Below are 54,653 nucleotides of genomic sequence, written 5' to 3'. Positions count from 1 at the left end.
GCCCCGGAGGAGGCCGGCACCAACTCCGCGGCCCTGCAGATCTCCGACGCCCTCTCCAACGTCGTCCTGCTCGCCGCGGGCGGCGCCGCCTTCGCCGCGCTCGGCGGCGGCACGGTGGCCCACACGACCGCGACGACCGCCGCCTCCCACCCGGCGGCGTTCGCGGTGGTGTTCCTGCCGATGGCGGCGGTGGCCCTGGCGGGGGTGTGGGTGACGCGGCGGCTGCGGGTTCACTCCTGAGTGGTACCACTTTGACCCCATCTCGTTGGTACTGTTCTGGTATGGCCATGAACCTGCGTCTCCGTGACGACCAGGCGGAAGCTCTGAAGCTGCGTGCCGAGGAGGAGGGCGTCAGCATGCACGCGATAGTGCTGAGGGCCGTGGACGACTACCTGGCCAGGACGGCGCACGAGGCGCTGGTCCGCAAGGCGGCCAAGGAGCAGACCGCCAAGTGGGCAGAGCTCCTGGAGCGGCTGAAGTGACGTGCATCTATCTGTCGGCCGAGGACGTCCTGGCCATCGCCGAACTTGCCGTGGACGATCAGAAATTCGTCGTGCGTGACGCGGGCCTGCTGGAGTCGGCGGTGCACCGGCCGTCAGCTTCGATGTTCGGGCAGGAGGCGTACGCCGACCTGTACGACAAGGCGGCGGCACTCCTGCAGTCGCTGGCCAGCAACCGTCCCTTCGTGGATGGGAACAAGCGCACGGCCTGGACGTCCTGCGTCATCTTCCTGGCGCTGAACAACGTGCAGCTGCGCCCGGACATCGACGCCGCCGAGCGCCTGGTCATCGACGTGGCGACGGGCACTGACGAAGAAGTCAAGGTGATCGGTGAGGCGCTGCGGGAGCTCGCGGAGCGAGAGATGTGACCTCAGTCCCATCCCCGGGTGACGCCGTGCCGTCGGCGCGTTGACACCGGCGGGCCGCCGGTAGGGTGGCCCGGTCGTCATACGTAGCCGAGCCCCCCAGCACAGCGAACCGGAGACCGTGACTACCACCGCCGCCAGCTCGTCCCACTCGCATCACCTCTCGCCCGCCTTCCCCGGTCGTGCCCCCTGGGGTACCGCCGGGAAGCTGCGTGCCTGGCAGCAGGCCGCGATGGAGAAGTACGTCCAGACCCAGCCCCGCGACTTCCTGGCGGTGGCCACCCCCGGCGCCGGAAAGACGACCTTCGCGCTGACCCTGGCCTCCTGGCTGCTGCACCACCACGTCGTCCAGCAGGTGACCGTGGTCGCGCCCACCGAGCACCTGAAGAAGCAGTGGGCGGAGGCCGCCGCACGGATAGGGATCAAGCTCGACCCGGAGTACAGCGCGGGGCCGCTCGGCAAGTCGTACCACGGCGTCGCCGTGACGTACGCCGGTGTCGGCGTGCGCCCCATGCTGCACCGCAACCGTGTCGAGCAGCGCAAGACCCTCGTCATCCTCGACGAGATCCACCACGCCGGCGACTCCAAGTCGTGGGGCGAGGCGTGCCTGGAGGCCTTCGAGCCCGCGACCCGCCGGCTCGCCCTCACCGGTACGCCGTTCCGCTCCGACACCAACCCCATCCCGTTCGTCACGTACGAGGAGGACGGGGCCGGCATCCGGCGTTCGGCCGCCGACTACACCTACGGCTACGGCTCCGCCCTCTCCGACGGCGTCGTCCGGCCCGTCATCTTCCTCTCCTACAGCGGCAACATGCGCTGGCGCACGAAGGCGGGCGACGAGATCGCGGCCAAGCTGGGCGAGCCGATGACCAAGGACGCCGTCAGCCAGGCCTGGCGCACCGCGCTCGACCCACGCGGCGAGTGGATGCCGGCTGTGCTGCGCGCCGCCGACCAGCGGCTGACCGAGGTCCGCAAGGCCATCCCGGACGCCGGCGCCCTGGTCATCGCCTCCGACCAGGAGTCCGCCCGCGCCTACGCCAAGCTGATCCGCGAGATCACGGGCAGCAGCGCGACACTCGTCCTCTCCGACGACACCGGCGCCTCGAACCGGATCGACGACTTCAGCAGCGGCGAGGACCGCTGGATGGTCGCCGTCCGCATGGTGTCCGAGGGCGTCGACGTGCCCCGGCTCGCGGTCGGGGTGTACGCCACCACCATCTCCACCCCGCTCTTCTTCGCCCAGGCCGTGGGCCGTTTCGTACGGTCCCGCAGGCGCGGCGAGACCGCCTCCGTGTTCCTGCCGACCGTCCCGGACCTGCTGACCTTCGCCAACGAGATGGAGGTCGAGCGCGACCACGCCCTCGACAAGCCGAAGAAGGACGGCGAGGAGGACCCGTACGCCGAGTCCGAGAAGGAGATGGACGAGGCGAACCGGGAGCAGGACGAGGACACCGGCGAGCAGGACATGCTGCCCTTCGAGGCGCTGGAGTCCGACGCCGTCTTCGACCGGGTCCTCTACGACGGCGCCGAGTTCGGCATGCAGGCCCACCCGGGCAGCGAGGAGGAGCAGGACTACCTCGGCATCCCGGGCCTGCTCGAACCCGAACAGGTGCAGATGCTGCTGCAGAAGCGGCAGGCCCGGCAGATCGCGCACAGCCGCAAGCGGCCCGACACCGAGGCCGATCTCCTCGAACTGCCCGCCGACCGGCGGCCGGTGATGTCCCACAAGGAGCTGATGGAGCTGCGCCGGCAGCTCAACACGATGGTCGGCGCGTACGTCCACCAGAGCGGCAAGCCGCACGGGGTCGTCCACACCGAGCTGCGCCGGGTGTGCGGCGGCCCGCCCAGCGCCGAGGCGACGCCGGGTCAGTTGCGCCAGCGCATCGCCAAGGTGCAGGAGTGGGCGACGCGGATGAAGTGACACGGGGGTGCCACCACGTGTTCCTGATGCGTGGTCCGACGGCACCGCCGGAGTACGTATCGGGATGAACATCGCACTCCGTGCCGGACGGTGACCGGATTCTGGACGGAGGCTTCCGCTCAGCGAACCGGCTTCGCTAATGTCCCGCTACGCCGACGCACCGTGGCAGGGCCGCCGCGGAGCGCAGCCGTGAAGCGACTTCAGTCCGGGGCGGCCCGGACCGTCGGCCGATCGGTGGCCTCTGCGGCACGTCACCGACGGGACCCGGTGATGTGCCCGACGCGAAGGGGGCCGCCGACCTCACCACTAAGGAGTGGGCGTCGTGACCGCGGAGACCTCCCAGACGCTCGACCGGGGACTGAGAGTCCTCAAACTGCTGGCCGAGACGGACCACGGGCTGACCGTCACCGAGCTGTCGCACAAACTGGGCGTCAACCGGACCGTGGTGTACCGGCTGCTCGCCACCCTGGAGCAGCACACGCTCATTCGCCGTGATCTGGGCGGCCGCGCCCGGGTCGGGCTGGGAGTGCTACGGCTGGGCCGCCAGGTGCATCCGCTGGTACGGGAGGCGGCGCTGCCCGCGCTGCGGTCACTGGCCGAGGACATCGGGGCGACCGCGCATCTGACGCTGGTGGACGGCTCGGAGGCACTGGCCGTCGCCGTGGTCGAACCGACGTGGACCGACTACCACGTGGCCTACCGGGCCGGTTTCCGGCACGCCCTGGAACGGGGCGCCGCGGGCAAGGCGATACTCGCGGCTCGCCGGCAGCCGGCCGTGGACCCCGGCTACACCCTGACCCACGGTGAACTGGAGGCCGGGGCCTGCGGGGCGGCGGCCCCGCTGCTCGGCATCACGGGCCTCGAGGGCAGCGTCGGGGTCGTCATGCTGGCGGACTCCGTACCGGAACGGGTAGGCCCACGCGTCGTACACGCGGCCCGCGAGGTAGCGGAAGCCCTCCGCTAGCCACTACCGCGGGACCTGCCCGGCCCCGCGCCGACGGCCTACGCCGTGCGGTGGCGGCGAGCGCGCCGCGTGCGGTGGCGCCGGCCCACCTCGTGCCGTCCCGGGAGGTCGCCCCGTCTGGTCCGGCCGCCCACCTCGGGCTGTGCCGGCGGGGGGCACCGCGTGCATTGGCGGCGGCGTACGTCGTGCCGTGGCGGCAGGCGCCCCGCGTGCTGTGGCGGTGGCCCGTCTCGTCCTGTCTCGGTGGACCACCTCGTGCTGTGCCAGCGGCCCACCTCGCGCCGTGGTGGCGACCTATGCCGTGCTGTGCCGCCGGGCGCACTTCGTGCGGTGGCGCCGGCCCACCTCGTGCCGTCCCGGGAGGTCGCCCCGTCTGGTCCGGCCGCCCACCTCGGGCTGTGCCGGCGGGCGTACTGGTTGGCGGCGGCCTACGTCGTGCTGTGGCGGCGGGCGCACTTCGTGCCGTGGGGGTGGCAGCGGGTGCACCTCGTGCCGTGCTGCCGTGCTCACCCCCGTCCCGGCCGGCGGCGGTGCGACCGTCCTCTGGGGCCGGGGACGGCTGTCTGGTGGCCGGATGTCGTTCGGGGGATAGATTGATCCCGTGCTCTCTCGTCTCACACGTTCCCAGGCCCTCGCCGTCTGCGTGGTGCCCGTCGCGGCTCTGATCGCCACGGCGGTGTTCGCGCCGCTGCCGTTCTCGGTGGCTCAGCCCGGGATGACGGCGAACGTGCTCGGGGAGAACAAGGGCACCCAGGTCATCACCATCTCCGGCGCGCCCACCCGCAGCACGAGCGGTCAGCTCCGTATGACGACCATCGAGGCCACCGGCCCGGACGCGAACGTCTCGCTGGGGGACGTGATCGACGGCTGGTTCGCCACCGACCGGGCGGTGATGCCGCGCGACGCGGTCTACCCGAGCGGCGACAGCGTCAAGGAGATCGAGCAGCACAACGCGGAGCAGATGCGGCAGTCCCAGGACGCGGCCACGCAGGCCGCCCTGAAGTACCTCGGCGTCAGCGACAAGAAGGTCAAGGTCACGCTGAAGCTCGCCGACGTCGGCGGCCCCAGCGCGGGCCTGCTGTTCTCCCTCGGCATCGTCGACAAGCTCCACGGCAACGGAAACGGCGGCGACCTCACGGGCGGCCGCACCATCGCCGGTACGGGCACCATCGACGTCGACGGCACGGTCGGCGCGGTCGGCGGCGTGGCCCTCAAGACCCAGGCCGCCCGCCGGGACGGCGCCACCGTCTTCCTGGTCCCCGAGGCCGAGTGCGCCGACGCCAAGTCCGAACTCCCCAAGGGTCTGCGGCTGGTCCCGGTGACCACCCTCAAGAGCGCGGTCAACGCCCTGCTGGTCCTGGACAAGGGCCTGGACACGGTCCCGAGCTGCTAGGCCCTGTCGTCAAATTCCCGCCTGCCCCGCGACGCCTGGCACGACAGGACCTAGGCCCGGTCCTCCACCCCGTCCTACAGGGCGGGAGCCGTCCTCGGCGCGGCCAGACGCAGGCCGAGGTCCACGAGGGTCCAGCCCAGCCGGGTGCGCAGGGCGCCGGGCCCGTCGGTCCGGGCGGCCAGCCGGTACGCGTCGGCCTCGGCCCGGAACTCGGCGGCGCGGGTGCGGTGCAGTACGAGATGGGTCTCGGCGTGCATGGGGCGGCCTCTCAGTCCGTGTGGGTGGGGAAGACGTGCGTGTGGACGCGCACCTGCTCGGTGTCCGCGGTGCCGTCCTCGGGGGCCAGGGCCCGGTAGCTTTCCACGAGTTCGTGCATCTTCTCGATGAGGTCGAGGGCGAGCGCCGGCGTGAGACTCAGCGTCCAGTCGCTCATGTCCGAGGCGCGGCGCCAGGCCTCGGACCAGTCGTGCCTGGTGCCGAGCCAGGTCGCCAGCTCCTGGGTGCGCTGGTTCGCGATCTCGTGCAGGTACAGGTCCGCGGCACCGCGCACCTCGGGATCGGGGTCCTTCAGCAGCGTCTCGTCGAAGCTCACTCCTCCGTGGGCCGCGCGCCACCAGCGCTCCCGCCCCTTGCCGTGCTCGGGCGCGTCCTCGACGAACCCGTGCGCGGCGAGCTGGCGCAGGTGGTAACTGGTGGCTCCACTGGACTCACCGAGTTTCGCGGCCAGTTGGGAGGCCGTGGCCGGCCCGCCGTGTCGCAGCGTGGTCAGCAGGCGCATACGCAGCGGATGGGCGAGGCCGCGCAGCGAGCGGGCGTCGAGAGGACGGACCGGCCATTCCCTGGGCTCGTTCATGCGTACAAAGATAGCGTTGCAAAGAGACCTTTGCAAGGGGTTCTTTGTAACTCGGCCCCAGGTCGCTCGCCCGGCCGTCGCCCCGGTCACTCCTCCGCCGCCGCCTGCTCCACCAGCGGGATGATCCGCAGCGGCACCGGGTTCTCCATGACGATCGCCGTCGACGCCCGGTCGATGCCCTCGAACCCCACCACGCGGTCGATCACGCGCTGGAGATCGGCGTTGGAGCGGGCGACCAGGCGGCACAGCATGTCGCCGGTGCCGGTCGTGGTGTGCAGTTCCAGCACCTCCGGCACCGTCGCCAGATGGGCCCGTACGTCCGGGCCCTGCCCCTGCCGGATCTGGAGCGTCGCGAACGCCGTGACCGGATAGCCGAGCGCCGCCGGGTCCACCTCCGGGCCGAAGCCGCGGATCACCCCGCGCGCCTGAAGGCGGTCCAGGCGCGCCTGGACCGTCCCCCGCGCCACCCCCAGCCGCCGTGACATCTCCAGCACGCCGATGCGCGGCTCGCGCGCCAGCAGCACGATGATGCGGCCGTCCAGATGATCGATCGCCACGCGTCCCGCCTCCCCAATGGTCATCCTGTACAGAAAGTCCGAAGGCTCGCCGCCTTCACCGAGCACATTGCCCAGTGAATGTGCGAACTATTGCGCACCTTGCGAGATCGGGTGACGCTTCCGCTATGACGCAGACCACACACCTCACTCCCGACGCGACCGCCCGGCAGGCCGACCCCTTCCCGGTCAAGGGAATGGACGCGGTCGTCTTCGCCGTGGGCAACGCCAAGCAGGCGGCGCACTACTACTCCACCGCCTTCGGCATGAAGCTGGTCGCCTACTCCGGACCGGAGAACGGCAGCCGCGAGACCGCGAGCTACGTCCTGGAGAGCGGCTCCGCCCGGTTCGTGTTCACCTCGGTGGTCAAGCCCGCCACCGACTGGGGCACCTTCCTCGCCCGGCACGTGGCCGAGCACGGCGACGGCGTCATCGACCTCGCCATCGAGGTGCCGGACGCGCGCGCCGCGTACACGTACGCCATCGAGCACGGTGCCCGCTCGGTGACCGAGCCGTACGAGCTGAAGGACGAGCACGGCACCGTCGTCCTCGCCGCGATCGCCACCTACGGCCAGACCCGCCACACCCTGGTCGAGCGGACCGGCTACGAGGGCCCGTACCTGCCCGGCTACGGGGCCGCGAAGCCCATCGTCGAGCCGCCCGCCCAGCGCGTCTTCCAGGCCGTCGACCACTGCGTCGGCAACGTCGAACTCGGCCGCATGAACGAGTGGGTGGAGTTCTACAACAAGGTCATGGGCTTCACGAACATGAAGGAGTTCGTGGGCGACGACATCGCCACCGAGTACAGCGCGCTGATGTCGAAGGTCGTGGCCGACGGCACGCTCAAGGTCAAGTTCCCGATCAACGAGCCCGCCGTCGCCAAGAAGAAGTCCCAGATCGACGAGTACCTGGAGTTCTACGGCGGCGCCGGCGTCCAGCACATCGCGCTCAACACCAACGACATCGTGCAGACCGTACGCACGATGCGCGCCGCCGGTGTCGAGTTCCTGGACACCCCCGACTCCTACTACGACACCCTCGGCGAGTGGGTCGGCGACACCCGCGTGCCCGTGGAGACCCTGCGCGAGCTGAAGATCCTCGCCGACCGCGACGAGGACGGCTACCTGCTGCAGATCTTCACCAAGCCGGTCCAGGACCGCCCGACCGTCTTCTTCGAACTCATCGAACGGCACGGCTCGATGGGCTTCGGCAAGGGCAACTTCAAGGCCCTGTTCGAGGCGATCGAGCGCGAGCAGGAGCGCCGCGGGAACCTCTGAACCCGCCTGCCGCCCACGGGCCCCGCGCCCACGGGCACCCCGCCCGCCGCGACACCCGCGCGGCGGGCGGGCCGCCGTCGCACCGCTCACCGGACCGGGGCGTCAGGGCGGCGACCGTCACCCGGCAGGTGGAGGGGCGGGTCCGGCGGGGTTCACACCGTTGGCCCCGGGTGCGAGGCTGTGATCGTGAGCCGCATTGAAGCCGCACCCGACGAAGCCCAGGGCAACCTCACCGATCGGCTGCTCGCGGGCCTGCCGGCCGAGGCTGTCCTCATCGATCCCGATGTCACGGCCTCCTACGCCAACGACATGGCCAGTTTCTGCCCGTCCGGCGCCCCGGCCGTCGTCGTCCTGCCGCGCACGGTGGAACAGGTCCAGCACGTCATGCGCATCGCCACCGAACTACGTGTCCCGGTCGTGCCGCAGGGCGCCCGCACCGGCCTGTCCGGAGCGGCCAACGCATCCGACGGCTGCATCGTGCTGTCCCTGACCAAAATGGACCGCATCCTGGAGATCAGCCCGGTCGACCGGGTCGCGGTCGTCGAGCCGGGCGTCGTCAACGCCGCGCTCTCCCGCGCGGTCAACGAGCACGGCCTGTACTACCCGCCGGACCCCTCCAGTTGGGAGATGTGCACCATCGGCGGCAACATCGGCACCGCCTCCGGCGGTCTGTGCTGCGTGAAGTACGGGGTCACCGCCGAGTACGTGCTCGGCCTGGACGTCGTGCTGGCCGACGGGCGGCTGATGTCCACCGGCCGCCGCACCGCCAAGGGCGTCGCCGGATACGACCTGACGCGCCTGTTCGTCGGCTCCGAGGGCTCGCTCGGCATCGTCGTGCGGGCCGTTCTGGCGCTCAGGCCGCAGCCGCCGCAACAGCTCGTGCTGGCCGCCGAGTTCGATTCCGCGGCCTCCGCCTGCGACGCCGTGTGCCGGATCATGGCGGGCGGACATGTGCCCTCCCTGCTCGAACTCATGGACCGTACGACGGTGAAGGCCGTCAACGACCTTGCCCGCATGGGCCTGCCGGAGACCACCGAGGCGCTGCTGCTGGCCGCGTTCGACACGCCGGACCCGGCCGCCGACCTCGCCGCGGTCGGCGCGCTGTGCGAGGCGGCCGGCGCCACTCAGGTGGTCCCCGCCGACGACGCCGCCGAGTCCGAGATGCTGTTGCAGGCGCGGCGGCTGTCGCTCACCGCGCTGGAGGCGGTCAAGGGCACGACGATGATCGACGACGTGTGCGTGCCCCGCTCCCGGCTCGGCGAGATGCTCGAGGGTATCGAACGCATCGCCGAGAAGTACCAGCTCACCATCGGGGTCTGCGCGCACGCGGGCGACGGCAACACTCATCCGACCGTCTGCTTCGACGCGCAGGACCCCGACGAGTCGCGGCGCGCCCGCGAGTCCTTCGACGAGATCATGGCCCTCGGCCTCGAACTCGGCGGCACCATCACCGGCGAGCACGGCGTGGGCGTGCTGAAGAAGGAGTGGCTGGCGCGCGAGATCGGCCCGGTGGGGGTCGAGATGCAGCGGGCGATCAAACAGGCCTTCGACCCGCTGGGCATCCTCAACCCCGGCAAGCTGTTCTGACGCCCCCGCGCTCACTGGGCGAGCAGCCCGGCCAGCTCGTCGTCGATGCCGAGCTGCTCGTTCTCGCTGCCCGGCGGCACCAGGCGCAGCGTGCGCTCCAGCCAGGCCGACACCTGCGCGGCGGACGCCTCCAGCAGGGCCTCGCCGGCGGGCGCGCTCAGCGCCAGCAGGACCACGCTGCGGCCGAACGCCTTCGACGGCCACACCCGCACGTCCCCTTCCCCGCACGGCCGGAACACCCCCTCCACGAGCAGTTCCCGGGCGAACGTCCAGTGCACGGGGTGCTCGGAGTCGACGTGGAAGACGATGTGCACGGCGTACGGGTCGTCGGTGCGGTAGACGAGCCGTGCCGGGACGGGGATGCCGCACTCGGGCGACAGGATCAGTCTCAGCTCCAGTTCGCGCTCCACCACCACAATGTGCCGCATGGTTCTCTCCTCTCTCCCACGGGCCCCTCGGTGGGCCCGTGGGAAGGGAGAGGGCGGTGGACGCCGGGCATTACGCGGGTTGTCCGAACTTTTTCGATCCGGATCTCGCGCGATCGTGAAGTATGTGTACGAGGTTGCCCGGAAAGGAGTGGGTCCGGCCGGACCGGCGGTGTCGGCTGCCCCGGTCTGATAGATGTGGAGGCCCTCAAGACGACCTCCGAGCAGATACGGGACGACGGACATGAGCGCCCCAACCCCGGCACCCGGTGACGGCAGGCCCCGCGAAGGCTATTACCCGGACCCGTCCATCCCTGGCTACGTCCGGTACTGGAACGGCGCCGCCTGGGTGCCGGGCACCAGCCGCCCGGCACCGACCGACGGCGAGCCGCTCGGACCGCCGCCCGGCGTGCACATCGCGGCGGTCCCGGCGGTGGAGGAGACGGGACCGCACTTCTTCGACGAGGACCCCGTCGCCGACCCGAATCCCGCCGCGGCACCGCAGGGCGGCCGGCCCGAACCGGCGTCGGCGTGGGGCGCCGACCGCAACCGGCAGTCCGGCTTCGGCGGCGAGCAGGACCGCCGCGTCTCCTGGGGCGGCCCGGCCCCGGTCGACCCGAGGGTGGCCCACACGGCGGACCCCGCGCCGGCCGACGCGGATCAGGCCCGGGACGGGGGCCGCTCCGACGGCACGTTCGTCTTCCGCCGCCCCACGACGGGCGGTGCTGCCGGAACCCCGGGCGACGCCGTCCCCGGCGTTCCGGGACCGGGCACGCCCGTCGACGAGGGCACGATGACCTTCCGCGCGGTGCCTCCCAGGACTCCGGGGTCCGGCGTGCCGGGCCTTCCCGGCCAGGGCTCGTCCGCCTCCGAGGCCGCGCCCGGCTCCGGCGGGCCGGGCCTGTCCGGTGGCGCCGGCTCCCCGGGCGGCGCCGGGGCGACCGGGGCCCCCGCTGCCGGCGGTCCCGGTTTCGGGGCCGGAAAGGCCGCCGCCGCGCGGGCGGCAGCCGCGCAGGCGCCGGGCCAGGCCGGATCCCGGGCCGGTGGTGCCTCCGCACAGGCTTCCGCCCCGGCCGCGCCTCCGATGTCCTCCCCGTCGGCCCCGCCCCCGCAGCCGGGTGGACCGCAGGGCCACGGCGCGCCCGCCGCGACGCCGCTGACCAATGGTGCCGGCGGTGGGCAGTCCTCCTGGGCGCAGCAGGTGCACCGGCTCGCCGGGTCGGGTGAGCAGCAGCCCGTAGCGCCCTGGAAGCCGCCGGTCGAGGACCCGTTCCAGGCGGTGGCGCGGCGGCAGGCGGCGGCCCGGCCCGCCGGCCTCGGCAAGCGGCTGGCAGCCCGGCTCGTCGACTCGGTCGTCCTCGGGGGCGTCACCGCCGTGGCCGCCATCCCGCTCGGCACCAAGGCGATCGACCACGTCAACGGCAAGATCGAAGAGGCCCGGCTCTCCGGTCGCACGGTGACGGTCTGGCTCCTGGACGGCACTACGGGGACGTACCTCGGCATCGTCCTCGCCGTCCTGCTGCTCTTCGGCGTGGTCTACGAGGTGCTGCCCACCGCCAAGTGGGGGCGCACCCTGGGCAAGAAGCTGTGCGGCCTGGAAGTGCGGGACATCGAGGGCCACGAGCCCCCGTCGTTCGGCCCGGCCCTGCGCCGCTGGCTCGTCTGGGGTGTCCCGGGGCTCCTCGGCATCGGTCTGGTGGGCATGGCGTGGTGCCTGTTCGACCGGCCGTGGCGCCAGTGCTGGCACGACAAGGCGGCACACACGTTCGTGGCGGGCTGACGAGACCGGCGGGGGGCTCCGCACCCGCGCCGGCCTCATCCACGTCGGCCCGGTCCGTGCCGGTCGCATCCGTGCCGGTCTCATCCGTACGGCCGCGCACCGGGTGCGAGGCGGGCGGGCTCGCGATCCACTCGGCGCATGAGCACCGAACCGCCCCCCGGCTCCGGACCGCGGCCCCCTTCCCGCGGGGGACGGCGACCACCCCACGGCGAGGGTCCGTGGGGCGAGAACGCGCGGGGCGACGACCGGCAGGGCAGCGGCGGGCAGGGCAACGGCGCGTGGGGCGGCGGCCAGGAAGGTGGACGGTCCGGCGGCTCTCCGTACTCCGACGACCCGTCAGCAGGCGTGCCCCCGCCCCCCGGCGAGCAGCCTCCGCCGCCCGGAGAACAACCACCCCCCGGCGGCGGGCCCCCGGGCGGCGGGCCGTACGGCGGCGGGGGGCCTTACGGCCCGCAGGGCGGCGGTTACGGCGGTGGCGGCCCCTACGGTGGAGGCGGGCAGGGCGGCGGTCCCTACGGCGGTGACCCGCTCGCCGGCATGCCCCCGCTCGCCGACAGCGGCAAACGCACCCTCGCCCGGATCATCGACCTGGTCCTGGTCGGCATCGTCGTCACGCTGGTCACCTGGGGCCTGCGGGTCAACGAGTACGCGGTCAACGCCGAGAACGTACAGGTCGGCAAGTCCGTGGCGCAGTCGGTGGTCGGCGTGGTGCTCTACATGGCCTACGACACCTTCATGATCTCCAAATACGGGCAGACCCTGGGCAAGAAGTGGCTGGGCATGCGGGTGGCCAACCTCGACGACGGCTCCACCCCTTCCGTCCCGACCGCGTTGGCACGCGCGGCGGTGCTCTGGGTGCCCTGCTGGTTCTGCTGCGCCTGCCTGTGGCTGGCGATCAGCGGCGGCTGGAGCTTCTTCGACCGCCCCTACAAGCAGGGCCTGCACGACAAGGCGGCCAAGACGGTGGTGGTCAGCACCGGTTGACCCCGGCGCGGGGCGGCGAGGAGGCCGGCGAAAGCCGGAGGAGGTCAGGAGGCCGTCGGCCCCCGTACGGGCTCGACTCCGGCCGTGACGGGCTCCCGGTGTGCCCGCGCCCGCACCCGCGTCTGGACCCGTGCCTGCCGGGCGCCGGCCGGCTCGGCCGTGCGCGCCTTCGGCATCGGGACCGTCATGGCGACCAGGAGCCCCAGCGCAAGGGCCGCGAGGGCGATGACCACGATTCCCAGGCCCGAAGTCGTCCTGGACAGCAGCAGCATGGCGAGCGTCGAGAAGATCACGGTGCAGGAACCGTAGGCGAGCTGTGCGGCGGTGGGACGAGGCATGGCAATCGGTCCTCGGAAATGGGGGTCTCCCCCCGTGCCTCTCGCTGCGGGGGAGGGTGCGGACAGGGATCTGTAGGTGTGACACGGGTGTCGGCCTGGCATTGCACCGGTTTCCCGGTGGTCCGCCAATCGACTCTATTCGCCTGTTTGCCCGAGCGGAACCGCTGGTAAGCACGACCTAACCCGTGGTGCCGGTGCACGGGGGGCGCACGGAGTCATGCGGTCCACGGAGTGGACGGGCGCACGCGCCCGTCGGGGCCGTTCGACCCTGGCACGCCCGTGTTCGTAAACCGAACACCCGCTCCACATAATGCACTTGACGGGTTCAAGTCAAGGTCTGTTTTTTCTTGCGAACGTCTAGTCGAATGACGTCACTTGACTACACGCGTTCATCGTGCGCGGACCTTTCCATGGCCCATGACCCCCCTTCCGCGCGCACGGACGCGGCAGGGGAGGACCACAAGTGACCAGTAGACGCTGGACGTTCAGAACGACCGCGATCGGTGTCGCGCTCGCGGCGGCCACCGCCACGTTCTCGACGTTCGCCGTGGCGGAGGCCGCTACGACGGCCGACTCCGCTTCCGTGACCCGGCACGACCCGCAGCCGGTGGAGCAGCACTCGCACGACCTGGACGGCCCGCTGAGCAAGACCCAGAAGGCCCAGCGCCAGGAGGCCCTGAGCCAGGTCATCGCCGGCAAGACCAAGGTCCAGGACCGCCAGGGCTCGAAGGTCGTGGAGCTCAAGGGCAAGAAGGGCGACACCAAGTACGTCGAGCTGGGCCGGGAGAAGACCGACAAGATCTTCACCATCCTGGTCGAGTTCGGCGACAAGGCGGACCCGAAGTACGGCGGCACCCCCGGACCGCTGCACAACGAGATCGCCGCGCCGGACCGCAAGAAGGACAACTCCACGGCCTGGCAGAAGGACTACAACCAGCAGCACTTCCAGGACCTGTACTTCGGCACCGGCAAGAACACCGAGTCGGTGAAGAAGTACTACGAGACCCAGTCCTCGGGCCGCTACTCGGTCGACGGCGAGGTCTCCGACTGGGTCAAGGTGCCCTGGAACGAGGCCCGTTACGGCAACAACGCGTGCGGCTCCACCAACTGCCCGAGCGTGTGGAACATCGTCAGCGACGGTGTGAACGCCTGGGTCGCCCAGCAGAAGGCGGCCGGCCGGACCGACGCCCAGATCAAGGCGGACCTGGCCCAGTACGACCAGTGGGACCGCTACGACTACAACGGCAACGGCAACTTCAACGAGCCCGACGGCTACATCGACCACTTCCAGATCGTGCACGCCGGTGAGGACGAGTCCGCCGGCGGCGGCGCCCAGGGCACCGACGCGATCTGGGCGCACCGCTGGTACGCCTTCGGTACCGACGCCGGCGCCACCGGCCCCGAGTACAACAAGCTCGGCGGCGCGCAGATCGGCGACACCGGCATCTGGGTCGGCGACTACACCATCCAGCCGGAGAACGGCGGCCTCGGCGTCTACGCCCACGAGTACGGCCACGACCTCGGCCTGCCGGACGAGTACGACACCGCCGGCGGCGAGAACTCCACCGGCTTCTGGACGCTGATGTCCTCCGGTTCCTGGCTCGGCCGCGGCAAGGAAGCCATCGGCGACCTGCCCGGCGACATGAACGCCTGGGACAAGCTCCAGCTCGGCTGGCTCAACTACGACACCGCCAAGGCCGGTGTGAGCTCCGCGCACAAGCTGGGCCTGTCCGAGTACAACACCAAGCACCGGCAGGCCGTGGTGGTCTCCCTGCCCGACAAGGCGGTCACCACGACGATCGTCGCCCCGGCCCAGGGTGCCATGCAGTGGTGGAGCGGCAGCGCCAACAACCTGAAGAACACCCTGACCCGGTCCGTGGACCTCACCGGCAAGAAGTCGGCCGCCCTCACCCTTGACGGCTGGTACGACATCGAGGCCAACTACGACTTCCTCTACACCGAGGTCTCCACCGACGGCGGCGCCAACTACACCGCCCTGGACGGCACGGCGAACGGTCAGCCGATCCCGCGCGACGGCAGCGGCAACCCGGCCCTGCACGGCTCGGTCGACGGCTGGAAGAAGCTGTCGTACTCCCTGGACGCCTACGCGGGCCAGAAGATCCAGCTCCGCTTCCGCTACCAGACCGACGGCGGAGTGGCGTTGAAGGGCTTCACGGCCGACCAGATCACGCTGACCGCGGACGGCTCGACGGTCTTCGCGGACGACGCCGAGAGCGCGGACCCGGCGTGGACGGCGAACGGCTTCTCCCGCATCGGCGCGTCCTTCACCAAGGACTACAAGCAGTACTACATCGCCGAGAACCGCCAGTACGTGTCGTACGACACCACGCTGGAGACCGGCCCGTACAACTTCGGCTTCGCCGACCGTCCGGACTGGGTCGAGCACTTCCCGTACCAGAACGGCCTGTTGATCTGGAAGTGGGACACCTCCGAGGCCGACAACAACACCAGCAGGCACCCGGGCACCGGCCGGATCCTCCCGGTCGACTCGCACCCGGACGCGCTGCGGTGGTCCGACGGCACGCTGATGCGCAACCGCATCCAGACCTACGACTCGACGTTCAGCCTGTACGGCACGGACGGCATCACGCTGCACAAGGCGGGCGTCGCGACCAAGGTCAAGTCGTCGAAGGGGGTGTCGGTCTTCAACGACCGCGCCAACACCTACTACGACCCGGCGAACCCGGCCGGCGGTGTCAAGATCACTGACACCAACACCAAGATCAAGATCACCAAGGAGGCCAAGGACGGCTCCACGATGGAGATCGAGATCGGCAGCGCGCTGAAGTAATCAGCGTTTGCGCAGTTCAAGCGCACATCGGCGGCAACCCTCTGGCGGGTTGTCGCCGATCGTGTTTAGGTGCGTCCTGTGACCTGCTTATTGACACCGACCGGAACGGGGGAGTGACCGCATGGCCGCAGGAGGTTTCTGCAAGCTGCCGAACGGCACCGTGGTGGTGGCGCTGAACCTGCCCAGCCCCACCCTCGACGGCACCGGCGGCGTGCGCGTCCTCGTCCACGCGCACAACCGCGCCCGGGCCCTGACCCGGCTGCGCAACCTGGGCCTGCGCGCGGTCTACCTGCGGGGCAACGCGGCCCCGCCGACCCCGGACGAGGTCACCGCGGTCCTGCACCACCCCGACGGCCTGATATGGCGCACGTCACCGGGTGACACCGTGGGCGCCCCGGAGCTGTGGCACCCGATCAGAGCCCTGCTGCGCAGACCGGCCGCACACCGGCAGGCGTCGTGACAGCCACCGGCAGGCGTCCCGACAGTCCTTCCCGGACAGGGTCCGGACGGGACCTGGAGAGCCGCGGTCGGACGCGGACCGGCTCGGACCGGTCCCGGACCGGCTCCCACAGGCCCGGGACGCGACCTGGGGCCGGCTAGGCGACGACCGGCTTGCCCAGGAGTTCCACGCCTGCCTGCCGCAGCTCCTCCAGTGCCCGTTCGGTGGTCACCTGTGCCACCCCGGCGGTGAGGTCCAGCAGCACCTGGGTGCGGAAGCCCTCCCGCACGGCGTCCAGGGCGGTGGCGCGCACGCAGTGGTCCGTGGCGATCCCGACCACGTCCACCTCGTCGATGTGCCGGGCCCTGAGCCAGTCGGCCAGCGCCTCGCCGTTCTCGTCGGTGCCCTCGAAGCCGCTGTAGGCCGCCGAGTAGGCGCCCTTGTCGAAGACCGCGTCGACGGCTCCGGAGGCGACGACGGGGGCGAAGTTCGGGTGGAAGCCCACGCCCTCCGTGCCCGCGACGCAGTGCGCGGGCCAGGAACGGACGAAGTCGGGGTTGTCGGCGAAATGGCCGCCGGGCGCGATGTGGTGGTCCCGGGTCGCCACCACGTGCCGGTAGCCCGCGGGAGCCTGCCCGATGAGCTCGGTGATCGCGGCGGCGACGTCGGCGCCCCCGGCCACGGCGAGGCTGCCCCCCTCGCAGAAGTCGTTCTGAACATCGACGACGATCAAGGCGCGGCGCATGGTCGGTGTCCTTCGGTTGTCGGATCGGCGGGCGGAGGGGGCGCGGTTCAGGTCGTGAGGCCACGGTCCCGGCGGCTCCGCCACTCGGACGGGAGGGGACTTTCGGGGGCGTACCGAAGCGGGGGCACGCGCTTTAGCTACCCGAGCCTGTGCGGACGTACTCCGTCGGAAGGACGGGTTCCCCTCGGGAGAGCTGGGTCGCCGACAGCGGCAGGTTGGCGCGGGCGGCCGCGTGCCGGTCCCGGGCGGCGTCCAGCGGCTCGCGGGCGACCACCTCGCCGCCCTTGACCAGCTCCACCAGGAGCTGCCGTCCGGCCAGCCGGTCCGGCACCGGACCGGTGCCCACGACCTCCGCCTCCGCGACCCCCTGCGCGTCCAGCCGGCGCGCCGCCCACTTGCGGCCGCCGATGGAGGTCTTGCCGCCGGTGGACTTCTTCGCCACCGGCACCAGCGGCGCCCCGGCGTCGCCGGTCTCGGCGCGCGCGACCAGCTTGTAGACCATGGACGCCGTCGGGTGGCCGGAGCCGGTGACCAGCTGGGTGCCGACGCCGTAGGCGTCCACGGGCGCCGCCGCCAGCGAGGCGATGGCGTACTCGTCCAGGTCCGAGGTGACGATGATCTTCGTGTCCCGGGCGCCCAGCTCGTCGAGCTGCTGGCGCACCCGGTGCGCGACCAGCAGCAGGTCGCCGGAGTCGATGCGCACCGAGCCCAGCTCGGGCCCGGCGATCTCGACGGCCGTACGGACCGCCTCGGTCACGTCGTAGGTGTCCACCAGCAGCGTGGTGTCCCGGCCGAGCGAGTCCACCTGCGCCTGGAAGGCATCCCGCTCGCTGTCGTGCAGCAGGGTGAAGGCGTGGGCGGAGGTGCCCACCGTCGGGATGTTGTAGCGGAAGCCGGCGGCCAGGTCGGAGGTGGAGGTGAAGCCGCCGAGGTAGGCGGCCCGGGAGGCGGCGACCGCGGCCAGCTCGTGGGTGCGGCGGGCGCCCATCTCGATCAGCGGGCGGCCGCCGGCGGCCGAGGCCATCCGGGAGGCGGCGGCCGCGATCGCCGAGTCGTGGTTGAGGATCGAGAGGATCACGGTCTCCAGCAGTACGCACTCGCCGAACGACCCCTCCACCCGCATGATCGGCGAGCCCGGGAAGTACACCTCGCCCTCGGGGTAGCCCCAGACGTCCCCGCCGAACCGGTAGTCGGCGAGCCATTCCAGGGTCGGCTCGTCCACCACCCGGCGCTCGCGCAGGAAGCCGAGGACGTCCGCGTCGAAGCGGAAGTTCTCCACCGCGTCCAGCACTCGCCCGGTGCCGCCCACGACCCCGTAGCGGCGCCCGTCGGGCAGTCGCCGGGTGAAGACCTCGAAGACGCTGCGCCGCCCGGCTGTCCCGGCCTTCAGAGCGGCCTGGAGCATCGTCAGCTCGTAGTGATCGGTGAACAGAGCCGTCGAGGGAACGTCCACCGGCAGCCCAAGGTCCGCAACGCCCACCGAAGCTCTCCTAGACATGTCGTGCGGGTGCCCCCGGCGCCGGCCGGGGGTCCGGGGACCGTCCCCGGATGATGCCTGGCGAAGAATCGTACTCCCATTTCGTCAGACTGACGATTTGGCCCTCCGTTTATGCGAGTACCCCCTCGGGGTGGCAGCATGGGCCGTGTGACGGCAGCCGCACCCATCGAGATCGAGAAGACCGAGTCGGCGGAGGAGGTCTTTGCCGTACCCGAACCCGACATGCCCTGGGTGACGATCGTCCACAACGACCCCGTCAATCTCATGAGCTATGTGACCTACGTCTTCCAGACGTACTTCGGCTACTCCAAGGACAAGGCCACCAAGCTCATGCTCGACGTCCACCACAAAGGCCGGGCGATCGTCTCCAGCGGGACCCGTGAGGAGATGGAACGGGACGTTCAGGCCATGCACGGCTATGGTCTGTGGGCCACCCTCCAGCAGGACCGGAAGTAGCGAACTCCCTCCATGCCAGGAACCTTCGAACCGCTCCCCGGCGGCGGCGCGTCCGTCGCCCTCGACGACGTCGAGATCTCCATCATCCGCTCGCTGGCCGTGCAGCTCCTCGAGCTCATCGGTCCCGGTCCGGCCGAGGACACCTCCGCCGACCCGCTCGCCGAGCTGTTCGCCGAGGGCCCGAGCGAACCGCCGTCCGACCCCGTCCTCAAGCGGCTCTTCCCGGATGCCTACAGCGCCCCCGAGCAGACTCCCGGCAACCCGCACGAGGCCGCCGAGCAGCGCGCACACTCCGCCGAGTTCCGCCGCTACACCGAGAACGACCTGCGGGCCGGCAAGCGCGAGAACGCCCTCGCGGTGATCAACGCGCTCAACGCGCTCGCCGCGGATGAAGGCGGGCTTGCGGTGCTGGAGCTGACGCCGGACGAGTCCCGGCGGTGGCTCGGCGCGCTCAACGACCTGCGCCTCGCCATCGGCTCCCGGCTGGAGATCGCCGACGAGGACGACACGGACGACTTCTACCGCCTGCCGGACGAGGATCCGCGCAAGCCGATGGTGATGGCCTACCTCTGGCTGGGCGGGCTCCAGGAGACCCTCGTCTCCACTCTCATGTCGTAGCTCCGCGCCTCATGCCCTCAGCTCCGCGCCTCATGCCGTAGTCCCGCGCCTCTCACGCCGTGGTCCCGCGCCTCGCATGCCGTGGTTCCATGCCGTGATCCACCCGGCTCATGCCGTGATCCACCCGGTATATCCGGATTTCGCGTTCGCTCAGAGGACGCTCAAATCCGGATAACGATCGCGTCACTGCGACGGCCGGGTATGGGTGCGCTCTGCGCGCTTTGTCCGCTTCTTCCCGTGGGATGCATCACACAGCTCCCCGTCGATCAGCGTTGCGGCCGTGATAAATCTTCACGACCGCCCGACGGACACCACCCATGTCCGGCCGGGTGCGCCACCGAGCCGGCAACAGCCGGCCAGGCACAGCGGATCCAGGGAGACCCGGGCACGCACTCCATCAATCCGGGGGGATCGAAACCCGATCCGGGGCCGACCGAGGGCCCGGGGTCGGCATGGAGAAAGGCGCACACCACATGACCTCACCGCAGGTCACGGAAGCCCCCGAAGAGGGGTACGAGCGAGGACTCGGCAGCCGCCAGGTCCAGATGATCGCCATCGGCGGCGCCATCGGCGTCGGCCTCTTCCTGGGTGCAGGGGCGAACATCGCCAAGGCCGGACCCAGCCTCATCGTCATGTACGCCCTCGCGGGCCTGATCATCTTCTTCATCATGCGGGCACTGGGCGAGCTTCTGCTCTACCGCCCCGTCTCGGGCTCCTTCGCGGAGTACTCCCGCGAGTTCCTCGGCCCGTTCTTCGGCTTCTTCACCGGCTGGACGTACTGGCTGATGTGGGTGGTGACCGGAATGGCCGAGCTGACGGCCGCCGCGATCTACGTCCACTACTGGTTCCCCGCCGTCCCGCAGTGGGTGACCGCGCTGGTGTTCCTGGTGGTCCTGTTCGTGGCCAACCTGATCTCCGTGAAGGTCTTCGGCGAGATCGAGTTCTGGTTCTCGATGGTCAAGGTCACCGCCCTCATCGGCATGATCGTGATCGGTCTCGGCGTCCTCACTTTCGGCTTCAGCGCCGCCGGTGACACCGCCACCGTCAGCAACCTCTGGGAGTTCGACGGCTTCTTCCCCAAGGGCGTCGGCTCCTCCCTGATGACCCTCCAGGGCGTGATGTTCGCCTACCTCGCCGTCGAACTGGTCGGCGTCACCGCGGGCGAGTCCGAGAACCCGGAGAAGACCCTCCCCAAGGCGATCAACACCCTGCCCTGGCGGATCGCCCTGTTCTACGTCGGCGCCCTCACCGTCATCCTGTGCGTGGTGAAGTGGACCGAGTTCGCCCCGGGCGTCAGCCCCTTCGTGAAGGCGTTCGCGGTCATCGGCATCCCGGCCGGCGCGGGCATCGTGAACTTCGTGGTGCTCACCGCGGCCCTGTCCTCCTGCAACTCCGGCATGTACTCCACCGGCCGCATGCTGCGCACCCTCGCGGACAACCGCGAGGCCCCCCGGTTCTTCAGCCGCCTGTCGAGCTCCAAGACCCCGGCGCTGGGCATCACCGTCTCCGTCGCCTTCATGGGCATCGGCGTGGTGCTGAACTACATCGTCCCGGAGAAGGCCTTCGGCTACGTCACCTCCGTCGCCACCGCGGCCGGCATCTGGACCTGGCTGATGATCCTGATCAGCCACGTCCTGTACCGCAGGGGCGTCGAGTCGGGCCGGCTGCGCGCCTCCTCCTTCCCGGCGCCCGGCGGCTCCAAGTGCTCCTACGTCGCCATCGCGTTCCTGCTCTTCGTCACCGGTTTGATCGCGTACGACGCCGACTCCCGCGTCTGCCTGTACGTGATGGCCGTGTGGGCCGCCGCCCTGGCCGTCGGCTGGGCGGTCCTCAAGAACCGCAACCCGCAGGTCGCCGACCGCCGCGAGCCGCAGCTCGAGAAGGTCGGCTGACCCGCGGCGCTCCAGGACCGGACGTCGCGGCGGGAACGGGCCCCCAACCCGCTCCCGCGGCCGCTCAGGACGTCCGCAATGTGGGCCGTTCCGTACCGGACTCCGGTACGGAACGGCCCGCCTGTCTATGCTGGCCGCCATGCTGACCCTTACCCAGGCCCTCTACGACCAGATCGTCGCCCACGCCCGCAAGGACCACCCCGACGAGGCGTGCGGCGTCGTGGCCGGGCCCGCGGGCTCCGGCCGGCCCGAGCGGTTCATCCCCATGGTGAACGCGGCACGCTCGCCCACCTTCTACGAGTTCGGCTCGCAGGACCTGCTCAAGCTCTACCGGGAGATGGACGACCGGGACGAGGAGCCGGTGATCGTCTACCACTCGCACACCGCGACCGAGGCCCATCCCTCCCGCACCGACATCGGCTACGCCAACGAGCCCGGCGCGCACTACGTCCTGGTCTCCACCGCCGACACCGACGGGCTCGGCGAGTTCCAGTTCCGCTCGTTCCGCATCGTCGAGGGCGAGGTCACGGAGGAGGAGGTCAAGGTGGTGGAGGCGTACTGATCGGGGAACGTCTCGTGACGTGGATGGAAAGTGTCCGCGTGGCGAGATCACACTCCGGGTCGGGGACCGGGAATCGATACGATGACCGCATGGTTTTCCACGACGTGAGCGAGAAGACGCCGGGCATGCTGCTCGTGGCGCGGCTGCACGTCGACCTGTGCAGGCTGAACAGCGCCATCTGTTGACGTTCCGCGCCGCCGCACGGCCGTGAGGGCCGCGGCGCTCCCCAGTGCCGAAAACCTGGGGGCACCCCTACGGTGCGCCCGGCCGCGTCCGAGCCGGGGGATCCATCCCGACGACATCCTTACCGACAGGAGCCCGCAACCATGGCCATCGAGGTCCGCATCCCCACCATCCTCCGCCAGTACACCGACGGCCAGAAGGCCGTGGACGGCAACGGGGAGACCCTCGCCGAGCTCTTCGCCGACCTCGAGACCCGGCACCCGGGCATCCAGGCCCGGATCGTCGACGAGGCGAACGGCGAGCAGCTGCGCCGCTTCGTCAACGTCTACCTGAACGACGAGGACGTGCGCTTCCTGGACGGTATCTCCACCAAGCTCGCCGACGGCGACAACGTGACGATCCTGCCGGCCGTCGCCGGCGGCATGCGCTGATCGGTCGCTGATCAGCGATGCGTTACGACTCCCCGCTGGCCGCGGTGGGCAACACCCCCCTGGTGTGCCTGCCGCGGCTGTCGCCGTCGGCCGACGTCCGCATCTGGGCGAAGCTGGAGGACCGCAACCCGACCGGCTCGGTCAAGGACCGCCCCGCCCTGCACATGATCGAGCAGGCGGAGAAGGACGGCCGGCTCACCCCGGGCTGCACGATCCTCGAACCCACCTCCGGCAACACCGGCATCTCGCTGGCCATGGCGGCCAAGCTCAAGGGCTACCGCATGGTGTGTGTGATGCCCGAGAACACCTCGCAGGAGCGCCGGGACCTGCTCGGCATGTGGGGAGCGGAGATCATCTCCTCCCCGGCCGCGGGCGGTTCCAACACCGCCGTGCGCGTCGCCAAGGAGCTGGCCGCCGAGCACCCGGACTGGGTGATGCTCTACCAGTACGGCAACCCGGACAACGCCGGTGCCCACTACGCCACCACCGGCCCCGAGATCCTCGCCGACCTGCCCTCGATCACGCACTTCGTGGCGGGCCTCGGCACCACGGGCACGCTCATGGGCGTCGGCCGCTACCTGCGCGAGCACAAGCCGGACGTGAAGATCGTCGCCGCCGAGCCGCGCTACGACGACCTGGTGTACGGCCTGCGCAACCTCGACGAGGGCTTCGTCCCCGAGCTCTACGACGCCTCCGTCCTCACCACCCGCTACTCGGTCGGCTCGGCCGACGCGGTCACCCGCACCCGTGAACTCCTCCAGCGGGAGGGCATCTTCGCGGGTGTCTCCACCGGTGCCGCACTGCACGCGGCGATCGGCGTCGGGAAGAAGGCGCTGACGGCGGGCGAGAGTGCCGACATCGTGTTCATCGTCGCCGACGGTGGCTGGAAGTACCTCTCCACCGGCGTCTACACCGCGGCCACCACCGAGGAGGCCATCGAGACCCTCCAGGGCCAGCTCTGGGCGTAGGGCCCGGGCCCACCACCGGTCCGTCCGCATCTGCATGCGCGATCTGCATGCGCGGGGCCCCGGCCGTCGTATCGGCCGGGGCCCTGGCGTGCGTGGGGGACGGGATCCTGATGTGCTGGAGAAACGTCATACCGGCAGAAGGACAGGGCACGGCACCCCGGGCACAGCAGAAAGGCGGCCGCCCCATGCGCCGTTCGACGCTTCACGGCACCACCGTCACCGCTGCGGCGGTGACCCTGCTCCTCGTCGGCTGCGGCGCACAGCACGACGGCGCGGGCTCCGGCAAGGACGGCACCCCCACCCGGCCGACGACCGCGCCCGTTTCCCCGTCCGGGCCCGTTTCCCCGTCCGGGCCCGCCTCGCCGTCCGGGCCCGCCTCTCCCACTGGGACCGCCCCCGGCTGCACGGACCGCGCCGAACTCACCGCCGCCGACTCCGGGCGCACCCTCTGCCTGACCGTCGGCGGGCAGGTGCGGCTCACCCTGGATGGCACCGAGGACCGCCCCTGGACACCGGTCAGGTCCAGCGGCACCGCCCTGCGGGCCGCCAACGCCGGCATCGTGATCCTGCCGGGCGACGCCGTCGCCGCCTTCGACGCCGTCACGCCCGGAACGGCCCGGCTGACCTCCGCCCGCCCGCTGTGCGCGGCGGGCCCTGGCCGGATCGCGTGCCAGGGCATCCGGCAGTGGACGGTCACCGTGCGGGTGACAGGGCCATGAGCCCGACGGGCCACGGCACACGGACACGGCAGCGCAGCGCGCCGGGCCGCGCCCGTCCCGTTCAGCCCGCCAGGTATCGGACCTGGTCCCAGAGGACGGGGTCCACGACCCCCACCCGGCGGCGGAAGTCCCATACCGGTACCTCCCGGACCTCGTCGGTCTCCAGGAAGCTGGTCCGGCCCTGCGCGTCCCCGACCGAGCCCGGCGGCAGCGGGATCACTCCTGACCGCTCGTCGTGGTACCTGCTGGTGATCTCCGCGACCTTGGCGCGCTTGCCGTGCACCGCCAGGACCAGACAGGGCCGGTCCTTCGCCCCCGGCCCGTCGCTGTGGGGCACGCTGGCCCACCAGATCTCCGCGGGCTGCGGATGCGCCGCGGCACGGCGGCCGGCCAGGCGGCCGGGACGCGACCTCCTCGGGGGCCTGCGGCCCCGTCCCCAGCCGTCGACGAGCGTGGCGACGAGCGCGAGCAGCACCACCGCCGCGAGCGCCAGCCACCAGGACGTGTCCACAACCATGACGTTACCGGCGTGCGACCCACGGTGCGCGCCCTTCAACGCTCCCCATGCGCCCCAGGTCCAGCCGAACCGGTGACACCACAGGTGAGTTCGCCCACAACAGCCCTTACCAGAGGAGCGACCGGACGTATCCCGCCTTACGCTCGACGGACCGCACGACCCCCGTCACCTTCCTCTCCGAAGTTTTCCCGCCAGCGGAGGTTTCTGCTTCATGAAGCTCACCGTCGTCGGCTGCTCGGGGTCGTTCCCGTCCGCGGAATCGGCCTGCTCGAGCTACCTCGTCGAGGCCGACGGCTTTCGGCTGCTTCTCGACCTGGGCAACGGCGCCCTGGGCGAGCTGCAGCGCCACTGCGGTCTCTACGACCTCGACGCCATCTTCCTGAGTCATCTGCACGCCGACCATTGCATCGACATGCTCGGCTACTTCGTCGCGCGCTACTACCGGTACGACGGAGGCCGTTGCGATCCCATCCCGGTGTACGGGCCCGAGGGCACCGAGCACCGGCTGACCACCGCCTATGCCGACACCCCCACGGCCTCCTCGATGAGCGAGGTCTTCGACTTCCACACGGTCAAGCCCGGCACCTTCGAGATCGGCCCCTTCACCGTGCACACCGAGCGGGTGGCCCACCCCGTGGAGGCCTACGCCATCCGCGTCGAGCACGGCGGGCGGGCGCTGACGTACTCCGGGGACACCGGGGTGAGCGAGGCGCTGGAGGAACTCGCCCGGGACAGCGACCTCTTCCTGTGCGAGGCCGCCTTCACGGACGGCAAGGAGAACATCCCCGATCTGCACCTCAACGGCCGCGAGGCAGGTGAGGCCGCCGCGCGCGCCGGAGTCCGCCGCCTGGTCCTCACCCACATCCCCCCGTGGACCGACCCGCAGATCAACCTCGCCGACGCCCGCGCGGCCTACGCGGGCCCGGTGGAGCTCGCGGCGCCCGGAGCGTCGTACGACATCTAGGCCCAGGACAGCAGGCCCAGGACAGCAGGCCCAGGACAGCAGGTCCAGGAGACGAAAGGCCCCCGGAGTCACGGAACTCCGGGGGCCCTCTCACGTCGTGGCCGGGCTTACGCCTTCGTGAGGTCCTCGGTCTCCTCCTCGGGCTCGCGGCCCGGGGTGGGGAGGTTGAACTTGGTGATGGCGAAGCGGAACAGGGTGTAGTAGATCGCCGCGAACACCAGGCCGATCGGGATGATCAGCCATGGCTTGGTCGCCAGGTTCCAGTTGAGGGCGTAGTCGATGAAGCCGGCGGAGAAGGTGAAGCCTGCGTGCACGCCGAGCGCCCAGGTTATCGCCATGGACAGGGCGGTCAGCACCGCGTGGATCACGTACAGCACGGGGGCGATGAACATGAACGTGAACTCGATCGGCTCGGTCACACCGGTCACGAAGGAGGTCAGTGCGAGCGACACCATCATGCCCAGGACGGCCTTGCGGCGCTCCGGCCGGGCCGAGTGCGCGATGGCCAGGGCGGCGGCCGGCAGACCGAACATCATGATCGGGAAGAAGCCCGACATGAACTGGCCGGCGTGCGGGTCACCCGCGAAGAAGCGGTTCAGGTCGCCGTGGACGACCTGGCCGGCGGAGTTGGTGAAGTCGCCGATCTGGAACCACGAGACGGTGTTGACGAACTGGTGCATGCCGACCGGGATCAGCGCACGGTTGACCAGACCGAACAGGCCCGCGCCTGCGGCGCCCAACCCGGTGATCCACTTGCCGAGGTCGGTGATCACGTCACCGATGGGCTGCCAGCCCACCACGACCAGAACGCCCAGCGCAGTGCCGACGAAAGCCATGATGATCGGGACCAGGCGGCGGCCGTTGAAGAAGCCCAGCCAGTCGACGAGCTTGGTGCGGTGGAACCGCTGCCAGATCACGGCGGAGAGCAGACCGAGGATGATGCCGCCCAGCACGCCCGGGTTCTGGTAAGACGCCGTCGTGATCTCGGAGCCGTGCTTCCACACGCCGCCGAGACCGGTTGAGACGAACTCGGCGCCCTTCGGCACACCGTCCTCGATCGGGAACTGGTGGATCACCGTGTAATAGGTGAGGAACCCGACCACCGCGGCGAGCGCGGTCGAGCCGTCGGCCTTCTTGGCGAAGCCGATGGCGACGCCGATGCAGAACAGCAGCGGCAGGCCGAGCGAGGCATCCAGCAGCGCGCCACCGGCGCCGGCGAACACCTTGGCGACCTGGTCCCAGCCGAGTCCGTCCGCGCCGAACACGTCCGGCTGTCCCAGACGCAGCAGGATGCCCGCCGCCGGCAGTACGGCGATCGGGAGCTGCAGGCTGCGGCCGACCTTCTGCAGGCCCTGGAACAGGCCGGATCCCCATTTCTTCGCCGGGGCCGCCGTCTCGGTGGCGGTGCTCATACATCCTCCATCGGGTGGTGGTCTACACCACTCAGTGGTGTAGACCTTTTGTAACACGATGAAGGGGGCGTAAGGAACCCGTGATTCCCGCGACCGAGCCACTACGCACCGTGTGGATGTGGGGTCTGAGTCGGTAGTGAGGGGCAAGCGGTGGGCATCGAGCCTCGTTTGGTCCCCGCGCCTACGCTGGTGTAGACCAGTCGGCGGACGGTTCCGCTGCCGTGAGCGCACCATTCTGCACCCATGGCACGGCCGCTCGCAAAGATGGGCCAACTGTGGGTTACTGCGACAAAGCGGATCGGATCAGGGAGAAGGAACATGGCCACCAAGGCTGAGAAGATCGTTGCCGGGCTGGGCGGCATCCAGAACATCGACGAGATCGAGGGCTGCATCACCCGGCTCCGCACCGAAGTGCACGACGCCTCCCTGGTCGACGAGGCCGCCCTCAAGGCCGCCGGCGCGCACGGCGTCGTCAAGATGGGCACCGCCATCCAGGTCGTCATCGGCACCGACGCCGACCCGATCGCCGCGGAGATCGAAGACATGATGTGAACCCGGCGGACCGCCGCGGTTCACCTTCAAGGGGCTCTTCCCGATGCGGGAGGAGCCCCTTGTCCATGGGGGACTACGCTCGACGCCATGTCTCGTATCGACGGCCGCACCCCCGAACAACTCCGCCCGGTCACCATCGAACGCGGGTGGAGCAAGCACGCCGAGGGCTCCGTCCTCGTCTCCTTCGGCGACACCAAGGTCTTCTGCACCGCCTCCGTCACCGAAGGCGTCCCGCGCTGGCGCAAGGGCAGCGGCGAGGGCTGGGTCACCGCCGAGTACTCCATGCTGCCCCGCGCCACCAACACCCGTGGCGACCGCGAATCGGTCAAGGGCAGGATCGGCGGCCGCACCCATGAGATCTCCCGCCTCATCGGCCGCTCCCTGCGCTCGGTCGTCGACTACAAGGCACTCGGCGAGAACACCATCGTCCTGGACTGCGACGTCCTCCAGGCCGACGGCGGAACCCGGACCGCGGCCATCACGGGCGCCTACGTGGCCCTGGCCGACGCCGTCACCTGGGCCCGCGGCAAGAAGCTGATCAAGGCCGGCCGCCAGCCGCTCACCGGCACCGTCAGTGCCGTCTCGGTCGGCATCGTCGGCGGTGTGCCGCTGCTCGACCTCTGCTACGAGGAGGACGTCCGCGCCGAGACCGACATGAACGTCGTCTGCACCGGCGACGGCCGCTTCGTCGAGGTCCAGGGCACCGCGGAGGCCGAACCCTTCGCGCGCGAGGAACTCAACAGCCTCCTCGACCTCGCCGTGGCCGGCTGCGCCGAACTCACGGCGATCCAGCGCACGGCACTCGAGACGGCCCTGGCGAAGTAGAGGAGCAGCCCCGCATGACCCGCTTGATCCTCGCCACCCGCAACTCCGGCAAGATCGTCGAGCTCAGGGCGATCCTGGCCGACGCCGGCCTGCCCCACGAACTCGTCGGCACCGACGCCTACCCGGACGTCCCCGACGTCAAGGAGACCGGCGTCACCTTCGCCGAGAACGCCCTGCTGAAGGCCCACGCCCTGGCCCAGGCCACCGGCCTCCCCGCGGTCGCGGACGACTCCGGCCTCTGCGTCGACGTCCTCGGCGGCGCCCCCGGCATCTTCTCGGCCCGCTGGGCCGGCCGCCACGGCGACGACAAGGCCAACCTCGACCTGCTCCTGGCCCAGCTCTCGGACATCGCCGACGACCACCGCGCCGCCCACTTCGCCTGCGCTGCGGCCCTCGCCCTGCCGGACGGCACGGAGCGTGTGGTGGAGGGGCAACTGCGCGGCACCCTGCGCCACGAGCCCGCGGGCACCAACGGCTTCGGCTACGACCCGATCCTCCAGCCCGACGGGGAGATCCGCACCTGCGCGGAACTGACCCCCGAGGAGAAGAACGCGATCAGCCACCGCGGCAAGGCGTTTCGCGCCCTGGTGCCGGTGGTGCGGGAGTTGCTCGGATAGCGCGAGCAGGAGCTGGTGCGGCCGGAGGGACTCGAACCCTCACGGGAGTTACCCCACTGGGACCTAAACCCAGCGTGACTGCCAATTCCACCACGGCCGCCTGGTGCTGCCCGGCCATGCTACTGGCCGGGCAGCGCCCTCAGATCCCCAAGTCCTTGATGATCTTGGCCACGTGGCCCGTCGCCTTCACGTTGTAGAGGGCTCGTTCGACCTTGCCCTCCTCGTCGACGACGATCGTGGAGCGGATGACGCCGACGACGGTCTTGCCGTAGAGCTTCTTCTCGCCGAAGGCGCCGTAGGACTCCAGGACCTTCTTGTCCGGGTCGCCGAGCAGCGTGACCTCGAGGGACTCCTTGTCGCGGAACTTCGCCAGCTTCTCGGGCTTGTCGGGGGAGATGCCGATCACGTCGTACCCCGCGCCCGCCAGCAGGTCCAGGTTGTCGGTGAAGTCGCAGGCCTGCTTGGTGCAGCCGGGGGTGAGGGCGGCCGGGTAGAAGTAGACGATGACCTTCCGGCCCTTGTGGTCGGCCAGCGACACCTCCTTGCCGTCGGCGTCGGGGAGGGCGAAGGCGGGGGCCACGTCCCCGGGCTGGAGTCGCTCGGTCATCGAAGCTCGTCTCCTCGTGCGTGCGGATACCGTGTCGCTCCGAGGGTAACCGGGGGTGCCGACAGTGCGGTCGGAGCGGGAACTGACAGACTGTCCCGAACAGGCATCAGTTGACTTCGGAGGCGGCACGGTGGCGGACACCGCGGACACCAGAACCCCGGCTGAGATCGAGGCGGACATCAAACGCCGCCGCGAGGTGCTGGCCGAGACGCTCGACGAGATCGGGGTGCGCGTGCACCCGAAGACCATCGTCGGGGACGCCAAGGCCAGGGTCGCCTCCCATGTCGACCACACGCTCGGACGGGCCTACGTGCAGGTCAACCGGGTGGTGAGTGATGTGCGGGCGCAGTTCGTGGACGAGGAGGGCGCCCCGCGTCTGGAGCGGGTCGTACCGGTCGCGCTCGTCGCCGTCGGCCTGGTCGGACTGCTCGCTCTGGGCGCCCGCCGGCGCCGTCGCTGAGTGGCACGACGCCCCACCGCGTGCAGACGTGCCGAAGGCAGGTAGGTTCGAGGCGTGAGCGCCAACAGACATGAGCACAGCAGCCACCACGACAAGCTGCCCATCCGGATGCTGCACGACCGGGTGCTCGTCCGGCAGGACACGAGCGAGGGCGAGCGGCGTTCGGGCGGTGGCATCCTGATTCCCGCGACAGCGGCGGTGGGACGTCGGCTGGCCTGGGCCGAGGTCGTCGCGGTGGGGCAGAACGTGCGGACCGTCGAGCCGGGGGACCGGGTGTTGTTCGATCCGGAGGACCGTGCCGAGGTCGAGGTGCGCGGGGTCGCGTACGTGCTCATGCGCGAGCGTGATCTGCACGCGGTGGCCGCGGACCGGTTCGAGGGTTCGGAGGATTCCACCGGCCTGTATCTGTAGCGGTACGGGACGTCCTGGGACGTCCTCCACGACGCCGTACGACGGCTTCGCAGACCGAACGCCGAGGGGCTGGTGACGATGGTCACCAGCCCCTTTTGTCGTTCCTTTGCTAGCCTCGGGTCCAACCCGACGAGACGCGCCGTACCGGGACGAACGCAAAGACGACGCACCCCCGTTCAAGTCCTTACGTCGTCCCGGAGGTGCCCGTCATGGCCTGGGTCCTGCTCATTCTCGCCGGTCTGCTGGAGGTGGGCTGGTCGATCGGGATGAAGTTCACCGACGGCTTCACTCGCCCCCTGCCCAGCGTGCTCACCGGCGCCGGGATCGTGACCAGCATGGTCCTGCTGTCGTATGCCGCCCGCACCCTGCCCATCGGCACCGCCTACGGCGTGTGGGTGGGCATCGGGGCGGCCGGTGCGGCGGTGATCGGCATGGTGGTGCTGGGGGAGCCGGCGACCGCCGCCCGGATCTTCTTCGTGTGTCTGCTCCTGGTGGCCGTGGTGGGGCTCAAGGTCACATCCGGTCACTGAACACGCCTTGCAGGCCGGTGTTCGTGCCGCCGTCGCCGGGGGTACCGGCCCCGGCGTTCCCGCCCGCGCTGCCCGGGGTGCCGGGGCTGCCTCCGCCGGGCACGCCTCCCGCGTCGCCCGGCGGGGTGCCTCCGACGTCCCCGGTGCCCGGGTCGGTGGGACCGCCCGGCGGGGTGCCGGGGTCGGTCCCACCGGTGGTGGGGTCGCCGCCGGGGTCGGGCGTGCCGCCGTCGCCCTGGCCCTGCCCCTGGCCCTGGTCCTGCCCCGGGTCCTGGCCGCCGGGGTCGGCCGTGCCACTGCCGTCCTGACTGCCGTCGCCCGGGTTCTCGTCGGGCACCGAGGGCGGCGGCTGGATCTGGTCGGCGCCCGGCTGGAGCTGGAGGTCGAAGTCGGTGACCAGGGTGTTCTTCAGGGCCGCCCCGGTGTACTGCGCCCAGATCTGGGCGGGCGGCCCGCCGCCGTTGACACGGGCCAGCCCCATGGCGTCGTAGAGCGGCTTGTGATGGGCGGTGACCGGGTCCTGGCCCATGACCGAGACGACGGTGGCGAGTTCGGGCGTGTAGCCGGCGAACAGGGCCGCGGTGTCCTCCTCGGCGGTTCCGGTCTTGCCGGCGGCGGGCCGGCCGGCGGCCTGGGCGGCGGTGGCGGTGCCGTTCTGCACGACGCTGCGCAGTATCTCGGTGGTGGTGTCGGCGGCCTCGCGGCTGATCGCCTGGGTCTCGGTGCGCTGGGGCAGCTCGACGGTGTCGGTGCCGTCCTTGGTGATCTTCTTGATCATCGTGTACGGGGCGTGCTTGCCGTGGTTGGCGAGTGTGGCGTAGGCGTCGGCCATGTCGACGACGCTGGCGGTGGCCACTCCGAGCGCGATGGACGGGGTGGGGGTCAGGGACGGGGTGTCGGCCGACAGGCCGAGGGCGACGGCGGTGTCCTTGACCTTGTCGGAGCCGACGTCGGCGGCCATCTGCGCGTACACCGCGTTGACGGACTTGTCCGTGGCCTCGCTGACGGTGATGTCGCCGTAGGATCGCTGGTCCTCGTTCTCGGGGGCGTAGGAGCCGCTCCAGCCCTGGACGGGGCGCTTGTTGGTGCCGTCGTAGTAGGTGTTCGGGGTGATCGGGCGGCCGTCCTGGGTCGCGGAGCCGTTCTGGACGGCGGAGGTGAACACGAACGGCTTGAAGGTGGAGCCCACCTGGAAGTCCCGGCGGGTGGCGTTGTTCGTGTACTGCTGGACGTAGTCGATGCCGCCGTACATGGCGACGAGCTCGCCGGTCTTCGGATCGATGGAGGCGGCGCCGGCCCGGACGTAGGTGTCGACCTTCCGGTTCTTCCGGTCGAGCTTGCTCATCACCTGGTCGTCCACGGCCTTGACCAGGGCGTCCTGCTTGCTCTTCTCCAGGGTCGTGGTGATCTGGTAGCCGCCCGCGGAGAGCTGGTCCTCGTTCAGGATCTTGTTCTTGGCCAGGTAGTCCTTCACCGCGCGGACGATGTAACCGCGCTGCCCGGACATGCCCGTGGGGGCGGTGGCCTCCTTCGGCACCGGGAACTTCATCCCGGCCCGCTGCGAGGCGCTCAGCCAGCCCTTCTTGACCATGCCGTTCAGGACGTAGTTCCAGCGGGCCAGGGCGGCGGACTTGTTCTCCGGGTGGGCGGCGACGTCGAACTCGCTGGGCGCGTTGACCAGCGCGGCCAGATAGGCGGCGCGGGCCGGGTCGAGGTCCTTGGCCTTGACGCCGTAGTACGCCTGGGCGGCGGCCTGGATGCCGTAGGCGTTGCGGCCGAAGTAGCTGGTGTTGAGGTAGCCCTCGAGGATGTCTTGCTTGGAGGCCGTGCGATCCAGCTTGATCGCGATGAAGAACTCCTTCACCTTGCGGGTGACGGTCTGCTCCTGGCCCAGGTAGTAGTTCTTCACGTACTGCTGGGTGATCGTCGAACCGGACTGCTTGCCCTTGCCCAGGGCGGTGTTCCAGCCGGCGCGCAGCATCGCCTTGGGGTCGACGGCGGACTCGGTGTAGAAGTCGCGGTCCTCGGCGGCGAGCACGGCGTGCTGGGCGTCCTTGGAGACCTGGGCGAGCGTGACGTTCTGCCGGTTGATCTCGCCGTCCCGGGCGATCTCGGAGCCGTCGGCGTACAGGTAGACGTTGGCCTGCTTGATGGCCATGGCGTTGGCGGGCGGGATCTGCACCAGCGAGTAGCCGATGAAGAACGCGCCGATGACCAGCAGCATGGCGGTGAGGAAGCCGCCGAGCACCATCCGCCAGGTCGGTACGGCGCGGCGCCAGCCGGTGCGCCGGGGCCGTCCGGCCTGTCCGCCGCCGCCCGTCTCGCCCTCCGCCCCGCTCCCTGTCCCGCTCTCCGCTTCGCCCCCGCTCTCGGGTGCCGCCGGTGGCTGGTGGTCGGCCACGCCCTGGTTCGGCTGCTGCGGCTCGTCACTCATGTCGTGCTCGGACTCCTGTTTCCCGTCGTACGTCCCCGTACGTGTCACGGCGTACGTCCCCGTACGCCGCCATGCGCCTTCGGCGCCCCCCAGATGAAGACTCTCGCGGCAACCGTTCCGTTCCCGGTCCCTGGCACTTGTCGGGGCCGGAAAACACGTGGCATGTCACGCCCGGCACGCATTAAGCTCCCGCGCTTTCGGTGTCGTGGCCTGGGAGGCGGTGCACGTGGGCGCAGGACGGTTGTACGCGGCCGTCGCGGCGGGGGGATTCAGACGGTACGCGACGTATCGGGCGGCGACGGCGGCCGGGGTGTTCACCAATACGGCATTCGGGCTGATCCTGGTGTACACGTACCTCGCGCTGTGGGACGTTCGGCCGCACCTGGGTGGTTACGACCAGGCGCAGGCCGTGACGTACGTGTGGCTGGGGCAGGCGTTCCTGGCGGCCCTCGCGATCGGCGGGGGCGGCGTCGAGGACGAGTTGATGGAACGCATCCGAACGGGTGACATCGCCGTCGACCTTTACCGGCCGGCCGACCTCCAGCTGTGGTGGCTGTCGGCCGACGCGGGCCGGGCGATGTTCCAGTTGCTGGGCCGCGGAGTGCTGCCCTTCGTGTTCGGGGCGCTGCTCTTCCCGGTGGCCCTGCCGTCGGACCCGCTGACCTGGGCGGCGTTCCTCGGGGCGGTGCCGCTGGCCCTGCTGGTGGGGTTCGGGATCCGCTTTCTGGTGGCGCTGAGCGCGTTCTGGCTGCTGGACGGCGCGGGCGTGGTGCAGATGGCCTGGCTGGCCGGGTACTTCTGCTCGGGGATGCTGCTGCCGCTGAACGTCTTCCCGGGCGCGCTGGGCGAGGTGGTCCGGGTACTGCCCTGGTCCTCGCTGCTCCAGGCCCCCGCCGACATCCTGCTGGGGCACGCGGACCCGCTCGACACCTACCTCTTCCAGGGCGCGTGGGCGGTGGCGCTGCTGGCGGCGGGGCGGCTGGTGCAGTCGGCGGCGACGCGGCGGGTGGTGGTGCAGGGTGGCTGAGCTCAACGCGGACCCGGCCGGCAACCGGCTGGTGGAGGGGCTGCGCGCCTACCGCCTGATCGCCGCGATGTGGATCCGCTCCACGATGGCCTACCGCGCCTCCTTCGTCATGACCACCGCCGGCAGCTTCGTCGCGACCGGACTGGACTTCGTGGCGATCCTGCTGATGTTCTCCCGCGTCGACGCGCTCGGCGGCTACGCGCTGCCCGAGATCGCCTTCCTGTACGGGCTGTCCGCCACCGCCTTCGGGCTCGCCGACCTGGTGATCGGCTCCATGGACCGGCTGGGGCGGCGGGTGCGCGACGGCACCCTCGACACGCTGCTGGTCCGGCCGGCTCCGGTGCTCGCGCAGGTGGCCGCCGACCGGTTCGCGCTGCGCCGGATGGGCCGGGTGACGCAGGGGGCGCTGGTGCTGGGCTGGGCGATGTCACGGCTCGACGTCGACTGGACGCCGCTGAAGCTGCTGCTGATGCCGGTGATGCTGGTCAGCGGCTGCGGGATCTTCTGCGCGGTGTTCGTGGCCGGGGCGGCCTTCCAGTTCGTGGCGCAGGACGCCTCGGAGGTGCAGAACGCGTTCACCTACGGCGGCACCACGCTGCTCCAGTACCCGCCGACGGTGTTCGCCAAGGAGCTGGTGCGCGGGGTGACGTTCGTCCTGCCGTTGGCCTTCGTCAACTGGCTGCCCGCGCTGTACGTGCTGGGGCGGCCGTATCCGCTCGACCTGCCCCGGTGGACCGCGTTCGCGCCGCCGCTGGTCGCGGTGGCGTGCTGCGCGCTGGCGGGGGCGGCCTGGCGGGTGGGGCTGCGGTCGTATCGGAGTACCGGGAACTGACGGGAACTGACGGGAACTTAAAGGGGCGAAGGGGAGAAGGGACGTACAGGGCGTATGGCGACGGCGGTGGACGGTGTGGAGGGCAGGGACGGCGTGGACAGTGGGGACGGCGCGGGCGGTGGTCTCATCGAACTCGACCGGGTCGAGAAGGTCTTCGACGTGCGGAAGAAGACGGGGTTCCTGAGGCGCGAGCGGCGGCAGGTGCGGGCGGTCGACTCGATCTCCTTCAGCGTGGCGCGCGGGGAGATGGTCGGCTACATCGGCCCGAACGGCGCGGGCAAGTCGACGACGATCAAGATGCTCACCGGCATCCTGACGCCCAGCGGCGGCCGGCTGCGGGTCGCCGGCATCGACCCCTCCCGCGAGCGGACCCGGCTCGCCCGGCGCATCGGAGTGGTGTTCGGGCAGCGTACGACCCTGTGGTGGGACCTGCCGCTGATCGACTCCTACCGGCTGATGCACCGCATGTACCGCATCCCCGACGGCCGCTATCGAGAGAACCTCGACCGCTGCGTCGAACTCCTCGAACTCGGCGAGCTGTTGGACGTACCCGTACGGCAACTCTCGCTGGGCCAGCGGATGCGCGGCGACATCGCGGCGGCCCTGCTGCACGACCCGGAGGTCCTCTACCTGGACGAGCCGACCATCGGCCTGGACGTCATCAGCAAGGCCAGGGTCCGTGGGTTCCTGCGCGATCTGAACGCCGAACGCGGTACGACGGTGCTGCTGACCACGCACGACCTTCAGGACATCGAGCAGCTGTGCTCGCGGGTGATGGTCATCGACCACGGGCGCCTGATGTACGACGGCCCCCTCACCGGCCTGCACGAGGCGGGCGAGAGCGAACGCACCCTGGTCGTCGACCTGGAGCGCGAGGTGCCGCCGATCGAACTGCCGTCCGCGCGCGTGGTGCGGGTCGAGGGGCCCCGGCAGTGGCTGGCCTTCCCGGCGGCCGAGTCGGCGGCACCCCTGGTGGCGCGGATCGCGGCGGAGTACCCGCTGGTGGACCTGTCGGTGCGGGAGCCCGACATCGAGGCGGTCATCGCGAGGATGTACGCCGAGAAAGCGGTCTCGTAGGCTGCTGCCATGACGGAGGACCTGCCGGAGCTTCGCGCTTCCGACGCCGATCGTGAACGAGTCGTCGAACATCTGCGGGACGCCCTCGCCGAGGGGCGGCTCGACATGACCGAGTTCGAGGAACGGCTGGAGGCGGCGTACCAGGCGCGCACGTACGGCGAACTCGCGCCGCTCACCCGGGACCTGCCCGTGCCCGGGGTGGTCGCCCCGGCGGTGAGCATGGTCAAGCAGCCTGTACAGGACGGCAGTTGGGCGTCGCGGGTGGTCGGCGGCGAGGGGTCCTCGTCGTGGGCCGTCGCCATCATGGGCGGGTTCGAGCGCAAGGGGCGCTGGACCGTGCCCAAGCGATTCGACTGCTTCACCTTCTGGGGCGGCGGCAGCATCGACCTGCGCGACGCCAACTTCGCCGACCACGAGGTCGTGATCAACTGCGTGGCGATCATGGGCGGTGTGGATGTGATCGTGCCGCCCGGCGTCGAGGTGGTGGTGCGCGGCATCGGCATCATGGGCGGCTTCGACCACCGCGAGGACGGCGCGCACAGCGAGCCGGGCGCCCCGCGCGTGATCGTGACCGGCGTGGCGTTCTGGGGCGGCGTGGGTGTCAGGCGGAAGCCCACCGAAGCGGAACGGCGTCGCCTGAAGGAACAGCGCCGCCAGGAGAAGCTGGAGCGCAAGGAGGAACGCCGCAGGCTCGAGTAGCCGCGGCACCCCTGCCACGGCGCGGCCTACAGCTGTGCCTGCCCCGCCTTCTTCAGCAGCCTCAGCTCGAACACCTTGGCCATCTCCCGGTACCCCAGGTCACTGGGATGCAGATGGTCCCCGGAGTCGTACTCGCCCCGCAGCCGCCGGGGAGCGTAGGGGTCTCGCAGCGCCTTGTCGAAGTCGACCACCGCGTCGAACACCCGCCCGCTGCGGATCTCCGCGTTGACCTGCTGCCGTACCGCGTCCCGCGCGGACGTGTACCCGCGGTGCCCCTCGAACGGCATCAGCGTCGCCCCGACGACCATCAGCCCGCGCGCGTGCGCCCGCGTCACCAGCGTGCGCAGCCCGCCGGCGATCTGCTGCGGGTCGGCCAGCCGCGGATTGCGCAGGATGTCGTTGACGCCGAGCTCGATGACGACGACCTTGGCACCGGTCCGGTCCAGCACGTCCCGCTCGAACCGGCTCAGCCCGCTGGGGTTGTCCGAGGGCCGCCCTAGCCCGTCGGTCAGCACCTGGTTGCCGCTGATGCCCTCGTTGACGACGCTGTAGCGCGGCACGTCCCGGTCCTCCTCGACCGCCGCCCACAGCCGGCCGGACAGGACGTCGGTCCAGCGGCGATCGGCGCCGACGGTGGAGGTGACGCCGTCGGTGATCGAGTCACCGAGGGCGACGACCGTCCCCTCGGCCTCGTCGCTCAGCACGTCCAGCGCGGTCAGATAACGCCAGACCGTCGTCCGCTCCGTGTACGGCGCTCCGGTCACGTCCTCGGTGCGGTCGCCCTGGGCGACGTAGGAGATCTGGCGGGCGTACGGGTGGTAGGTGACCGGGCCCGACGGAGTGGGGGAGTAGGTGGTGACCAGGACGTCGCCGCCCCGCGGTACGGCGATGCGCACGGAGTCGCTCATCACGTGCCCGCCGGCCGGTACGACGACCGAGGGGGCGCCGGCGAAGGTGAGCCGCCGCATGGTGCGCGTGGCGGCGGCCGCGGTGGCGTCACCGGCGGCGACGGCGATCGAGGCGTGGGTGACGTACAGCGGCGCCTGGCCGTAGAGATTGGACAGCGTGATCCGGGCACTCGTCCCGGCGACGCTCGTGTGCACCACGTTGCGCACCGAGCGGCCCGCCATGCCGTTGAGCGCCGTGCCGGGTTCGGCAGCGGCCGGGGAGGTGGCCCAGGTGGCGACCCAGGTGCCGGAGGAGGCCGGGGCGGCGGAATGGCCCGGCGCACGGCCGGTGGCCGGCGCGTCGGCCAGGCGGCCGGTGCCGGAGGCGATCCCGGCGTAGATGGCGGCGGAAACGACGACGATCAGTGCGACGATCGCGGTCAGTAGGGCGTAACCGTGGCGTCTGGTCATGGGGGTGATGCTCTCCTCGGGCGACGCCGGCCGGAGCCCCGGCAATCCGATCTGATGGGCACATGGTGGGTCATGAGCCCGGGGAGAATTGGCTGGATCCTGCCGACCCCCCTCCGGACAGACGCCGGGAACTCTTGTTCCGTTCCGGGAGTCGGTCAGGAAGGGACAATGGTGCGCGGGATCACCGAACAGGTGGAGTGGATGGAACAAACGACACAGGCCGGCCGGGGAACGGCGGACGCCGTCTCCCAGCGCTCGATGACCGTGTTCAGCCCCGCCGACGAGGAACGGCGCCGCGGGGTGCGTCGCATGAAGCTGACCGCCACCGGGATGCTGCTGTTCGTCGCCGTGGTGTACGTGCTCGCCAAGTGGGGGGAGCACGCGGGCGCAGGCACCTGGACGGCGTACGTCGCCGCGGCTGCCGAGGCCGGCATGGTCGGCGCGCTGGCCGACTGGTTCGCGGTCACCGCCCTCTTCCGCCACCCCCTCGGCCTGCCCATCCCGCACACCGCGATCATCCCGACCAAGAAGGACCAGCTCGGCATCTCGCTGGGCGAGTTCGTCGGCGAGAACTTCCTCTCCGAGGACGTCGTACGGCAGCGGCTGCGCGCCGTCGGCATCGGCAGCCGCCTCGGCGCCTGGCTCGCCCAGCCGGAGCACGCGGACCGGGTGACCGCGGAACTGGCCACCGCGCTGCGCGGCGCCCTGGCCGTGCTGCGCGACTCCGACATCCAGGCCGTCGTCGGCGAGGCGATCACCCGCAGAGCCAACACGCAGGAGATCGCGCCCGGCATCGGCAAGCTGCTGGAGAAGGTCGTCGCCGACGGCGGCCACAAGCGGGTCGTCGACCTGGTCGTCTCCCGCGCGCACGACTGGCTGGTGCTGCACAGCGACTCCGTGATGGACGCCGTGCAGGGCGGCGCGCCCGGCTGGACGCCGAGGTTCGTCGACAGGAAGGTCGGCGAGCGGGTCTACAAGGAGCTGCTGCGCTTCATCACCGAGATGCGGGACATGCCCTCGCACCCGGCGCGCGGCGCGCTCGACCGCTTCCTCACCGACTTCGCCTCCGACCTCCAGTCCGACACCGACACGCGCGCGCGTATCGAGCGGCTCAAGGGCGAGGTGCTGCGCCGCGGCGAGGTCCAGGATCTGATCGCCTCCGCCTGGACGGCCGTACGGTCCATGATCGTGGCGGCGGCCGAGGACGAGCGCAGCGAGCTGCGCCTGCGGGTCCGCGCCTCGCTGCTGTCCCTGGGCGCCCGCATGGCCGAGGACTCCAAGGCGCAGGGCAAGGTCGACTCCTGGGTCGAGGGCGCGGCGGTCTACGTGGTGACGACCTACCGCAAGGAGATCACCTCCCTGATCACCGACACCGTCGCCGGCTGGGACGCCGAGCACACCACCCGCAAGATCGAGGCCCACATCGGCCGCGACCTCCAGTTCATCCGCATCAACGGCACGGTGGTGGGCTCCCTGGCGGGAGTGGTGATCTACGCGGTGACGCGGGCGATGGGGGCGTAGGGCCCGGCCGGCGGACGGGACGGGTACCCGGGCCCTGTCGTCGCGTTCCCGCCTGTCGCGCGCGGTCTGGGCCGATCGGCCGTCCGCCGAGCGTGATCCACGCGGTTCGGGGGAACCCGCATGACGTTCCGCTCGTCGTGGAGGGAGCCCATGGCCACCGCCGAGGCCGAGACCGGCCGTACCGTGACCACCGACATCCCCGCCCGCCTGGACCGCCTTCCGTGGTCGCGCTGGCACTGGACGATCGTCGTCGGTCTCGGCACCGTGTGGATCCTCGACGGTCTGGAGGTCACGGTCGTCGGCAACATCGCCAGCCGCCTGTCCGAGCCCGGCAGCGGCCTGTCGATCAGCTCCGCACAGGTCACGGGTACCGCGGCCGCCCTCTATGTGGCGGGCGCCTGCGTCGGCGCCCTCTTCTGGGGCCGCCTGACCGACCGCTACGGCCGCAAGAAGCTCTTCATGATCACCCTCGCGGTGTATCTGGCGGCCACCGCCCTGACCGCGGCCTCCTTCGAGGCCTGGTGGTTCTTCCTCTTCCGCTTCCTGACCGGCTTCGGCATCGGCGGCGAGTACGCGGCCATCAACTCCGCGATCGACGAGCTGATCCCCGCCGCCTACCGCGGGCGCGTCGACCTGATCATCAACGGCAGCTTCTGGGTGGGCGCCGTCGGCGGATCCCTGCTGTCGATCCTCGCCCTGAACACCGGCATCCTGGCCGCCGACCTGGGCTGGCGGCTGACGTTCGCGCTCGGCGCGGTCCTCGCCCTGGTGATCCTCCTCGTCCGCAGGCACGTCCCGGAGAGCCCGCGCTGGCTGCTGATCCACGGCAGGGACCGGGAGGCGGAGGAGGTGGTGACCGATATCGAACGCCGGATCGAATCCGAGCGGGACGAGCCGCTGCCCGAGCCGCGCGGCCGGATCACCATCCACCAGCGCCGCAACGTGAGCTTCGTCGAGATCGCCCGCACGGTCTTCGCCGACTACCGCAGGCGCGCCGTCCTCGGCTTCTCCCTCTTCATCGGCCAGGCCTTCCTCTACAACGCCATCACCTTCGGCTTCGGCGCGATCCTGACCAAGTTCTTCCACGTCCCCTCGGACCACACCGGCTACTACTTCGCCGTCATCGCGGCGGGCAACTTCCTGGGCCCGCTGCTGCTGGGCCGCCTCTTCGACACGGTCGGCCGCCGGGTGATGATCTCCTCCACCTACCTGCTGTCCGGCCTGCTCCTGTTTGGCACGGCCTGGCTGTTCGGCCGCGGCACGCTGAGCGCCGGCACGCTGACGGCCTGCTGGTGCGTGGTGCTGTTCTTCGCCTCGGCCGGCGCCTCCAGCGCCTATCTGACGGTCTCCGAGATCTTCCCGATGGAGACCCGGGCGATGTCCATCGCCTTCTTCTACGCCCTCGGCACCGCGGCCGGCGGTATCAGCGGCCCGCTCCTCTTCGCCGACCTCACCAGCACCGGCAGGGTCGGCGACACGGTCCTCGCCTTCCGGATCGGCGCCGCCCTGATGTGCGCGGCGGGCCTGGTCGCCGCCTTCCTCGCGGTCAAGGCCGAACGCCGCTCCCTGGAGGACATCGCCACACCGCTGACGGCGGTGAAGACACCGGAGGCGTTGCCCTAGCCGGTACGGCCACTTAGCGCCACGCGGGGCGGGAACTCGCGGACTTGCACAACCCTTTGCCGAGGTGAGTGGTCATGTATGCATCACGTTGATAACTGATGTCACCGAGGTGAACATGAAGTTCCGTCGTTCTCTGACTCTCGCGGCGGCGACGGCCGCCATGGCCCCGGCCGTACTTCTCGCGGCCCCGGGCGCGTATGCGACGGACGACGCCTCACCTGCGAGCACGGCGACGGTCACCACCGCCGCTGAGGACGATCCCTCTTCGACCGAGGGGGACACGAACCCGCCTCCGGGGGACTCGACCCCGCCCGCGGGGGACACGAACCCGACTGGTGGCACGAACGACGGCACCGGCCCGGGCGGGCCCGGCTCTGCCGAGGACAGCGCCGAGAAGGCCGGTACCGGCGCGCACGGTTCGGCCGGAGAAGGTCAGGGCGGCTCGGCTGGTGAGGGCGGCGCGGGCAAGGACGGGGAGAGCGCTGCCGCGGACCCCTCCAAGCCTGGCTCAGACGACCCGAAGGGCGAGGACGAGCCAACCGGCAACTGGTGCGGTCCCTACGGCAGCAACTACGAGCTGTTCGCCAACGTGGGACGCGAATTCCCTAATACGGTCGTCGCCGGCAGCGGGTTCCACGCCTTCACCTACCACGTGGCGAACAGAAGCGATCAGGACCTCAAGAACGTCGAACTCCACATCTCTGGCCAGACATACGACTATGCGACCCATAAGATCGAGTACAAGTACCTCAACCTCCAGTACAAGGACCCGGCCACTGGGGAGTGGTCGGACATTGACATGATCTCGAACGAATACCGCATCTTCACCACCGTTGATGTCGCGGCCCACGAGTCCTTGACCATGGACCTGCGCATGAGTGTGGCCGGCGACGCCCCGGCCGGTATCGGCGAGATCGTCACCAACGGCCGGTACGCCCTCGAAGACGGCACCTACTGCCGCTCCTACCAGGACATCTTTTCCGAGTTCAACATCGATGCGGCCGGCAGCGACACAGGCAACCCGCCGGAGACCGAGCCCGGGACGAAGCCCGGAACCGAGCCCGGGACCAAATCCGGGACCGAGCCCCAGGGCGGCAAGAACGAGAACTCGCCGGCCCCTACCGCCACCGTCACTGTCACCAACGGGACGAACACGAACGGCCGACTGGCCGAGACCGGCGCCGGTTCCGCCCTCCCGGCCCTCGCCCTGGCCGGCGGCCTCGCGGTCTGCACCGGTGTCGGCGCGGTCTACGTAGTCCGCCGACGCAAGGCCACGCACGCCGGCACCACAGCCTGACGCACGACGAGGTGAACGCGGTACGGACACACAGGCGGAGCCTCACCGCCGGCCGCCCCGGCGGCCGCACCGGCCTCATCGGAGGAACTGGTCGGCCGCCTCGGCGCCGGAGGATCAGTCGCCGTAGAAGTACCGCGTGCCCTTCTCGATGAAGTGGGAGGCGTAGACCCGGCCGAGGACGGGCTTGCCGCGGTACATGCCCACATAGCGCTGCCCGCTGTCGACCACCACCGGCCGCGCCATGCAGGCGAACTCGTTGCGCTGCTGCTCCTCCGCCCACCGCACGGCGGCGGGGTCGACGTTCTCGCTGACCAGGACCGGGAAGGCGGCGACCCCGGTCTGGAGGCCCACGGGCAGCCCGCCCTTGGTGTCCTTGGCGTACTTCAGGACTCCGTAGGTGAAGCCCCTGATGGCCTCCACGGTGATCTCGGGGACCGCCGCGGCCACCGTGAACAGATGCAGATTCGTGGCCATCCAGCGCATCCGGAAGTCGGAACGGCGTCCCACGAGCACGGGCATCCCGTGCCAGTCCTCCCACCGGGTACCGCAACCGTCGGCCCGCAGCCGGCCCTCCAGGGCGGCGAGGTAGGCTCCCGCCCCCGACTGCTGCTGCCCGAACCCCTGTTCATACATGAGCGGGATCCTATGCCCGCCGTGACGCCGCCCGTCAGGCTCCCGTCGTGGAGCCCGGCCTGACGATCATCAGCACCGTCACGGCGGCCCACAGCAGGTTGAACTGGCCGGTGAACATGGCGAGCCGAACGGTGGCCCTGGAGGTGAGGGTGGGGGCGGCGGCCGTGGGAGCGGTGACGGTAGTGGTCGTCGCGGCACCGCCGTCCCCGTCCCCGCCGTCGGTGCCCTCTGCCACCTGCCGTTCCTCCAAGGCCTCGGCTATGGCGGTCTGCCGGGGCAGCACCAGCGCGACGAGGACGACGGCGGCGAGCGCGGTGAGGACGATCGACACGATCAGCCAGGTGTCGCCGAGCACGCCCATGTTCTTGGCCGTGGCGAACCCGAACACCGGGACGGCGACCCCGACGACGGCGTAGACCCGGCAGATGCGCAGCAGCAGCCTCACGGTCTCCACCGCCCGCGGGTCCTCGGGCGAGGCCAGCGCCCGGCGCGCGGCGGGCGGAAACATGCTGGCGGCGACGGTGACGGGCCCGATGGCGACGATCGCGGCCAGGACGTGCACGGCGAGAAGGAACTTGGTCACGCCCCGACGCTAGACACCGCTCCGATCTTGAAGAAGTGGCGAGAGTGACAGGGATCAACGGATTCCCGCCACCACCCCCGGCGCGGACGATCGGCGGCCCTGCCCACCCCTCTGGGGCAGGGGCCTAGCGGGCGTCCCGCCGGTCGGCGACGGCCCAGGAGGCAAGGGCGACCGCGCCCGCGACGGTGAACACGGACGGCCAGGCGCCCACCTTCTTGGCCAGCGGATGCGACCCGGCGAAGGCGGCGACGTAGGCGGCGGTGAGCGCCCCTGCCGCCTTCCCGCCGGCCCGCTGCCGCCACTGCCACGCGGACGCGGCCCCGGCGACCGCCAGCACGGCCCCGCCCAACTCCCGCTTCCCGGTCCACCGGGCCACGCCGTACCCACCGACGAGCCCACTCGCGGCGACCACTGCCGCAGGAACCCTGACCATCGCTGCCTCCCGCACTCATAGGACAAACCAGGCTAACCCGCACGTCAGGCGGCGGACCGACGGGGCCTGCCGCCCCCGTCGAATGGTGAGACGCAGGTCACATCAATTGCCCCGGCGGGTCTGTCACACATCGTGGACGGGTTCCGTCGTAGGTGTGTAAGCGAAACCAAGCGAAGCATTACGAAGCAGAACGAACCATCACAAGGAGCCCAGGATGGAAGCCCGTCTCAACCTCTTCGGCAACGCCCTCGCCGCCAAGTTCCTCCGCCAGATCAACGCCGCGGGCAAGACCGTGTCGGACTCGCCTCTCCCGGCCTCGACCCAGGAACTGGTGAAGATCCGCGCCAGCCAGATCAACGGCTGCGGCTTCTGCCTCGACATGCACACCAAGGACGCCGCCCACGCCGGCGAGACGGCCGTACGCCTCAACATGGTCGCCGCCTGGCGCGAGGCCAAGGTCTTCACCGAGGCCGAGCGCGCCGCCCTGGAACTGGCGGAGCAGGGCACCCGCCTCGCCGACGCCGCGGGCGGTGTCACCGACGAGGCCTGGGCCAACGCCGCCAAACACTACGACGAGGACCAACTGGCGGCCCTGGTCACCCTCATCGCCATGATCAACGCCTACAACCGCCTGAACGTCATCGTCCAGCAGCCCGCGGGCGACTACGAACCGGGCATGTTCGGCTGACCCGGGACCTGGCACCCACTCGACCGCAACGGCCTGCTCGTCGACCTCGTTGGCCCGCTCGTCGACCTCAACGGCCCGCCCGAGGGCCCGTCGAGCCGGCCTGAGACCCTTTCCCCATGACCACACCACCAGACGGACTGCCCCGTTACCGGGTCCTGACCGGCCCGGACGACGCCTCGTTCTGCCGACGCGTGAGCGAGGCGCTCGACCTCGGCTACCGGCTCCACGAAGGCCCGGCCCTCACCTTCGACGGCGAGAACGTCGTCGTCGCCCAGGCGGTGGTCTGGCCGACGGGGCCGGAGGGGCGGGCGTAGGGCCGTGCGGCCGGTTCCGGGGCCGGTCAGACGACCACCCCGGCTCTCTTGTACGAACGCAGCAACAGCGCCGCCTCCGTCCCCGTCACTCCGTCCAGCTCCGCGAACACCCGCGTGGTGAAGTCGTGCACGTCCTGGGCCGAGCGGTGGCTGGAGTAGCCGAGAACGTTCGCCCGGCCGGTGGTGATGACCAGGTGCCGTACGTCGGATTCACGGGCCAGGCGGCGTACGGCCGCGTCCAGCGCGCGGTGTTCGACGGAGAGCCGGAAGCGGGCCTCGACGGGGAAGCCGAGCACACCGGGCTCGGTGTGCAGGCGCAGGTGCAGCACGTGCGAGTCCATGAGCCGGGCGAGCCTGCGCCGGGCCGTGGTCTCGCTCACGCACAGCTCGCGGGCGAGCCGGGCCATGGGGATGCGCGCGTCCCGCTCGAGCAGAGCCACCAGATGGCGGTCGAGTTCGTCGATGACCAGCGGCTCGGGCAGGGAGCCGCCCTCGGCGACGCGACGGCGGGACGGCGTGGGCTCCTGGCGGTACGGGTCCCAGTCGTTGGCGGTCAGCAGGAGTCGTAGGACCACCGCCGTGTGCACGTCGGTGACACCGGGAATGCCGGCGATCGATCCGTCCACCGTGGTCAGGAGCTGCTCGGGGCCCGGCACGAGGACCTCGGCCAGCACCTCGGGCGAGCCGGTGGCCACGTCCACGGAGCGGGTGTCCGGACGGCGCGCGAGCGCGAGCGCCACCGCGTGCAACTTCCCTGGCGCGCAGCGCACCGCCAGCTCCACGACCAGTCCCTCGCCCAGGTACTCGGGCACCAGGAACGCCGTGAACCGCACCAGGCCGGAGCCGATGAGCCGGTCCAGCCGGCGCGCGACGGTGCGCTCGTGCACCTCGAGGCGGCCCGCCACATCCGCCCAGGCGGCCCTGGGGTCGCGGGCCAGCAGCCGGAGGATGGCGTGGTCCAGCGTGTCCAGGGCCGACGGAACCGCTTCGCTGGGCTTGCCTGAATCCGCCAACGATCACCTCTCAAATGCTCGTTTCCACTGAATATTCGGGGAGTCATTGCCGAGACTAAGCCGTTCGGGCGACCTTGAGTGGCACTTTCCGCCAGCCACTTTCCGTGAACAGGTGCGGCTTCCATGAACGACACCCCGATCCTCGCCCCTTCGCCCGCGAGACCCGCCCTCCGCCCGACCCCGGTCGCCGCGGTGATCGTCTCCCTGGTCCTGGTGGAGCTGTCCAGCGGCATCACCCAGGGCTTTCTGGGCCCGCTGCTGAAGGGGCTCACCACCACCCTGCACGTGAGCGTCGCCGAGCTGAACTGGATCAGCATCGCGAACCTGCTCTCCAGCGTCGCCTTCACGCCCATCCTGTCCCGCCTGGGCGATCTGCACGGCCACCGTCGCGTGCTGCGCTGGAACCTGGGCATCGTGCTGATGGGCTCGGTCCTGGTGGGGCTGAGCCGGTCGTTCGGGCTGCTGCTCGCGGGACAGGTGCTCCAAGGCGCGTTCGCCGGGTTCTTCCCGCTGCTCGTCGGCATCCTGCGCAACCGGCGCACCGCCGCCGAGAGCCGGCGCGGCATCAGCTTCATGGTGGCGGCGCTGGTCGGCGGGCTCGCACTGGGCACGGTGAGCAGCGGCCTCATCGCCGAGTACGTGGCGGCCCCGACCGCCGCGCTGTGGGTGCCCGCCGCCGCGGTGGGCCTCGCCCTGGCGGTGACCTGGCCGCTGCTGCCGGAGACCGAGGAACGGCCGGGCGGCTCCGCGGACTGGCTCGGCGCCGGGCTGCTGTGCGTGGGGCTCGTCGCCATCACGCTGGGGCTCGGGCAGGGCGGCGCGCCCGGCTGGGAGTGGACCTCGGCGAGGAACCTGTGCTGTCTGGCCGGCGGTGTGCTGGTGACGGCGGTGTGGGTGCTGGTCGAGCTGCGGACCGCGGCGCCCGTCATGGACGTGCGCCTGTTCCGGCGGCGCAACGTCGTCGTGGTCGCGGTCGTCACCCTGACCTTCAGCTCCTGCATGCTCGGCCTGCTGGTCGCCAACCCGGTGTTCCTGAGCACCTCACGCGCCGAGGCGGGCTACGGGCTCGGGCTCACGCCGCTGGCCACCGCGTTCGCGCTGCTGCCGAACATGCTGGCGCTCGTGCTCGGCGCCCTGGTCGCGCCCGCCGTCGCCGCACGGCTCTCCGACCGGCGGACCCTGTTCGCGGGGTCGCTGCTGATGGCTGCCGGAAACCTCGCCGTGTACGTCTCGCACAGCAGCCTCGTGCCCTACCTGACCTGCACCGCCGTCGTCGGTCTCGGCAGCGGGCTGCTCCAGCACTCCACCCGGACCCTCGCCGTCGAGGCCGTACCGCACGACCAGACCTCGGTGGGCTCCGGCATCAACGAACTCCTCATCAACGTCGGCGGCTCGCTAGGCGCCGCCGTGGTGCTCTCCGTCTTCGCCGCCGAGACCGTGGCGGGCAGGTCGCTGCCCGCCGTCACCGCCTACACCCACGCCTGGGCGATCTGCGCCGCCGTGTCCCTGGCGGGCGCGCTCGTCTCCCTGCTCTACCGCCGCCCCGCGAAGGAGGCCCTGTGACCAGCGCCCAGCTGAAGGAACGCTGCCGCGACACCGTCACCCGCGCGCAGGACCAGGTCCTCGCGCTCAGCCACAGCCTGCACGCCGAACCGGAACTCGCCTACGAGGAGCACCGGTCCGCCAGGAAGATCGCCGACCTGGTCGAGGGCGCGGGCTTCGCGGTCGAACGAGGCGTGTGCGGCCTGCCGACCGCCTTCACCGCGACCGCCGGCTCCGGGGACCTGGTCATAGGGATCTGCGCCGAGTACGACGCGCTGCCCGGCATCGGCCACGCCTGCGGCCACAACGTCAACGGCGCCGCCGCCACCGCCGCCGCCCTCGCGCTCGCCTCCGTCGCCGACGACATCGGCGTCACCGTCAAACTCCTCGGCACGCCCGCCGAGGAGTACGGCGGCGGCAAGGCCGACATGCTGCGCGAAGGGGCCTTCGACGACGTGGCGGCGGCGATGATGGCACACGCCGCGCCCACCGACGCCATCGGTATGACCTCGCTCGCCATCAGCAGCTGGAAGGTCGCGTACACCGGCCGTACGGCGCACGCGGCGGCGATGCCGCACCGCGGGGTGAACGCCGCCGACGCGATGATGATCGCGCAGGTCGCGATCAGCGCCTACCGGCAGCAGATGACGCCCGGCACGGTCGTCTCCGGCATCGTGACCTCCGGCGGCGAGGCACCCAACGTCATCCCCGGCCGTACGACCGCGGACTACGACTGCCGCGCCGAGACGATCGACGAACTGCGGGAGCTCCAGGCCCGGGTGCGCGCCTGTTTCGAGGCAGGGGCACTGGCGACGGGCGCCGAGCTGGCGCTCGAAACAGTCGGCAACGACTACGCCGATCTGCGGCAGGACCTGGACATGTGCGCGCTGTACCGCGAGGCGGCGGGCGACCTCGGCCGCACCGTGCCGCCGCGCGACCCCCGGCTGCGCGGCGGGTCGACGGACATGGGCAACGTCTCGCAGGCCGTGCCGTCCATCCACCCCATGATCGGCTACGACTGCGGCGACGCGATCATGCACAACCCCGATTTCACGCGATACGGCACGACCGCGAGCGCCGACCTCGCCGTCCTGGACGGTGGGCTCGCCATGGCATGGACGGCGCTGGGCCTCGCGACCGACGAGGGGCAGCGGGTCCGGTTGCTGAAGCGGCTGGCTGAGCGGGGCTGTTGCTAGTTCTCCTGGGTCGCCCTGGCCCAGCGTCAGGTCTTCAGGTCTTCGGCTCTTCGGGTCTTCAGGTCTTCAGGCGGGGATCGGGCTGCTTCGTGACGGGTGTCGGTGAGGGGACCTGTCGGTAGAAGATGTCGATGTCGACCTCTTCGCCGCCGACGGTCAGGGTGTCCCAGGCCCCGCTCGCGAGCAGGGTGCGGACGGTTTCGGGCTTCAGTTTCCGCAGGTGGTCGCGGAGGGTCGCGTCGTCCGGCATGCCAGGGACCCGAGGTGAGAGGCGGTCGCGGATCTCCCGCAGCCGGTCCATGAAGGCGTCGATGTCCGCCTCGTTCGCCTTGTCCGCCGCGCCGTCCGAAGCCTCCGGCGAGGCCGCCTCGATGCTCTGCGCGATCGTGTCCTTGATCGCACGGGTGTCGCCGTGTTCGTCGGTGGTCACCATCGCGTTCCAGGCACGGCTCTTGTGCCGGTACTGGAGCATCGACATCGCCGCCTCGTGACGGACGAAGTCGGCGTCGCGGAAGGCCTTCCCCCGCCAGGCGTTGCTGAGGGAGCGGGCGAGCGAAATGGCCGACGCGAGTCCGCTGTTGAGCCCGCGCCCCGGCCAGAAGTGGATCGCGTTGGCGGCGTCCCCGAGCAGGAAGCCGTACGTTCCCGGGGTGTTGGACGTCGTGGAGTGGAGCCGGGCGGTGAAGCGCGGCCGCTGCACCATGTCCAGGCGGAACCCGGTGACGGCGCTCAGGTTCTTCTCGGTGACGCCGAAGAGGACCAGGCCCTCCAGCACGCGCTTCCACAGGGCCGACCCCTTGACCAGGGCGGGCAGGAACAGTGTGCCGTGGGTCGAGCAGCGGAAGTCGCCTTCCTCGTTGCGGCCCATGAGACAGGGCCGCGAGGCGACACACTGCTCGAACACGTGCCGGACGGGGTCGACCCCGATCACCTCCTGGGCCTCGGCGTCGGTGAGGCGCATGTTCAGGAAGCCCTCGCCGCGCAGGGAGTTCAGGAGGAAGCGGTTCTGGGCCACCGTCAGCAGGACGGCCATGGGGTCCGGCAGGTCGGACTTCACCCGCAGCCCCAGCACGACGTCCTGGACGTGCTGCCCCTTCAGGGAGTAGATCGACGCGTCGGGGGCGCCGAACTTGTCGCTGAGGTGGTCCCGGGTCCGTGAGCGACCGCCCTCGCAGATGGCGAGTACGTGGTCCTTGACCACCGTCTCACGCTGCTCGGTCGCGTCGAAGCGGGTGGGAACGAGCCGGATCCGGTCGGATTTCTCGTTCGCCATCTCCAGGAGGACGTCCTCGACGTAGGCGATCCGGATGTTCCGCGGGCCGTAGCCCTGCACGGAGTCCGGCCCGGCCGGCCACATCTCGGTGTACGCATCGGCGCCGAACAAGCGCTCCTGGACCTTCTCGGGGAGGTTCAGGTACTGGCGGCTCTGGACGGTCACGACCTGCTGCCGCCGGACATTGCCCTGTGCCTCGTTCTTCCAGGCGACCCGCGAGCCGTCCTGGGTCCAGCGGCCGTCGTAGACGGTGATGGCCACGCGTCGCCCCATCAGGTGCTCCAGCAGCAGGGCGAAGCTCAGCCCCACGGGACCGCCGCCCGACACGGTGACGTTCAGGACCGGCCCCGGCGCGGCGGCCGCGAGCGGGTTCGGGACATCCGTGATCGTCTCCATCGCCTCGGGGATCTCGAAGCAGAAGACCTCGTCGCCGATCGTGATCTCGTCCCCGGACGCGAGGACGTGGGACGTCACCTGCCTCCCGTTGACCAGCGTCCCGTTGCGGCTTCCCCGGTCGTACAGGACGTAGCGGTCGGCCTCCCGCAGTACCTCCGCGTGCAGACGCGAGGCCCGCCCGCTGGCGATCACGACACTGCTGTCACCGCTGCGGCCGAAGGTGACCGGAGTGGCACCGACAGAGAACCGCCGCCCGGCCAGGGGCCCCACACGCCCGGTGATCGAAGCCGGCATGGCCACTCCCCCCTTGGAACTGTCTGTACCGGCCCCCGGCCGGCCGCGGTCATCACGCCGACCGACTCAACCCGCTGTGCTGCTCCTCGGAACGCCCTACGGAGACGTCCGGCCCATCAACTCCGGGCGGACGCATGCCCTTTCCCCGGCATGTCCCACCCCGAAATTCGACAGCTCGACACAGCCAGCCATGGTCCCCCCACGCCCGTTGCCCCAGCCCCCAACAGGTGGGTTCCAGGTTCGCGCCATGGTCGCCTCCGCGCAAGGCCGTAAGGCGGGAAGGTGCAGATCAGGTGTGGTGTGGCGGGAGGGGCGTGGGGGGAATCAGGGTTCAGCGTGACCAGTGTTGAGAGCAGCGGCACGATTGCCGGAGGGGCCGGTCCGTTGCGACGTCACGTCCGCCTCAAGGCGTCCGGAGCAGGCTCTGCGTCGCACTCGGTCGGCGGGTTCAGCAGTTGGGCGATGTCGCGGGCGGCGGCGACGATCTGCTCATTGCTCGCCTCCAGGCCCTGAGCCGCGAAGAAGGCGAGGTTGACGCTGAACAGGGCCATGCGGATGCGCAGTGCCTCCTCCACGGAGGCGTTGGGACCGGTGAGGGCGTCGAAGAGGGCGGTCAGCCGCTCGAAAACGTTCTCCCGGCCGGGATGCAGCTCCTTGACGACGTGCTGGTTGGCGAAGGCGAACCGCACAGCCTGCAGGCCCTGCTGAGAGAGCAGGTCGATCATCCGGTCGATGGCCTGCGCGCGCAGTCGCGGGCCGGGAGGCTGCGTACGGGCCCAGTCGACGAGTTCGTCCAGGGCCGCCAGGTGCTCGGTGAACAGCGAGCGGACGATGTCTTCCTTGCCGTTGAAGTGGTAGTACAGGGCCGCCTTGGTGATGCCCAGACGCTCGGCGATCTCTCGCAGGGAGGTGGCCTCGTAGCCCTGCGCGGCGAACAGTTCCAGGGCCACCTTGCGGATCTCGGCCTTGGTGTCGCTGCCTCGTCGGTGTCCCGCGCCCGCCATCTCCATCCGCCTTCTTCCTTCTGCGCCACGTCCGGCCGATCTTCGTCGCCGGGGGTCTCGCTTGCAAGCTTACCGTCCGGCAAGTAACTTACTTAACGGCCGGTAGGTGACGCCGCGATGTCGAAGCAGGCTCCCCCGCACCGCCCGTCCACGCAGGCGCTGCGGGGCGGGTGTGCCACGTGCTGGTCCGCTACCCGCCAGAAATCCCGTTCCCAGAAAGGCACTGCCATGGCGTCGACCGCAGCCAATCCCGACCAGGGGTCACCGCCCCGCTTCACCCACCGCGAGATCATGGTGACGATGAGTGGCCTGGTCATCGCGCTGCTGCTGGCCATGCTCGACAACATGATCGTGGCCCCCGCTCTTCCCACGATCGTGGGCGACCTGGGCGGGCTCAACCACCTGGCCTGGGTGACCACCGGCTACATCCTGGCCTCCACCGTCGCCACCCCGATCTGGGGCAAGCTCGGCGACCTGCTCGGCCGCCGGATCACCTTCCTGGCCTCCATCGTGATCTTCCTGGTCGGCTCGGCGCTGTGCGGCATGTCGCAGAACATGGGCGAGCTGGTCGGCTTCCGCGCTCTCCAGGGCCTCGGCGCCGGCGGCCTGATGGTGGGCGTCATGGCGGTGGTGGCCGAGGTCGTGCCGCCGCGTGAGCGCGGCAAGTACCAGGGCGTGATGATGACCGTGATGCCGGTCGCCATGATCGGCGGACCGCTGGCCGGCGGTTTCATCACCGACCACCTCAGCTGGCGCTGGGCCTTCTACGTCAACCTGCCGCTGGGCGTCGTCGCCCTGCTGGTGTGCTGGTTCACCCTGGCCAAGCTGCCGCGAGGCACCGGTCGGGTGCGCATCGACTGGACCGGGGCGGCCCTGCTCTCCGTCTGGATCACCGCGCTGGTCCTGATCACCAGCTGGGGCGGCAACGAGTACGACTGGTCCTCGGCGGTGATCATCGGCCTCGCGGTGGTGACCGTGGTGGCCTTCGTCGCCTTCGTGTTCGTCGAACGCCGCGCCGCCGAGCCGATCATGCCGCTGTCGGTCTTCGGCAACCGTGACTTCTCCCTGGCCGGGGCGCTGAGCTTCATCGTCGGCTTCGCCCTCTTCGGCGGAGTGACCTTCCTGCCGCAGTTCCAGCAGTTCGTCCAGGGCTCCTCCGCCACCAACAGCGGCCTGCTGCTGATGCCGATGATGCTCGCCTCGATGGTGACCTCGCTGGCCGGCGGCGCCATGATCAGCCGCACCGGCCGCTACCGCGTCTGGCCCATCGCCGGCACCGTCCTGATGGCCGTCGGACTGGGCCTGTTCGCCACCATGGACACCGGCACCTCCCGCACCGTCACCTCGCTGTACATGGTCGTCCTCGGCGCCGGCATGGGCTGCCTGATGCAGACCACCATGCTGATCGCCCAGAACAACGCCCCGCTGAAGGACATGGGCGCCGCCACCGGCGCCGCCACCTTCCTCCGCAACATGGGCGGCTCCCTGGGCGTCTCCCTGCTGGGCTCGATCTACGCCTCCACCCTCACCGACTCCGTCGTCTCCCACGGTGGCATGGCGGCCGGCTCCGGCGGCTCGGCCTCGGTGTCGCAGATGACGCCGGAGATCCTCAAGAGCCTGCCCGCGGCGGCCCGCCAGGTGTTCCAGCAGGCCGTCACCGACGGCGTCAGCTCCGTCTTCACCTGGGGCGCGGTGGTGGCCGCCGCGGGCCTGCTGATCGCCGTGCTCATCCGCCAGGTGCCGCTGCGGGGCTTCGAGGCACCGGCCCCCGCCGACACCTCCGGACAGCCCGGAGCGGCCCAGGACGACCAGGAGGCCACCGAGAAGGCCCCGGCCGGCAGCTGACGGCCCCTCGCCTCCCCTCTCCGCTCGCGGATGTGCAGGAGAGGGGACTCTCCCTCCCCGTCAGGGGACGGCCGGGGAGGGAACGCCGCCCGGGCCGGTCCATCACGGACCGGCCCGGGCGGACCCGCGTGGACGCCGCGGTGGCCGTGATCAGTATTCCTCGCGGCCCGTCCGGTCCTTCCTGCGCCGCGGAAGCCGGTGTGCCGCGACCGGCCGGCCCCCGACGAGGTGGTCGGCCACGATCGTGGCGGCCGCCGCCGGGTCCACGTGCCCGTACCAGACGTCGTCGGGCTGCACGCTGACCACCGGCGCCTGGTTGCAGGGGAACTGGCACCCCGTCTGCACCACGAGGACGTCGTCGTCGCCGAGCCCGTGCTCCGCCAACTGCCCCACCAGCGCGCGCACGCTGTCG

58 protein-coding genes, 1 tRNA gene and 1 riboswitch (2 of these 60 cut by a window edge) are annotated in these 54,653 nt (G+C 70.7%); of the genes, 39 read left to right on the top strand and 20 right to left on the bottom strand.

The genetic code is table 11. The features are described 5' to 3' along the window. From ACIQFZ_RS06065 to ACIQFZ_RS06040, 6 genes are all read left to right on the top strand, one after another. Nucleotides 1–240, top strand: the final stretch of a protein-coding gene (locus ACIQFZ_RS06065; protein ID WP_365430080.1) for an MFS transporter. Its footprint begins 1,227 nt before the window's first position; the window shows 240 of its 1,467 coding nt (coding positions 1,228–1,467); its start codon lies beyond the left edge, outside the window; the stop codon is at nt 238–240. 41 nt (nt 241–281) lie between these two features. After that, nucleotides 282–482, top strand: coding sequence for a ribbon-helix-helix protein, CopG family (locus ACIQFZ_RS06060; RefSeq protein WP_365430082.1), 201 nt, complete (start codon nt 282–284; stop codon nt 480–482). Next, on the top strand, nt 479–868 hold the full coding sequence (locus ACIQFZ_RS06055) for a type II toxin-antitoxin system death-on-curing family toxin (RefSeq protein ID WP_365430084.1): 390 nt from the start codon (nt 479–481) through the stop codon (nt 866–868). Before ACIQFZ_RS06060 ends, ACIQFZ_RS06055 begins: the two co-directional genes overlap by 4 nt. 118 nt (nt 869–986) lie before the next feature. Further along, the gene (locus ACIQFZ_RS06050; protein WP_402690717.1) at nt 987–2,786 is read left to right on the top strand and encodes a DEAD/DEAH box helicase; all 1,800 of its coding nucleotides are present in this window, start codon (nt 987–989) and stop codon (nt 2,784–2,786) included. Nucleotides 2,787–3,108: 322 nt separating this feature from the next. Beyond that, nucleotides 3,109–3,750, top strand: coding sequence for a helix-turn-helix domain-containing protein (locus tag ACIQFZ_RS06045; protein WP_365430088.1), 642 nt, complete (start codon nt 3,109–3,111; stop codon nt 3,748–3,750). Nucleotides 3,751–4,351: 601 nt separating this feature from the next. Further along, nucleotides 4,352–5,143: a S16 family serine protease gene (locus ACIQFZ_RS06040; RefSeq protein WP_402690716.1), complete on the top strand. Its 792-nt coding sequence runs from the start codon at nt 4,352–4,354 to the stop codon at nt 5,141–5,143. 74 nt (nt 5,144–5,217) lie between these two features. Here the strand turns inward: ACIQFZ_RS06040 and ACIQFZ_RS06035 are convergent, their stop codons facing one another. From ACIQFZ_RS06035 to ACIQFZ_RS06025, 3 genes are all read right to left on the bottom strand, one after another. Continuing rightward, a complete protein-coding gene (locus ACIQFZ_RS06035) occupies nt 5,218–5,400 on the bottom strand; it encodes a hypothetical protein (RefSeq protein WP_383057898.1) in 183 nt (60 codons plus the stop codon). 11 nt (nt 5,401–5,411) lie between these two features. Further along, nucleotides 5,412–5,996 carry an ArsR/SmtB family transcription factor gene (locus tag ACIQFZ_RS06030; protein WP_383057900.1) on the bottom strand — a complete coding sequence of 195 codons (585 nt, stop codon included), beginning with the start codon at nt 5,994–5,996 and terminating at the stop codon, nt 5,412–5,414. Nucleotides 5,997–6,082: 86 nt separating this feature from the next. Beyond that, nucleotides 6,083–6,553, bottom strand: a complete 471-nt coding sequence (locus ACIQFZ_RS06025) for an Lrp/AsnC family transcriptional regulator (RefSeq protein WP_402690715.1) — start codon at nt 6,551–6,553, stop codon at nt 6,083–6,085. A 125-nt stretch (nt 6,554–6,678) separates the two neighbouring features. On the opposite strand from ACIQFZ_RS06025, the gene hppD reads away from it, so the two are divergent. Then, the gene (gene hppD, locus ACIQFZ_RS06020; protein WP_365773701.1) at nt 6,679–7,827 is read left to right on the top strand and encodes a 4-hydroxyphenylpyruvate dioxygenase; all 1,149 of its coding nucleotides are present in this window, start codon (nt 6,679–6,681) and stop codon (nt 7,825–7,827) included. Nucleotides 7,828–8,007: 180 nt separating this feature from the next. Continuing rightward, on the top strand, nt 8,008–9,414 hold the full coding sequence (locus tag ACIQFZ_RS06015) for an FAD-binding oxidoreductase (RefSeq protein ID WP_402690714.1): 1,407 nt from the start codon (nt 8,008–8,010) through the stop codon (nt 9,412–9,414). A gap of 11 nt (nt 9,415–9,425) precedes the next feature. Here the strand turns inward: ACIQFZ_RS06015 and ACIQFZ_RS06010 are convergent, their stop codons facing one another. Then, nucleotides 9,426–9,842, bottom strand: a complete 417-nt coding sequence (locus tag ACIQFZ_RS06010; RefSeq protein WP_402690713.1) for an SsgA family sporulation/cell division regulator — start codon at nt 9,840–9,842, stop codon at nt 9,426–9,428. A gap of 241 nt (nt 9,843–10,083) precedes the next feature. Between ACIQFZ_RS06010 and ACIQFZ_RS06005 the strand changes: the two genes are divergently transcribed. Continuing rightward, nucleotides 10,084–11,619 (top strand): RDD family protein, encoded by a 1,536-nt coding sequence (locus tag ACIQFZ_RS06005; RefSeq protein WP_402690712.1) that lies wholly within the window; start codon nt 10,084–10,086, stop codon nt 11,617–11,619. Nucleotides 11,620–11,757: 138 nt separating this feature from the next. Next, complete coding sequence (locus ACIQFZ_RS06000) at nt 11,758–12,603, top strand: RDD family protein (RefSeq protein ID WP_383057906.1); 846 nt, start codon at nt 11,758–11,760, stop codon at nt 12,601–12,603. A gap of 44 nt (nt 12,604–12,647) precedes the next feature. Here ACIQFZ_RS06000 and ACIQFZ_RS05995 read toward each other — a convergent pair whose 3' ends face one another. Beyond that, nucleotides 12,648–12,941 (bottom strand): hypothetical protein, encoded by a 294-nt coding sequence (locus tag ACIQFZ_RS05995; protein ID WP_365427230.1) that lies wholly within the window; start codon nt 12,939–12,941, stop codon nt 12,648–12,650. A gap of 463 nt (nt 12,942–13,404) precedes the next feature. Between ACIQFZ_RS05995 and ACIQFZ_RS05990 the strand changes: the two genes are divergently transcribed. Next, nucleotides 13,405–15,753: an immune inhibitor A domain-containing protein gene (locus tag ACIQFZ_RS05990; protein ID WP_402690711.1), complete on the top strand. Its 2,349-nt coding sequence runs from the start codon at nt 13,405–13,407 to the stop codon at nt 15,751–15,753. Nucleotides 15,754–15,874: 121 nt separating this feature from the next. After that, nucleotides 15,875–16,213: a hypothetical protein gene (locus ACIQFZ_RS05985; RefSeq protein ID WP_365427236.1), complete on the top strand. Its 339-nt coding sequence runs from the start codon at nt 15,875–15,877 to the stop codon at nt 16,211–16,213. 136 nt (nt 16,214–16,349) lie between these two features. Here the strand turns inward: ACIQFZ_RS05985 and ACIQFZ_RS05980 are convergent, their stop codons facing one another. Next, nucleotides 16,350–16,937 (bottom strand): isochorismatase family protein, encoded by a 588-nt coding sequence (locus ACIQFZ_RS05980; RefSeq protein ID WP_402690710.1) that lies wholly within the window; start codon nt 16,935–16,937, stop codon nt 16,350–16,352. A 133-nt stretch (nt 16,938–17,070) separates the two neighbouring features. Beyond that, nucleotides 17,071–18,417 carry a nicotinate phosphoribosyltransferase gene (locus tag ACIQFZ_RS05975; protein ID WP_402690709.1) on the bottom strand — a complete coding sequence of 449 codons (1,347 nt, stop codon included), beginning with the start codon at nt 18,415–18,417 and terminating at the stop codon, nt 17,071–17,073. Between the two features lie 156 nt (nt 18,418–18,573). Between ACIQFZ_RS05975 and clpS the strand changes: the two genes are divergently transcribed. From clpS to ACIQFZ_RS05935, 8 genes are all read left to right on the top strand, one after another. Beyond that, nucleotides 18,574–18,891, top strand: coding sequence for an ATP-dependent Clp protease adapter ClpS (gene clpS, locus ACIQFZ_RS05970; RefSeq protein ID WP_361415077.1), 318 nt, complete (start codon nt 18,574–18,576; stop codon nt 18,889–18,891). Between the two features lie 12 nt (nt 18,892–18,903). After that, nucleotides 18,904–19,509: a DUF2017 domain-containing protein gene (locus ACIQFZ_RS05965; protein WP_365427245.1), complete on the top strand. Its 606-nt coding sequence runs from the start codon at nt 18,904–18,906 to the stop codon at nt 19,507–19,509. A gap of 473 nt (nt 19,510–19,982) precedes the next feature. Beyond that, nucleotides 19,983–21,401, top strand: coding sequence for an amino acid permease (locus ACIQFZ_RS05960; RefSeq protein WP_402690708.1), 1,419 nt, complete (start codon nt 19,983–19,985; stop codon nt 21,399–21,401). A gap of 139 nt (nt 21,402–21,540) precedes the next feature. Further along, the gene (locus ACIQFZ_RS05955; RefSeq protein WP_365773704.1) at nt 21,541–21,963 is read left to right on the top strand and encodes a M67 family metallopeptidase; all 423 of its coding nucleotides are present in this window, start codon (nt 21,541–21,543) and stop codon (nt 21,961–21,963) included. Between the two features lie 89 nt (nt 21,964–22,052). Continuing rightward, complete coding sequence (locus ACIQFZ_RS05950; RefSeq protein WP_365420089.1) at nt 22,053–22,148, top strand: putative leader peptide; 96 nt, start codon at nt 22,053–22,055, stop codon at nt 22,146–22,148. 141 nt (nt 22,149–22,289) lie between these two features. After that, nucleotides 22,290–22,577, top strand: a complete 288-nt coding sequence (locus ACIQFZ_RS05945; protein WP_361415085.1) for a MoaD/ThiS family protein — start codon at nt 22,290–22,292, stop codon at nt 22,575–22,577. A gap of 17 nt (nt 22,578–22,594) precedes the next feature. Next, the gene (locus ACIQFZ_RS05940) at nt 22,595–23,545 is read left to right on the top strand and encodes a PLP-dependent cysteine synthase family protein (RefSeq protein ID WP_383055703.1); all 951 of its coding nucleotides are present in this window, start codon (nt 22,595–22,597) and stop codon (nt 23,543–23,545) included. Nucleotides 23,546–23,730: 185 nt separating this feature from the next. Continuing rightward, entirely contained in the window at nt 23,731–24,264 is a 534-nt protein-coding gene (locus ACIQFZ_RS05935; RefSeq protein ID WP_402690707.1) for a hypothetical protein, read from the top strand. A 61-nt stretch (nt 24,265–24,325) separates the two neighbouring features. On the opposite strand, the gene ACIQFZ_RS05930 is transcribed toward ACIQFZ_RS05935, so the two are convergent. Further along, nucleotides 24,326–24,775 (bottom strand): type II toxin-antitoxin system PemK/MazF family toxin, encoded by a 450-nt coding sequence (locus ACIQFZ_RS05930; RefSeq protein ID WP_383055700.1) that lies wholly within the window; start codon nt 24,773–24,775, stop codon nt 24,326–24,328. Nucleotides 24,776–24,992: 217 nt separating this feature from the next. Between ACIQFZ_RS05930 and ACIQFZ_RS05925 the strand changes: the two genes are divergently transcribed. Next, a complete protein-coding gene (locus ACIQFZ_RS05925; protein ID WP_365420102.1) occupies nt 24,993–25,745 on the top strand; it encodes an MBL fold metallo-hydrolase in 753 nt (250 codons plus the stop codon). A gap of 107 nt (nt 25,746–25,852) precedes the next feature. Here ACIQFZ_RS05925 and ACIQFZ_RS05920 read toward each other — a convergent pair whose 3' ends face one another. Further along, a complete protein-coding gene (locus ACIQFZ_RS05920; protein ID WP_365420105.1) occupies nt 25,853–27,157 on the bottom strand; it encodes a PTS transporter subunit EIIC in 1,305 nt (434 codons plus the stop codon). A gap of 318 nt (nt 27,158–27,475) precedes the next feature. Here ACIQFZ_RS05920 and ACIQFZ_RS05915 point away from each other — a divergent pair, with 318 nt between their 5' ends. The 3 genes from ACIQFZ_RS05915 to rdgB all read left to right on the top strand — a co-directional run bounded on the left by ACIQFZ_RS05915 (nt 27,476) and on the right by rdgB (nt 29,151). After that, nucleotides 27,476–27,709, top strand: coding sequence for a glucose PTS transporter subunit EIIB (locus ACIQFZ_RS05915; RefSeq protein WP_225078608.1), 234 nt, complete (start codon nt 27,476–27,478; stop codon nt 27,707–27,709). Between the two features lie 87 nt (nt 27,710–27,796). Next, complete coding sequence (gene rph / locus ACIQFZ_RS05910) at nt 27,797–28,534, top strand: ribonuclease PH (protein ID WP_361415095.1); 738 nt, start codon at nt 27,797–27,799, stop codon at nt 28,532–28,534. A gap of 14 nt (nt 28,535–28,548) precedes the next feature. Then, nucleotides 28,549–29,151, top strand: a complete 603-nt coding sequence (gene rdgB, locus ACIQFZ_RS05905; protein ID WP_365773705.1) for an RdgB/HAM1 family non-canonical purine NTP pyrophosphatase — start codon at nt 28,549–28,551, stop codon at nt 29,149–29,151. Nucleotides 29,152–29,164: 13 nt separating this feature from the next. Here rdgB and ACIQFZ_RS05900 read toward each other — a convergent pair. Continuing rightward, nucleotides 29,165–29,251, bottom strand: a tRNA-Leu gene (locus tag ACIQFZ_RS05900). Nucleotides 29,252–29,290: 39 nt separating this feature from the next. Further along, nucleotides 29,291–29,758, bottom strand: a complete 468-nt coding sequence (bcp, locus tag ACIQFZ_RS05895) for a thioredoxin-dependent thiol peroxidase (RefSeq protein WP_383055698.1) — start codon at nt 29,756–29,758, stop codon at nt 29,291–29,293. 130 nt (nt 29,759–29,888) lie between these two features. Between bcp and ACIQFZ_RS05890 the strand changes: the two genes are divergently transcribed. From ACIQFZ_RS05890 to ACIQFZ_RS05880, 3 genes are all read left to right on the top strand, one after another. Then, nucleotides 29,889–30,218, top strand: coding sequence for a DUF3618 domain-containing protein (locus tag ACIQFZ_RS05890; protein ID WP_365420112.1), 330 nt, complete (start codon nt 29,889–29,891; stop codon nt 30,216–30,218). Nucleotides 30,219–30,272: 54 nt separating this feature from the next. Continuing rightward, nucleotides 30,273–30,629: a co-chaperone GroES gene (locus tag ACIQFZ_RS05885; RefSeq protein WP_361415103.1), complete on the top strand. Its 357-nt coding sequence runs from the start codon at nt 30,273–30,275 to the stop codon at nt 30,627–30,629. A 95-nt stretch (nt 30,630–30,724) separates the two neighbouring features. After that, nucleotides 30,725–30,800, top strand: a riboswitch (guanidine-III (ykkC-III) riboswitch). A 38-nt stretch (nt 30,801–30,838) separates the two neighbouring features. Next, nucleotides 30,839–31,159: a multidrug efflux SMR transporter gene (locus ACIQFZ_RS05880; protein ID WP_365420116.1), complete on the top strand. Its 321-nt coding sequence runs from the start codon at nt 30,839–30,841 to the stop codon at nt 31,157–31,159. On the opposite strand, the gene ACIQFZ_RS05875 is transcribed toward ACIQFZ_RS05880, so the two are convergent. Continuing rightward, complete coding sequence (locus ACIQFZ_RS05875) at nt 31,143–33,593, bottom strand: transglycosylase domain-containing protein (RefSeq protein ID WP_402690706.1); 2,451 nt, start codon at nt 33,591–33,593, stop codon at nt 31,143–31,145. The genes ACIQFZ_RS05880 and ACIQFZ_RS05875 overlap by 17 nt on opposite strands. Nucleotides 33,594–33,819: 226 nt before the next feature. On the opposite strand from ACIQFZ_RS05875, the gene ACIQFZ_RS05870 reads away from it, so the two are divergent. From ACIQFZ_RS05870 to ACIQFZ_RS05855, 4 genes are read left to right on the top strand one after another with little or no spacing between them, the layout of a single operon-like run. Continuing rightward, nucleotides 33,820–34,620 (top strand): ABC transporter permease, encoded by an 801-nt coding sequence (locus ACIQFZ_RS05870; protein WP_383055695.1) that lies wholly within the window; start codon nt 33,820–33,822, stop codon nt 34,618–34,620. Next, the gene (locus tag ACIQFZ_RS05865; protein ID WP_402690705.1) at nt 34,613–35,452 is read left to right on the top strand and encodes an ABC transporter permease; all 840 of its coding nucleotides are present in this window, start codon (nt 34,613–34,615) and stop codon (nt 35,450–35,452) included. The genes ACIQFZ_RS05870 and ACIQFZ_RS05865 overlap by 8 nt, the downstream gene beginning before the upstream one ends. A 54-nt stretch (nt 35,453–35,506) precedes the next feature. Beyond that, nucleotides 35,507–36,529, top strand: coding sequence for an ATP-binding cassette domain-containing protein (locus tag ACIQFZ_RS05860; protein WP_365420126.1), 1,023 nt, complete (start codon nt 35,507–35,509; stop codon nt 36,527–36,529). A 9-nt stretch (nt 36,530–36,538) separates the two neighbouring features. Continuing rightward, complete coding sequence (locus ACIQFZ_RS05855) at nt 36,539–37,228, top strand: DUF1707 domain-containing protein (protein ID WP_376650839.1); 690 nt, start codon at nt 36,539–36,541, stop codon at nt 37,226–37,228. A gap of 26 nt (nt 37,229–37,254) precedes the next feature. On the opposite strand, the gene ACIQFZ_RS05850 is transcribed toward ACIQFZ_RS05855, so the two are convergent. Next, nucleotides 37,255–38,586: an SGNH/GDSL hydrolase family protein gene (locus ACIQFZ_RS05850; RefSeq protein ID WP_402690704.1), complete on the bottom strand. Its 1,332-nt coding sequence runs from the start codon at nt 38,584–38,586 to the stop codon at nt 37,255–37,257. A gap of 201 nt (nt 38,587–38,787) precedes the next feature. On the opposite strand from ACIQFZ_RS05850, the gene ACIQFZ_RS05845 reads away from it, so the two are divergent. From ACIQFZ_RS05845 to ACIQFZ_RS05835, 3 genes are all read left to right on the top strand, one after another. Beyond that, complete coding sequence (locus ACIQFZ_RS05845; RefSeq protein WP_365420134.1) at nt 38,788–40,107, top strand: DUF445 domain-containing protein; 1,320 nt, start codon at nt 38,788–38,790, stop codon at nt 40,105–40,107. A gap of 150 nt (nt 40,108–40,257) precedes the next feature. Further along, nucleotides 40,258–41,730 carry an MFS transporter gene (locus tag ACIQFZ_RS05840; protein WP_402690703.1) on the top strand — a complete coding sequence of 491 codons (1,473 nt, stop codon included), beginning with the start codon at nt 40,258–40,260 and terminating at the stop codon, nt 41,728–41,730. Nucleotides 41,731–41,845: 115 nt separating this feature from the next. Next, nucleotides 41,846–43,027, top strand: coding sequence for a hypothetical protein (locus tag ACIQFZ_RS05835; protein WP_402690702.1), 1,182 nt, complete (start codon nt 41,846–41,848; stop codon nt 43,025–43,027). A 114-nt stretch (nt 43,028–43,141) separates the two neighbouring features. Here the strand turns inward: ACIQFZ_RS05835 and ACIQFZ_RS05830 are convergent, their stop codons facing one another. The 3 genes from ACIQFZ_RS05830 to ACIQFZ_RS05820 all read right to left on the bottom strand — a co-directional run bounded on the left by ACIQFZ_RS05830 (nt 43,142) and on the right by ACIQFZ_RS05820 (nt 44,676). Continuing rightward, entirely contained in the window at nt 43,142–43,660 is a 519-nt protein-coding gene (locus ACIQFZ_RS05830) for a levansucrase (RefSeq protein WP_365420143.1), read from the bottom strand. 34 nt (nt 43,661–43,694) lie between these two features. Next, complete coding sequence (locus ACIQFZ_RS05825; protein WP_402690701.1) at nt 43,695–44,243, bottom strand: DUF2269 family protein; 549 nt, start codon at nt 44,241–44,243, stop codon at nt 43,695–43,697. Between the two features lie 124 nt (nt 44,244–44,367). Next, nucleotides 44,368–44,676, bottom strand: coding sequence for a hypothetical protein (locus ACIQFZ_RS05820; protein ID WP_365773713.1), 309 nt, complete (start codon nt 44,674–44,676; stop codon nt 44,368–44,370). A gap of 214 nt (nt 44,677–44,890) precedes the next feature. On the opposite strand from ACIQFZ_RS05820, the gene ACIQFZ_RS05815 reads away from it, so the two are divergent. Together ACIQFZ_RS05815 and ACIQFZ_RS05810 are read left to right on the top strand one after the other, a co-directional pair. Next, on the top strand, nt 44,891–45,364 hold the full coding sequence (locus ACIQFZ_RS05815) for a carboxymuconolactone decarboxylase family protein (protein ID WP_365420151.1): 474 nt from the start codon (nt 44,891–44,893) through the stop codon (nt 45,362–45,364). 116 nt (nt 45,365–45,480) lie between these two features. Beyond that, a complete protein-coding gene (locus ACIQFZ_RS05810; RefSeq protein ID WP_365420154.1) occupies nt 45,481–45,678 on the top strand; it encodes a DUF1737 domain-containing protein in 198 nt (65 codons plus the stop codon). 26 nt (nt 45,679–45,704) lie between these two features. On the opposite strand, the gene ACIQFZ_RS05805 is transcribed toward ACIQFZ_RS05810, so the two are convergent. Further along, nucleotides 45,705–46,691, bottom strand: coding sequence for an Lrp/AsnC family transcriptional regulator (locus tag ACIQFZ_RS05805; RefSeq protein ID WP_402690700.1), 987 nt, complete (start codon nt 46,689–46,691; stop codon nt 45,705–45,707). A 123-nt stretch (nt 46,692–46,814) separates the two neighbouring features. Here ACIQFZ_RS05805 and ACIQFZ_RS05800 point away from each other — a divergent pair, with 123 nt between their 5' ends. Further along, nucleotides 46,815–48,254 carry an MFS transporter gene (locus ACIQFZ_RS05800; protein WP_402690699.1) on the top strand — a complete coding sequence of 480 codons (1,440 nt, stop codon included), beginning with the start codon at nt 46,815–46,817 and terminating at the stop codon, nt 48,252–48,254. After that, on the top strand, nt 48,251–49,429 hold the full coding sequence (locus ACIQFZ_RS05795; RefSeq protein WP_402690698.1) for a M20 family metallopeptidase: 1,179 nt from the start codon (nt 48,251–48,253) through the stop codon (nt 49,427–49,429). The genes ACIQFZ_RS05800 and ACIQFZ_RS05795 overlap by 4 nt, the downstream gene beginning before the upstream one ends. 58 nt (nt 49,430–49,487) lie before the next feature. On the opposite strand, the gene ACIQFZ_RS05790 is transcribed toward ACIQFZ_RS05795, so the two are convergent. Together ACIQFZ_RS05790 and ACIQFZ_RS05785 are read right to left on the bottom strand one after the other, a co-directional pair. After that, the gene (locus tag ACIQFZ_RS05790; RefSeq protein ID WP_402690697.1) at nt 49,488–51,392 is read right to left on the bottom strand and encodes an FHA domain-containing protein; all 1,905 of its coding nucleotides are present in this window, start codon (nt 51,390–51,392) and stop codon (nt 49,488–49,490) included. A gap of 392 nt (nt 51,393–51,784) precedes the next feature. After that, complete coding sequence (locus ACIQFZ_RS05785) at nt 51,785–52,402, bottom strand: helix-turn-helix domain-containing protein (RefSeq protein ID WP_365773719.1); 618 nt, start codon at nt 52,400–52,402, stop codon at nt 51,785–51,787. Between the two features lie 222 nt (nt 52,403–52,624). Between ACIQFZ_RS05785 and ACIQFZ_RS05780 the strand changes: the two genes are divergently transcribed. Then, entirely contained in the window at nt 52,625–54,241 is a 1,617-nt protein-coding gene (locus tag ACIQFZ_RS05780; RefSeq protein WP_402690696.1) for an MDR family MFS transporter, read from the top strand. A gap of 150 nt (nt 54,242–54,391) precedes the next feature. On the opposite strand, the gene ACIQFZ_RS05775 is transcribed toward ACIQFZ_RS05780, so the two are convergent. After that, on the bottom strand, nt 54,392–54,653 hold the 3' end of the coding sequence (locus ACIQFZ_RS05775) for a ferredoxin (protein WP_376650833.1). 494 nt of this gene lie beyond the right edge of the window; 262 of the gene's 756 nt are visible here — the last part of the coding sequence; its start codon lies off the right edge, out of view; it ends in the stop codon at nt 54,392–54,394.

The sequence above is a fragment of the Streptomyces sp. NPDC093064 genome, from assembly GCF_044754605.1.
GTDB lineage: Bacteria > Actinomycetota > Actinomycetes > Streptomycetales > Streptomycetaceae > Streptomyces.
Note: the sequence above shows the minus strand (reverse complement) of the source record. Positions and strands in the feature narration are given on the sequence as shown.

Bases quoted from the DNA above. Each gene is read 5' to 3' on its own strand.
- bcp (WP_383055698.1), bottom strand. From the start codon at position 29,758: ATGACCGAGCGACTCCAGCCCGGGGACGTGGCCCCCGCCTTCGCCCTC.
- ACIQFZ_RS05995 (WP_365427230.1), bottom strand. From the start codon at position 12,941: ATGCCTCGTCCCACCGCCGCACAGCTCGCCTACGGTTCCTGCACCGTG.
- ACIQFZ_RS06035 (WP_383057898.1), bottom strand. From the start codon at position 5,400: ATGCACGCCGAGACCCATCTCGTACTGCACCGCACCCGCGCCGCCGAG.
- ACIQFZ_RS06060 (WP_365430082.1), top strand. From the start codon at position 282: ATGGCCATGAACCTGCGTCTCCGTGACGACCAGGCGGAAGCTCTGAAG.
- ACIQFZ_RS05875 (WP_402690706.1), bottom strand. From the start codon at position 33,593: ATGAGTGACGAGCCGCAGCAGCCGAACCAGGGCGTGGCCGACCACCAG.
- rdgB (WP_365773705.1), top strand. From the start codon at position 28,549: ATGACCCGCTTGATCCTCGCCACCCGCAACTCCGGCAAGATCGTCGAG.
- ACIQFZ_RS05840 (WP_402690703.1), top strand. From the start codon at position 40,258: ATGGCCACCGCCGAGGCCGAGACCGGCCGTACCGTGACCACCGACATC.
- ACIQFZ_RS05860 (WP_365420126.1), top strand. From the start codon at position 35,507: ATGGCGACGGCGGTGGACGGTGTGGAGGGCAGGGACGGCGTGGACAGT.
- ACIQFZ_RS05935 (WP_402690707.1), top strand. From the start codon at position 23,731: ATGCGCCGTTCGACGCTTCACGGCACCACCGTCACCGCTGCGGCGGTG.
- ACIQFZ_RS05955 (WP_365773704.1), top strand. From the start codon at position 21,541: ATGCTGACCCTTACCCAGGCCCTCTACGACCAGATCGTCGCCCACGCC.
- ACIQFZ_RS06010 (WP_402690713.1), bottom strand. From the start codon at position 9,842: ATGCGGCACATTGTGGTGGTGGAGCGCGAACTGGAGCTGAGACTGATC.
- rph (WP_361415095.1), top strand. From the start codon at position 27,797: ATGTCTCGTATCGACGGCCGCACCCCCGAACAACTCCGCCCGGTCACC.
- ACIQFZ_RS05950 (WP_365420089.1), top strand. From the start codon at position 22,053: ATGGTTTTCCACGACGTGAGCGAGAAGACGCCGGGCATGCTGCTCGTG.
- ACIQFZ_RS06030 (WP_383057900.1), bottom strand. From the start codon at position 5,996: ATGAACGAGCCCAGGGAATGGCCGGTCCGTCCTCTCGACGCCCGCTCG.
- ACIQFZ_RS05850 (WP_402690704.1), bottom strand. From the start codon at position 38,586: ATGACCAGACGCCACGGTTACGCCCTACTGACCGCGATCGTCGCACTG.
- hppD (WP_365773701.1), top strand. From the start codon at position 6,679: ATGACGCAGACCACACACCTCACTCCCGACGCGACCGCCCGGCAGGCC.
- ACIQFZ_RS05845 (WP_365420134.1), top strand. From the start codon at position 38,788: ATGGAACAAACGACACAGGCCGGCCGGGGAACGGCGGACGCCGTCTCC.
- ACIQFZ_RS05835 (WP_402690702.1), top strand. From the start codon at position 41,846: ATGAAGTTCCGTCGTTCTCTGACTCTCGCGGCGGCGACGGCCGCCATG.
- ACIQFZ_RS05785 (WP_365773719.1), bottom strand. From the start codon at position 52,402: ATGGAGATGGCGGGCGCGGGACACCGACGAGGCAGCGACACCAAGGCC.
- ACIQFZ_RS05780 (WP_402690696.1), top strand. From the start codon at position 52,625: ATGGCGTCGACCGCAGCCAATCCCGACCAGGGGTCACCGCCCCGCTTC.
- ACIQFZ_RS05880 (WP_365420116.1), top strand. From the start codon at position 30,839: ATGGCCTGGGTCCTGCTCATTCTCGCCGGTCTGCTGGAGGTGGGCTGG.
- ACIQFZ_RS05980 (WP_402690710.1), bottom strand. From the start codon at position 16,937: ATGCGCCGCGCCTTGATCGTCGTCGATGTTCAGAACGACTTCTGCGAG.
- ACIQFZ_RS06005 (WP_402690712.1), top strand. From the start codon at position 10,084: ATGAGCGCCCCAACCCCGGCACCCGGTGACGGCAGGCCCCGCGAAGGC.
- ACIQFZ_RS05820 (WP_365773713.1), bottom strand. From the start codon at position 44,676: ATGGTCAGGGTTCCTGCGGCAGTGGTCGCCGCGAGTGGGCTCGTCGGT.
- ACIQFZ_RS05920 (WP_365420105.1), bottom strand. From the start codon at position 27,157: ATGAGCACCGCCACCGAGACGGCGGCCCCGGCGAAGAAATGGGGATCC.
- clpS (WP_361415077.1), top strand. From the start codon at position 18,574: ATGGGCCGTGTGACGGCAGCCGCACCCATCGAGATCGAGAAGACCGAG.
- ACIQFZ_RS05940 (WP_383055703.1), top strand. From the start codon at position 22,595: ATGCGTTACGACTCCCCGCTGGCCGCGGTGGGCAACACCCCCCTGGTG.
- ACIQFZ_RS05815 (WP_365420151.1), top strand. From the start codon at position 44,891: ATGGAAGCCCGTCTCAACCTCTTCGGCAACGCCCTCGCCGCCAAGTTC.
- ACIQFZ_RS06000 (WP_383057906.1), top strand. From the start codon at position 11,758: ATGAGCACCGAACCGCCCCCCGGCTCCGGACCGCGGCCCCCTTCCCGC.
- ACIQFZ_RS05830 (WP_365420143.1), bottom strand. From the start codon at position 43,660: ATGTATGAACAGGGGTTCGGGCAGCAGCAGTCGGGGGCGGGAGCCTAC.
- ACIQFZ_RS05790 (WP_402690697.1), bottom strand. From the start codon at position 51,392: ATGCCGGCTTCGATCACCGGGCGTGTGGGGCCCCTGGCCGGGCGGCGG.
- ACIQFZ_RS05855 (WP_376650839.1), top strand. From the start codon at position 36,539: ATGACGGAGGACCTGCCGGAGCTTCGCGCTTCCGACGCCGATCGTGAA.
- ACIQFZ_RS05915 (WP_225078608.1), top strand. From the start codon at position 27,476: ATGGCCACCAAGGCTGAGAAGATCGTTGCCGGGCTGGGCGGCATCCAG.
- ACIQFZ_RS05800 (WP_402690699.1), top strand. From the start codon at position 46,815: ATGAACGACACCCCGATCCTCGCCCCTTCGCCCGCGAGACCCGCCCTC.
- ACIQFZ_RS05985 (WP_365427236.1), top strand. From the start codon at position 15,875: ATGGCCGCAGGAGGTTTCTGCAAGCTGCCGAACGGCACCGTGGTGGTG.
- ACIQFZ_RS05945 (WP_361415085.1), top strand. From the start codon at position 22,290: ATGGCCATCGAGGTCCGCATCCCCACCATCCTCCGCCAGTACACCGAC.
- ACIQFZ_RS05925 (WP_365420102.1), top strand. From the start codon at position 24,993: ATGAAGCTCACCGTCGTCGGCTGCTCGGGGTCGTTCCCGTCCGCGGAA.
- ACIQFZ_RS05960 (WP_402690708.1), top strand. From the start codon at position 19,983: ATGACCTCACCGCAGGTCACGGAAGCCCCCGAAGAGGGGTACGAGCGA.
- ACIQFZ_RS05810 (WP_365420154.1), top strand. From the start codon at position 45,481: ATGACCACACCACCAGACGGACTGCCCCGTTACCGGGTCCTGACCGGC.
- ACIQFZ_RS05965 (WP_365427245.1), top strand. From the start codon at position 18,904: ATGCCAGGAACCTTCGAACCGCTCCCCGGCGGCGGCGCGTCCGTCGCC.